At 75.2% G+C, this 57,671-nt stretch carries 46 protein-coding genes, 1 pseudogene and 1 riboswitch; of the genes and pseudogenes, 30 read left to right on the top strand and 17 right to left on the bottom strand.

Going from position 1 to position 57,671, the window contains the following annotated elements; genetic code table 11:
- A pseudogene (locus C593_RS30145) lies at window positions 1-199 on the bottom strand (D-alanine glycine permease); the annotation flags it as partial.
- A gap of 745 nt (window positions 200-944) precedes the next feature.
- Between C593_RS30145 and dhaK the strand changes: the two are divergent.
- From dhaK to C593_RS0121520, 12 genes are all read left to right on the top strand, one after another.
- Entirely contained in the window at window positions 945-1,937 is a 993-nt protein-coding gene (dhaK, locus tag C593_RS0121465) for a dihydroxyacetone kinase subunit DhaK (RefSeq protein WP_018849373.1), read from the top strand.
- Window positions 1,938-2,076: 139 nt separating this feature from the next.
- Window positions 2,077-2,718, top strand: coding sequence for a dihydroxyacetone kinase subunit DhaL (dhaL, locus tag C593_RS30150; RefSeq protein WP_018849374.1), 642 nt, complete (start codon window positions 2,077-2,079; stop codon window positions 2,716-2,718).
- 110 nt (window positions 2,719-2,828) lie between these two features.
- The gene (locus C593_RS0121475; protein ID WP_026277927.1) at window positions 2,829-3,215 is read left to right on the top strand and encodes a PTS sugar transporter subunit IIA domain-containing protein; all 387 of its coding nucleotides are present in this window, start codon (window positions 2,829-2,831) and stop codon (window positions 3,213-3,215) included.
- Between the two features lie 101 nt (window positions 3,216-3,316).
- Window positions 3,317-3,541, top strand: a riboswitch (cobalamin riboswitch).
- Between the two features lie 29 nt (window positions 3,542-3,570).
- Window positions 3,571-4,272: an energy-coupling factor ABC transporter permease gene (locus C593_RS0121480; protein WP_026277928.1), complete on the top strand. Its 702-nt coding sequence runs from the start codon at window positions 3,571-3,573 to the stop codon at window positions 4,270-4,272.
- On the top strand, window positions 4,269-4,703 hold the full coding sequence (locus C593_RS0121485) for an energy-coupling factor ABC transporter substrate-binding protein (protein ID WP_018849377.1): 435 nt from the start codon (window positions 4,269-4,271) through the stop codon (window positions 4,701-4,703). Before C593_RS0121480 ends, C593_RS0121485 begins: the two co-directional genes overlap by 4 nt.
- Window positions 4,704-4,709: 6 nt before the next feature.
- Window positions 4,710-5,459: a cobalt ECF transporter T component CbiQ gene (cbiQ, locus tag C593_RS0121490; protein ID WP_018849378.1), complete on the top strand. Its 750-nt coding sequence runs from the start codon at window positions 4,710-4,712 to the stop codon at window positions 5,457-5,459.
- On the top strand, window positions 5,456-6,301 hold the full coding sequence (locus C593_RS30155) for an ATP-binding cassette domain-containing protein (RefSeq protein WP_018849379.1): 846 nt from the start codon (window positions 5,456-5,458) through the stop codon (window positions 6,299-6,301). Before cbiQ ends, C593_RS30155 begins: the two co-directional genes overlap by 4 nt.
- Before the next feature lie 238 nt (window positions 6,302-6,539).
- A complete protein-coding gene (locus tag C593_RS0121500) occupies window positions 6,540-7,145 on the top strand; it encodes a hypothetical protein (protein ID WP_078521782.1) in 606 nt (201 codons plus the stop codon).
- 16 nt (window positions 7,146-7,161) lie between these two features.
- Window positions 7,162-7,803 carry a class F sortase gene (locus C593_RS0121505; protein ID WP_026277930.1) on the top strand — a complete coding sequence of 214 codons (642 nt, stop codon included), beginning with the start codon at window positions 7,162-7,164 and terminating at the stop codon, window positions 7,801-7,803.
- A gap of 71 nt (window positions 7,804-7,874) precedes the next feature.
- A complete protein-coding gene (locus C593_RS33890) occupies window positions 7,875-8,090 on the top strand; it encodes a hypothetical protein (RefSeq protein WP_026277931.1) in 216 nt (71 codons plus the stop codon).
- Window positions 8,091-8,377: 287 nt separating this feature from the next.
- Window positions 8,378-9,163, top strand: coding sequence for a glucosamine-6-phosphate deaminase (nagB, locus tag C593_RS0121515; protein ID WP_018849383.1), 786 nt, complete (start codon window positions 8,378-8,380; stop codon window positions 9,161-9,163).
- A 212-nt stretch (window positions 9,164-9,375) separates the two neighbouring features.
- Entirely contained in the window at window positions 9,376-10,239 is an 864-nt protein-coding gene (locus C593_RS0121520; protein ID WP_018849384.1) for a peptidoglycan-binding protein, read from the top strand.
- A gap of 101 nt (window positions 10,240-10,340) precedes the next feature.
- On the opposite strand, the gene C593_RS33095 is transcribed toward C593_RS0121520, so the two are convergent.
- The 5 genes from C593_RS33095 to C593_RS0121545 form a co-directional block, all read right to left on the bottom strand.
- The gene (locus C593_RS33095; protein ID WP_018849385.1) at window positions 10,341-11,882 is read right to left on the bottom strand and encodes a type 1 periplasmic-binding domain-containing protein; all 1,542 of its coding nucleotides are present in this window, start codon (window positions 11,880-11,882) and stop codon (window positions 10,341-10,343) included.
- Window positions 11,879-13,861 (bottom strand): hypothetical protein, encoded by a 1,983-nt coding sequence (locus C593_RS0121530; protein WP_018849386.1) that lies wholly within the window; start codon window positions 13,859-13,861, stop codon window positions 11,879-11,881. The genes C593_RS33095 and C593_RS0121530 overlap by 4 nt, the downstream gene beginning before the upstream one ends.
- 228 nt (window positions 13,862-14,089) lie before the next feature.
- The gene (locus tag C593_RS0121535; protein ID WP_018849387.1) at window positions 14,090-15,484 is read right to left on the bottom strand and encodes an NADP-dependent succinic semialdehyde dehydrogenase; all 1,395 of its coding nucleotides are present in this window, start codon (window positions 15,482-15,484) and stop codon (window positions 14,090-14,092) included.
- 85 nt (window positions 15,485-15,569) lie between these two features.
- Entirely contained in the window at window positions 15,570-15,947 is a 378-nt protein-coding gene (locus C593_RS0121540) for a hypothetical protein (RefSeq protein ID WP_018849388.1), read from the bottom strand.
- 249 nt (window positions 15,948-16,196) lie between these two features.
- The gene (locus tag C593_RS0121545; RefSeq protein WP_018849389.1) at window positions 16,197-16,871 is read right to left on the bottom strand and encodes a DUF6629 family protein; all 675 of its coding nucleotides are present in this window, start codon (window positions 16,869-16,871) and stop codon (window positions 16,197-16,199) included.
- A gap of 542 nt (window positions 16,872-17,413) precedes the next feature.
- Between C593_RS0121545 and C593_RS0121550 the strand changes: the two genes are divergently transcribed.
- Entirely contained in the window at window positions 17,414-18,328 is a 915-nt protein-coding gene (locus C593_RS0121550) for an alpha-lytic protease prodomain-containing protein (protein WP_018849390.1), read from the top strand.
- 153 nt (window positions 18,329-18,481) lie between these two features.
- A complete protein-coding gene (locus C593_RS30160; protein ID WP_018849391.1) occupies window positions 18,482-18,751 on the top strand; it encodes a hypothetical protein in 270 nt (89 codons plus the stop codon).
- A 229-nt stretch (window positions 18,752-18,980) separates the two neighbouring features.
- On the opposite strand, the gene C593_RS0121560 is transcribed toward C593_RS30160, so the two are convergent.
- On the bottom strand, window positions 18,981-19,493 hold the full coding sequence (locus tag C593_RS0121560; RefSeq protein ID WP_018849392.1) for an ATP-binding protein: 513 nt from the start codon (window positions 19,491-19,493) through the stop codon (window positions 18,981-18,983).
- A gap of 243 nt (window positions 19,494-19,736) precedes the next feature.
- Here C593_RS0121560 and C593_RS0121565 point away from each other — a divergent pair, with 243 nt between their 5' ends.
- The 3 genes from C593_RS0121565 to C593_RS0121575 are packed head-to-tail and all read left to right on the top strand — an operon-like array spanning window position 19,737 to window position 24,673.
- Entirely contained in the window at window positions 19,737-22,247 is a 2,511-nt protein-coding gene (locus C593_RS0121565; RefSeq protein WP_026277932.1) for an ATP transporter ATP-binding protein/permease, read from the top strand.
- A 6-nt stretch (window positions 22,248-22,253) separates the two neighbouring features.
- On the top strand, window positions 22,254-23,669 hold the full coding sequence (locus C593_RS33420; RefSeq protein WP_018849394.1) for a hypothetical protein: 1,416 nt from the start codon (window positions 22,254-22,256) through the stop codon (window positions 23,667-23,669).
- Window positions 23,669-24,673, top strand: coding sequence for a serine/threonine-protein kinase (locus tag C593_RS0121575; RefSeq protein ID WP_018849395.1), 1,005 nt, complete (start codon window positions 23,669-23,671; stop codon window positions 24,671-24,673). The genes C593_RS33420 and C593_RS0121575 overlap by 1 nt, the downstream gene beginning before the upstream one ends.
- A gap of 29 nt (window positions 24,674-24,702) precedes the next feature.
- Here C593_RS0121575 and C593_RS0121580 read toward each other — a convergent pair whose 3' ends face one another.
- Window positions 24,703-25,983 (bottom strand): streptophobe family protein, encoded by a 1,281-nt coding sequence (locus C593_RS0121580; protein WP_018849396.1) that lies wholly within the window; start codon window positions 25,981-25,983, stop codon window positions 24,703-24,705.
- A gap of 294 nt (window positions 25,984-26,277) precedes the next feature.
- On the opposite strand from C593_RS0121580, the gene C593_RS30170 reads away from it, so the two are divergent.
- The 7 genes from C593_RS30170 (at window position 26,278) to C593_RS0121615 (ending at window position 35,241) form a co-directional block, all read left to right on the top strand.
- Window positions 26,278-27,639: a DUF6777 domain-containing protein gene (locus tag C593_RS30170; RefSeq protein ID WP_486591165.1), complete on the top strand. Its 1,362-nt coding sequence runs from the start codon at window positions 26,278-26,280 to the stop codon at window positions 27,637-27,639.
- Window positions 27,640-27,822: 183 nt separating this feature from the next.
- Complete coding sequence (locus tag C593_RS0121590; RefSeq protein ID WP_018849398.1) at window positions 27,823-29,325, top strand: extracellular catalytic domain type 1 short-chain-length polyhydroxyalkanoate depolymerase; 1,503 nt, start codon at window positions 27,823-27,825, stop codon at window positions 29,323-29,325.
- A gap of 48 nt (window positions 29,326-29,373) precedes the next feature.
- On the top strand, window positions 29,374-30,837 hold the full coding sequence (locus tag C593_RS0121595) for a 3-hydroxybutyrate oligomer hydrolase family protein (protein ID WP_018849399.1): 1,464 nt from the start codon (window positions 29,374-29,376) through the stop codon (window positions 30,835-30,837).
- Window positions 30,838-30,935: 98 nt separating this feature from the next.
- Window positions 30,936-31,322, top strand: a complete 387-nt coding sequence (locus C593_RS0121600) for a DUF6479 family protein (protein ID WP_018849400.1) — start codon at window positions 30,936-30,938, stop codon at window positions 31,320-31,322.
- Between the two features lie 174 nt (window positions 31,323-31,496).
- Complete coding sequence (locus C593_RS0121605) at window positions 31,497-32,105, top strand: 2Fe-2S iron-sulfur cluster-binding protein (RefSeq protein ID WP_018849401.1); 609 nt, start codon at window positions 31,497-31,499, stop codon at window positions 32,103-32,105.
- Complete coding sequence (locus C593_RS0121610) at window positions 32,102-33,091, top strand: FAD binding domain-containing protein (RefSeq protein ID WP_018849402.1); 990 nt, start codon at window positions 32,102-32,104, stop codon at window positions 33,089-33,091. The genes C593_RS0121605 and C593_RS0121610 overlap by 4 nt, the downstream gene beginning before the upstream one ends.
- Entirely contained in the window at window positions 33,088-35,241 is a 2,154-nt protein-coding gene (locus tag C593_RS0121615) for a xanthine dehydrogenase family protein molybdopterin-binding subunit (RefSeq protein ID WP_018849403.1), read from the top strand. The genes C593_RS0121610 and C593_RS0121615 overlap by 4 nt, the downstream gene beginning before the upstream one ends.
- Here the strand turns inward: C593_RS0121615 and C593_RS0121620 are convergent.
- Window positions 35,192-35,998 (bottom strand): uracil-DNA glycosylase, encoded by an 807-nt coding sequence (locus tag C593_RS0121620; RefSeq protein WP_018849404.1) that lies wholly within the window; start codon window positions 35,996-35,998, stop codon window positions 35,192-35,194. The genes C593_RS0121615 and C593_RS0121620 overlap by 50 nt on opposite strands.
- A 1-nt stretch (window position 35,999) precedes the next feature.
- Window positions 36,000-38,699: a SpoIIE family protein phosphatase gene (locus C593_RS0121625; RefSeq protein ID WP_018849405.1), complete on the bottom strand. Its 2,700-nt coding sequence runs from the start codon at window positions 38,697-38,699 to the stop codon at window positions 36,000-36,002.
- A gap of 136 nt (window positions 38,700-38,835) precedes the next feature.
- Here C593_RS0121625 and C593_RS0121630 point away from each other — a divergent pair, with 136 nt between their 5' ends.
- The gene (locus tag C593_RS0121630; protein ID WP_018849406.1) at window positions 38,836-39,765 is read left to right on the top strand and encodes a MurR/RpiR family transcriptional regulator; all 930 of its coding nucleotides are present in this window, start codon (window positions 38,836-38,838) and stop codon (window positions 39,763-39,765) included.
- A gap of 445 nt (window positions 39,766-40,210) precedes the next feature.
- A complete protein-coding gene (locus tag C593_RS0121635; RefSeq protein ID WP_018849407.1) occupies window positions 40,211-40,648 on the top strand; it encodes a hypothetical protein in 438 nt (145 codons plus the stop codon).
- Between the two features lie 89 nt (window positions 40,649-40,737).
- Here the strand turns inward: C593_RS0121635 and C593_RS0121640 are convergent, their stop codons facing one another.
- The 6 genes from C593_RS0121640 to zwf form a co-directional block, all read right to left on the bottom strand.
- The gene (locus C593_RS0121640; protein ID WP_018849408.1) at window positions 40,738-43,617 is read right to left on the bottom strand and encodes an NHLP bacteriocin export ABC transporter permease/ATPase subunit; all 2,880 of its coding nucleotides are present in this window, start codon (window positions 43,615-43,617) and stop codon (window positions 40,738-40,740) included.
- Between the two features lies 1 nt (window position 43,618).
- Window positions 43,619-45,940 carry an NHLP family bacteriocin export ABC transporter peptidase/permease/ATPase subunit gene (locus C593_RS0121645; protein ID WP_078521760.1) on the bottom strand — a complete coding sequence of 774 codons (2,322 nt, stop codon included), beginning with the start codon at window positions 45,938-45,940 and terminating at the stop codon, window positions 43,619-43,621.
- A complete protein-coding gene (locus tag C593_RS0121650) occupies window positions 45,937-46,737 on the bottom strand; it encodes an HlyD family efflux transporter periplasmic adaptor subunit (RefSeq protein ID WP_018849410.1) in 801 nt (266 codons plus the stop codon). The genes C593_RS0121645 and C593_RS0121650 overlap by 4 nt, the downstream gene beginning before the upstream one ends.
- A 172-nt stretch (window positions 46,738-46,909) precedes the next feature.
- Window positions 46,910-47,128, bottom strand: a complete 219-nt coding sequence (locus tag C593_RS0121655; RefSeq protein ID WP_018849411.1) for a hypothetical protein — start codon at window positions 47,126-47,128, stop codon at window positions 46,910-46,912.
- A 541-nt stretch (window positions 47,129-47,669) separates the two neighbouring features.
- Entirely contained in the window at window positions 47,670-48,620 is a 951-nt protein-coding gene (opcA, locus tag C593_RS0121660) for a glucose-6-phosphate dehydrogenase assembly protein OpcA (RefSeq protein ID WP_018849412.1), read from the bottom strand.
- Window positions 48,617-50,152, bottom strand: coding sequence for a glucose-6-phosphate dehydrogenase (zwf, locus tag C593_RS0121665; RefSeq protein WP_018849413.1), 1,536 nt, complete (start codon window positions 50,150-50,152; stop codon window positions 48,617-48,619). The genes opcA and zwf overlap by 4 nt, the downstream gene beginning before the upstream one ends.
- Before the next feature lie 231 nt (window positions 50,153-50,383).
- On the opposite strand from zwf, the gene C593_RS0121670 reads away from it, so the two are divergent.
- From C593_RS0121670 to C593_RS0121680, 3 genes are all read left to right on the top strand, one after another.
- Window positions 50,384-51,670: a Tm-1-like ATP-binding domain-containing protein gene (locus C593_RS0121670; RefSeq protein WP_026277933.1), complete on the top strand. Its 1,287-nt coding sequence runs from the start codon at window positions 50,384-50,386 to the stop codon at window positions 51,668-51,670.
- A gap of 323 nt (window positions 51,671-51,993) precedes the next feature.
- A complete protein-coding gene (locus C593_RS0121675) occupies window positions 51,994-53,241 on the top strand; it encodes a hypothetical protein (RefSeq protein ID WP_486591166.1) in 1,248 nt (415 codons plus the stop codon).
- A gap of 149 nt (window positions 53,242-53,390) precedes the next feature.
- On the top strand, window positions 53,391-53,570 hold the full coding sequence (locus C593_RS0121680; protein ID WP_018849415.1) for a hypothetical protein: 180 nt from the start codon (window positions 53,391-53,393) through the stop codon (window positions 53,568-53,570).
- Window positions 53,571-53,899: 329 nt separating this feature from the next.
- Here C593_RS0121680 and C593_RS0121685 read toward each other — a convergent pair whose 3' ends face one another.
- Window positions 53,900-54,376 carry a VOC family protein gene (locus tag C593_RS0121685; RefSeq protein ID WP_018849416.1) on the bottom strand — a complete coding sequence of 159 codons (477 nt, stop codon included), beginning with the start codon at window positions 54,374-54,376 and terminating at the stop codon, window positions 53,900-53,902.
- 183 nt (window positions 54,377-54,559) lie between these two features.
- Here C593_RS0121685 and C593_RS0121690 point away from each other — a divergent pair, with 183 nt between their 5' ends.
- Window positions 54,560-57,028 carry a SpoIIE family protein phosphatase gene (locus C593_RS0121690; protein WP_026277935.1) on the top strand — a complete coding sequence of 823 codons (2,469 nt, stop codon included), beginning with the start codon at window positions 54,560-54,562 and terminating at the stop codon, window positions 57,026-57,028.
- Window positions 57,029-57,671: the final 643 nt, after the last annotated feature.

Raw genomic sequence — 57,671 nt, forward strand, 5'->3', positions numbered from 1 at the left:
TGAACTTGCGGAACTGGATCAGTCCGAACCAGGCGGAGAAGACCAGGCCGGCGACGACGAGCCAGGCGACGATCAGCGGCACCTTGACGCCGGCGACCGACCATTCCCAGAAGACGACCTTGGTGAGCCACGTCGCCACGGGTTCGAAGAACTCGCTGACGCCGGAGTCGATGGACTCGGTAAGGGACTCAAGTGACACGTTGGCATACCTCGATGGCGCAGGACCGGCATGCGGAGGGGTGGCTGCCGGTCGGTGGTCGGGTGTGAGCGAACGCCGTTGTCCGTCGGCGACCCGGGGTGCGCGGCGGCGTGCGCGGTGTGCGGCCCGTGCCCGCACCCTGGTTCAACTGCCGGCCGAAGCCGGTCACTGCCTGCCACGACCCGCCGGGGCCCTGACTGGAGTTGGGCATGTCTACCATGCCGTTTACGCGATTCTTAGTGACGCGGATCACATAACGGCGAGTAATGCCGGAATACGGCACCCCGGTGTTCGGATCGTTATATGAACAGACAGTTCCATGTATCGGACACCTTGTACCGCACACCCCGTGACGCACCGCAGCCCCTCAGCCCCGGAACGCCGACCCACCCCCCGAACCCCTCCCACCCCCAGCACCGCCCTCCCGCTCGCAGCACCCGCCGCCTGGCGATGGTAGACGTCCGGGACTCGCGACCCGGCCCGTCCCGAACGGCCGGCGACCCACGAGGGGCGGCGGCCGGGCGGGCATGCGTCCCGGCGGTGAACCACCGGGCCGCACCCGTGCGGGCACACGGTGGAGCGCCGATAATTTCGCCATGCTGTGCCTGCGCGAAAGGCATCCTTCGGATCCCGCCTGAACCGCCGCCGGACGATCAACAACCTGCTTCGCCCGCCCTGACCCCCAAGAACCCCGTTCAGCGGCTCGCCTGCCAGTCCCACCTGCCAGTCTCATCAGGAGGTACCCATGAGGATGCTGATCAATGTGCCGGAGACCGTCGTCGCGGACGCGCTGCGGGGCATGGCGGCCGCGCACCCCGAGCTGACCGTGGACGTGGAGAACCGGGTGGTCGTGCGACGGGACGCGCCGGTGGCCGGGAAGGTCGCCCTGGTGTCGGGCGGCGGATCGGGGCACGAGCCGCTGCACGGTGGGTTCGTCGGTCCGGGGATGCTGGACGCGGCCTGCCCCGGGGAGGTGTTCACCAGCCCGGTGCCCGATCAGATGGCGCGGGCCGCCGCGGCCGTGGACAGCGGTGCCGGTGTGCTCTTCGTCGTCAAGAACTACACGGGCGACGTGCTCAACTTCCGCATGGCGGCCGAGCTCGCGGAGGACGAGGGGGTGCGGCTCGCCACCGTGCTCGTCAACGACGACGTCGCCGTGACGGACAGCCTCTACACCGCCGGGCGGCGCGGCACCGGGGCGACGCTCTTCGTGGAGAAGATCGCGGGCGCGCTGGCGGAGGAGGGAGCGCCGCTGGAGCGGGTCGAGGCGGTGGCTCGACGGGTGAACGAGCGGTCGCGGAGCTTCGGCGTCGCGCTCAGCGCGTGCAGCACGCCCGCCAAGGGCGGCCCGACCTTCGACCTGCCGCCCGGCGAACTGGAGCTGGGCATCGGCATCCACGGCGAACCCGGCCGGGAGCGGCGGCCGATGATGACCTCGGGTGAGATCGCGGACGTCGCCGTCGGGGCCGTCCTCGACGACCTGCGCCCCGACGCGCCGGTCATCGCCCTGGTCAACGGGATGGGCGCCACCCCCCTGCTGGAGCTGTACGGCTTCAACGCGGAGGTGCAGCGGGTGCTCGCCGAACGCGGTGTGCCCGTGGTCCGCACCCTCGTCGGCAACTACGTGACCTCGCTCGACATGGCGGGCTGCTCGGTGACGCTGTGCGAGGCGGACGAGGAACTGGTCCGGCTGTGGGACGCGCCCGTCGCCACGCCCGGGCTGCGGTGGGGCCGCTGACCGGCCCGCCGACGCCGGGCCGCCGCGAGGGCAGCCGTTCACCCATGAGTCCATGAGTCCATGAGCCAGTGGAGCCAGTGGAGCCCGTCAAGTCAGTGGAGTCAGTGGATCAATGAATCAACAGGAACAGGGAGTCACCGTGCTCGACACCGCGTTCTTCCGGCGCTGGCTGACCCTCGCCGCGGCGGCCGTGGACCGGGAGGCGGACCGTCTGACCGAGCTGGACTCGGCGATCGGCGACGCCGACCACGGCAGCAACCTCAAACGGGGCTTCGCCGCCGTGACAGCCGAGCTGGACAAGGAGCCGCCGGCCACCCCGGGGGCGGTCCTCGCACTCGCCGGGCGGCAGCTCATCTCCTCCGTCGGCGGCGCCTCCGGACCGCTGTACGGGACGCTGCTGCGCCGCACCGGCAAGACCCTCGGCGAGGCCGCGGAGATCACGCCCGGCGAACTGGCCGAGGCCCTGCGCACGGGTGTCGCGGCGGTGGCGCAGCTGGGCGGCGCGGCGGCGGGCGACAAGACGATGCTGGACGCCCTGGGGCCGGCGGTCGACGCGCTCACGGACTCCGTGGACTCCTTCGCAGCGGCGGCGACCGCGGCGCAGGAGGGCGCCGTGGCGACCGTGCCGCTCCAGGCACGCAAGGGCCGGGCGAGCTACCTAGGTGAACGCAGCATCGGCCACCAGGACCCGGGCGCGACCTCCTCCGCGCTGCTGATCGCGGCCCTGGCCCGCGCCGCCGAGCAGCCGACCGGGCCCGACGCCGAGGGGGACGCGTCGTGAGCAGCCCCGGCGACCGGCCCGGACCCGGCAGCACCCCCGCCGACCGGTCCCGGCCGGACTCCGCCCCCGGCGACAGGCCCGGACCGGACGCCGTCCCCGCCCCCGTCGGCATCGTGCTCGTCTCCCACAGCGCCGCCGTCGCCGCGTCCGTCGCCGAACTGGCCCGCGGGCTGGCCGGGGGCGGGGACACCGCTCCCGTCGCGGCCGCCGGCGGCGCCCCGGACGGCGGCCTCGGCACCAGCGCCGAGCTGATCGCGGACGCGGCCCGGAGCGTGGACCGGGGCGCGGGCGTGGCGGTCTTCGTCGACCTGGGCAGCGCGGTGCTGACGGTCAAGGCCCTCCTCGCGGAAGGAGACGAACTGCCCGAGGGGACACGGCTGGTGGACGCGCCTTTCGTGGAGGGCGCGGTCGCCGCCGTCGTGACGGCGTCGGCGGGCGGCGACGCGGACGCGGTGGCCGCCGCGGCCGGGGAGGCGTACGCGTACCGCAAGGAGTGACCGAGGCCCGGGCGGGGCCACGGCCCGAGGGGGCGTCCGGCCCACCGGTCCGTGACGTGGGACGCACCCGTGCGCGGGTTGTGAGGGCGCAGGCCGGAGGACTAATGTCGCGCTGCCTTGGTGTTCGGGAAACCGGTGCGGTACCGGTGCGGCCCTCGCCACTGTGATCGGGATGTCCGGCCCCACCCCCGTGCGGGGAGCCACTGGGACACCGCGGGAGACCGCGGTTCCTGGGAAGGCGGGGTCGGGCGGCTTCGGCGTGTCCGGAAGGCGACTTCCGGCCCTCTCCCGTCAGCCAGGAGACCGGCCAGGGTGCGTTGTCCATCCACGAGGTGCTGGAGAGGGTCTCCCGATCATGCATATAGCCGAGGGGTATCTGCCCCCCTTGCACGCGGTCGCGTGGGGTGCCGCGTCCGCCCCGTTCGTCGTCCACGGCGTCCGCGCGCTGACCCGCGAGGTCAAGGCGCATCCCGAGTCGACGCTTCTGCTCGGTGCGTCCGGTGCGTTCACGTTCGTCCTGTCCGCTCTGAAGATCCCCTCGGTGACGGGCAGTTGCTCCCATCCGACCGGTACCGGACTCGGTGCCATCCTGTTCCGGCCGCCGGTGATGGCGGTCCTGGGCACCATCACCCTGCTGTTCCAGGCGCTGCTGCTCGCGCACGGCGGCCTGACCACCCTCGGCGCGAACATCTTCTCCATGGCGATCATCGGGCCATGGGCCGGCTACGCCGTCTTCCGGCTGCTGCGCCGGTACGACGCGCCGCTGATGGTCGCCGTCTTCTTCGCCGCGTTCGTCGCCGACCTGTCGACGTACTGCGTGACCAGCGTCCAGCTCGCGCTGGCCTTCCCGGACCCGGGCAGCGGTATCGCCGGGTCGCTGGCGAAGTTCGGGGGCATCTTCGCCGTGACGCAGATCCCGCTGGCCGTCAGCGAGGGGCTGCTGACCGTGCTGGTGATGCGTCTGCTGGTGAAGTCCAGCAAGGGTGAACTGACTCGTCTCGGCGTGCTGGTGAGCAGCGTGGGCGGGTCGAGGAAGAAGGAGGCCGTGGTCCGATGAGCCGCAACGCGAAGATCAACTTCCTGCTCGTCCTGGTCGTGGTCGTCCTGGCCGTGCTGCCGCTGGCCTTCGGGCTCGGCGACCACAGGGAGGAGCCGTTCGCAGGGGCGGACGCGGAGGCCGAGACGGCGATCACCGAGATCGCGCCCGACTACGAGCCCTGGTTCTCGCCCCTGTACGAACCGCCGTCGGGCGAGGTGGAGTCGGCCCTGTTCGCGCTCCAGGCCGCGATCGGCGCCGGGGTCGTGGCGTACTACTTCGGCGTGCACCGGGGCCGCCGCCAGGGCGCGGCGCGCGCGGCGGCGGACGCCCCGGAGCCGTCGGAGCCCGAAGCCGCCGAGTCCGGCTCAAAGGCGTCCGGGTCCGGGGGGCCCGGGTCGGGGGAGCCCGGGTCCGCGGCGGGTGCCGGGACCACGGCCGGGTCCGCCTGACCGCCGGTGCTGCCGATCGACGCGGCGGCGCACAGCAGTCGCTGGCGCCGCCGTCACCCCGGCGAGAAGGCCGTGCTGGGGCTGGGCCTGACGGTGACGGCCGTGTGCCTGCCGCCCTGGCCCGGCGCCGTGCTCGTCGCCGCCGCGACCCTCGCCGTGCTGCTGGGCCCGGCGGGTGTCGCGGGCAGGCAGCTCTGGCGGGCCTTCCGGATTCCCCTCGGTTTCTGCGTCACGGGCGCGATTCCGCTGCTGTTCGCCGTCGGCGGGCCCGGCGGGCCGGTCTCCCTGGCGCCCGACGGGCCCCTCCAGGCGGGCCAGTTGCTGCTGCGCACCTGTGCCGCCTCCCTGGGGGTGCTGCTGTTCGCGTTCACCACCCCGGTGTCGGACGTGCTGCCGCGGCTGGTGCGCGCCGGGGTGCCCGCGGCCGTGGTGGACGTGGCCCTGGTGATGTACCGCATCACCTTCCTGCTGCTCGACTCGGTGAGCCGGGTCCGCCAGGCGCAGGCCGCGCGGCTCGGGCACACCGGCCGGGCGGCCGCCTGGCGTTCCCTCGCCGGGCTCGGCGCGACCGCGTTCGTACGGGCCTTCGACCGCGCCTCCCGGCTCCAGTCCGGTCTCGCAGGGCGCGGCTACGACGGGACACTGCGGGTCCTGGTGCCGCAGGCGGAGGTCTCGCGGCCGTTCCTCGGCAAGGTGGCCGCGCTGCTGGCCGGAATCGTCCTGGCCACCCTCCTGCTCGAAAGGTTCGTCCTGTGACCGTCGTCCGCCTGTCCGGTGCCCGCTACGCCTACGAGGACGGCCCCGTCGTGCTGGACGGGGTGGACCTGGCACTCGCCGAGGGCCGGGCCACGGCACTCCTCGGCCGCAACGGCAGCGGCAAGACCACCCTGCTGCGGCTGCTCAGCGGCGGCCTGCGCCCGGACGCGGGGCGGCTGCTGCTGGCGGACGAGCCGGTCTCCTACGACCGGGCCGGGCTGACCCGGCTGCGCACCACCGTGCAGCTCGTCGTGCAGGACCCGGACGACCAGTTGTTCGCGGCCTCCGTCGAACAGGACGTCTCCTTCGGTCCGATGAACCTCCGGCTGCCCGAGGAGGAGGTCCGGGCCCGCGTCGACGAGGCGCTCGCCGCGCTGGACATCACGGCGCTGCGGGACCGTCCGACCCATCTGCTCTCGTACGGGCAGCGCAAGCGGGCGGCGATCGCGGGAGCCGTGGCGATGCGCCCGCGGGTGCTGATCCTGGACGAGCCCACGGCGGGTCTCGACCCGCACGGCCAGGAGCGGCTGCTCGATGCGCTGGCGCGGCTCCGGGAGACCGGGACGACGGTGGTGATGGCCACGCACGATGTGGACCTGGCGCTGCGCTGGGCGGACGACGCGGCGGTCCTGGCCCCGGACGGGCTGCGGACCGGGCCGGTGGCCGAACTCCTCACCGACCGGGCCCTGCTCGACGCGGCCCGGTTGCGCAGCCCGTGGGGCACGGCGGTCGGGGCGTTGCTGCGGGCGCACGGCCTGCTGGGCGCGGGCGACCCGGTGCCGCTCACGGCGGAGGACCTGGCCGTGCTGCACCCGGACCCGTCCCCGGGCCGCTCGGGGTAGCAGGCCGATGGGCCCCGGACCGGCTCCCCTCCCCGCCGGGGCGGGTTCCCGGCACCGCCGACGTGCCGGGAACCCACCCCGGACCCGGCACGACCCGCCGCGCGTGCCCATCGGCCCCCCTGAAGTGGCAGTCGCCCCCGGCCGCTCCTAGCGTCGGTGCCGTCGAGGCGCACCCTCCCCGCTGTGGACCCCTCCGCGACTGCTCCTCGGGAACCGGAGACCGACCATGCGCACGAGCATGAGCACGATCCGGGCCGCTGCCGCACTCGGCGCGGCCCTGCCGGCCGCCCTCGCCTCCCTCGCCGTCCTCGCGGGCGCCGCGCCCGCGCACGCGGCGCCCGCCGGGGACACGGACGAGGCCCCCGGCATCACCTCGTTCGCGTACAGCGTCTCCCCCGCCAAGGCCGCGCCCGGCGCCACGGTGACCGTGACGGCCTCCGAGTGCGAGAAGGTCGAGGTCACCGTCACCGCGCCGGTGTTCGACACCGTCACGGTGAAGGACGGGCACCCCGGCCACGCCCGGATCTACCGGGATGCCGAGCCGGGTGCGCAGTACGAGGTCGTCTTCGACTGCGACGGCGAGAAGGGACGCGCCACCCTCACCATCGAGGCGGGCTCCGCCCACCCCTCTCCGCGGCCGAGCCCCGGTCACGAGGAGCGGACACCGGGCGGCAAGGAGTGGCCCGCCGAGGAGGTGAAGCCCGGCGGCGGCGTCAAGGCGGGAACCGGCGGCAGCCTCTCCGGCCTCGGGCCCGCCCGGCTCGCCGCGGGCGGCGCGGTGATCGCGGGCGCGGTCGTCGCCGGTGCCGTACTGCTGCGCCGGCGGCCCGGCCGCCGGGTCTGACGGGCCGGGGGACACGGTGACGGCCACCGGTGACACCGCCCGGCGCGGTGCCTGGTGCACCGTGCTGTGCGTCCTGCTGTTCGGTGTCTTCCTGGTCCGGGGCGGTGCGCTGTCCACACCGGCGGGCGGCCCGCCCCGCCCCGCCCCCGCCGCGGCCGCCCCCGATCGCGGCGCTCCCCTCCCCCCGTCCGCCGCCCCGCTCCCGCACGCCGTGCCCCGGCGGGTGGCCGTGCCGTCCGCCGGCATCGACGCCCCGGTGGCGCCGGTCGGCCTGGACGCGGACGGCTGGGTCGCGGCGCCGCCCCCGGAACGCGCCGGCACCGCGGGCTGGTACACCGGCGCCGTCTCTCCCGGGCAGCGCGGCACGGCCGTCGTCGTGGGGCACGTCGACAACGACGCCGGACCGGCCGTGTTCTACGCCCTCGGCTCGCTGAAGCCCGGCACCCGGGTGGAAGTGGCGCGGGCCGACGGCCGCACGGCGGTCTTCGCCCTGTACGCGGTCGAGCTCTTCCCTCAGCGGGGCTTCCCCGCGGAGTCCGTGTACGCGGACGGGCCCCGGGCGGAGATCCGGCTGATCACCTGCGGCGGCGCGTACTCACCGCGTGAGGGGTACACCGGGAACGTGGTGGCCTCGGGACGGCTGGTCGCGGTGCGCTGACCGGCGGCCAGGCGGTGACCTCGGCAGGCGGGCTCCGGGCAGTGTCGGTGGCCGGTGGCAGACTGGGGGCCATGTCAGCTCCCCGCCGGTTGTGCCCCGTCTGCCGTCGTGAGATCGCCGTGGTCGCGGGGCGGTTCGCGCGGCACGATCCCGCCGGGGCGCGGGGCGGGTCCGAGCTCGTGTCCTGTCCGGGGTCGCGGCGGCACGCGCCGGTCGATCCGGCGCTCCGGCCGTCGCTGGACGGCAGCGTCCTGCCGCCGTTCCCGGGGCAGTTGCCGCTCTTCTGACCGCCGGCCGGCGGCCCCGGGGCCGACTCGGGTCGCGCTGGGTTCCCCCGCGTCCCGTCAAGGCGACCCGCCACCCGCGGCCGGGTCGCCTCCGGGCGTGGAGGGGCGGTCGCACGGCACGTTCCGTCCGCGTTCCACCCGGGGTACGCATGAGCGGCCGCCCGGACAAAAAGGGGGGGTGCGGGGCGGTCCGGTGTGGCGGCCGGGCGGGTCCGGGGAGACAGGAGTCCGCCGCACCGGGTAGATTGGTCTACACCACTGCGTGCTTTCCAGAGACAGGGATCCTCGTGGAAGTTGTCATCGTCCCGGACGCCGCCGCGGGCGGCGAACTCATCGCCGAAGCCATGGCCGGCCTGCTGCGGCGCAAGCCGGACGCCCTGCTGGGCGTCGCCACGGGCTCGACGCCCCTGCCGGTCTACGAGGCCCTGGCCGCCAAGGTCCGGGCGGCCGAGGTGAACGCCTCCCGCGCCCGGGTCTGCCAGCTCGACGAGTACGTCGGCCTGCCCGCCGGGCACCCGGAGTCCTACCGCTCCGTGGTGCTGCGGGAGGTCGTGGAACCGCTCGGGCTGAGCGAGGCGGCCTTCATGGGCCCGGACGGCTCCGCCGAGGACGTCCCCGCGGCCTGTCTGGCGTACGACAGGGCCCTGGCCGAGGCCGGGGGCGTGGACCTCCAGCTGCTGGGCATCGGCACCGACGGGCACATCGGCTTCAACGAGCCGTGCTCCTCGCTCGCCTCACGCACCCGTATCAAGACCCTCACCGAGCAGACCCGCGTCGACAACGCCCGCTTCTTCGAGGGCGACATCGAGCAGGTGCCCCACCATGTGATCACCCAGGGCATCGGCACGATCCTGGAGGCCCGCCACGTGGTCCTGCTGGCGACGGGCAAGACGAAGGCCGACGCGGTCGCCCTCGCGGTCGAGGGCCCGCTCTCCGCCCTGGTGCCCGCCTCGGCGCTGCAACTGCACCCGCACGCCACGGTCGTGGTGGACGAGGCGGCGGCCTCGGGTCTGAAGCTGGCCGACTACTTCCGCGCGACCTACGCGGCCAAGCCCCCGTGGCAGGGCCTGTGACGGTGCGCCGCTGACCACGTCGCACAGGGTGGGCCGGGCCGTGGGGCCCGGCCCACCCGCGTGTCGTGCGAGGAGCAGGGGGGCGCACTTTCACCCGTTGGGTGCACAACGGCGGAACACTGTGTTCCGGGCGGTTCCAAGGCGTGTGTGCGCGGGCAAACCGATCTGGAACGCCCCGCGAGCCCAGGGGTGTTCGGAGTAGGAGCACCGCGATGGCAACACCGCTTTCCGCCGACAGATTACTCAAAGCCCTCCGCGACGAAGGTCTGCGCGTCGTCGAGTACCGGAGCTGGCGCACCCACAACCGCAACCACAAGGGCCCCTGGGGGCCCGTGCACGGGGTGATGATCCACCACACCGTCACCTCGGGAACGCAGAGTTCGGTCGAGCTCTGCTACAACGGCTTCTCCACCCTGCCTGGGCCGCTGTGCCACGGTGTGATCGCCAAGGACGGGACCGTCTACCTCGTCGGCAACGGAAGGGCGAACCACGCGGGCCTCGGGGACGACGACGTGCTGCGCGCCGTGATCAACGAGGCCCCCCTGCCCGCCGACAACGAGGCCAACACGGACGGGAACCGCTACTTCTACGGCTTCGAGTGCGTCAACCTCGGTGACGGCAAGGACCCGTGGCCCGCGGCCCAGCTGGAGGCGATCGAGAAGGCCGCGGCGGCGGTGTGCCGCGCGCACGGCTGGAACCAGCGCTCGGTGATCGGTCATCTGGAGTGGCAGCCGGGCAAGCCGGACCCGCGCGGCTTCACGATGAACTCGATGCGCGACCGGGTCCGGGAGCGCCTCGGGGGCCCGCCGCCCGCGCCTCCGCCGCCGAGGTACGAGCCGTTCCCGGGTGCCGCGTTCTTCCGGGCCGGACGGCGCAGTCCGATCGTGACGGCGATGGGCAGACGCCTGGTCGCCGAGGGCTGCGGCCGCTACGCGGTGGGGCCCGGACCCGAGTGGACGGACGCCGACCGGGTCTCCTACGCGGCGTGGCAGCGCAAGCTGGGCTACTCGGGCGCCGACGCCGACGGTATCCCCGGCAAGGCGAGCTGGGACCGGCTGAAGGTGCCGAACGTCTGACGGGCACGAGCGACGGCTCCCCGGGCCGGGCGGCCGAGCGCCCGTCCCGGGGGGCGCAGTGGGCCCGGGAGGGCCGCCGTGGGGCCGGGGACGCCGCACGGTCACGAGCGGCTCGCCGTGCAGTCGGCGGGGGTCGGCCGTCCCGTCGGCCAGGCGAGGCCGACGAACCGGATGCGGCCGGGCGCGTCCGGCGAGAGCTGCACCACGGAGACCGCCTTGTTGTACGGGTTGCCGTAGTTGTCGAGGCAGATCCAGCCGCTCGCACCCTCGACCTTGCCCATGCCGTGCAGCCGCAGCCAGGCGTCCCGGATGCGGCCGAGGTCCGGGACGACCGGGTCGGCGTCGTCGCGCATCCGGATGGCGGTGATCGCGGTGAGCCCGGCGTCGTAGAAGGTGATGGTCCGCGAGTCGGTCAGCTCCACCTCGCCGATGTCGCCGACCTCCTTGCTGCCGGCCAGCTCGGCGAGGGTCCGGTACGCGGCGGCGGAGCCCCCGGTGGCCGGGGCGCCGGGCGAGGTCCAGGCGTCGGGGTGGGCGACGGAGGCGTACTGGAGGGTCACTCCCTTGCGGAAGGCGTCCCAGTCGAGGAGATTGTCGGAGGAGAGGGTGGAGGCGCCGGAGCCGGTGATGACGGTGTACTTCTTCTCGGTGCAGCCGCGGTTGCCGAGTTCGTTGACGAACTGCCGCAACTGGACGGGCCGTCCGGCGAAGTAGACGACCTTCGCCGGGGAGGTGCAGATGGTGTCCACCATCTGGTCGAAGGCGTTGGCGGTGGTCCCCTCCTCGTGGAAGTCGTCGGGCGCGCGGTACTGCTCGGGCGCACGGGGCGAACCCTCGGTCCGCTCCGCGAACGCCCGCTTGAGGGAGTCGACATAGCTGTCCCCGGTGCGGATGTCCTCGACGACCAGGGTGTGCTTCGGGTCGATGCCCTTGTTGAAGTGGGAGAGGGCACGCGCCTGGTCGGTGGTGGTGGGCACGACCCGGGCGAGGCCCGGATAGGCGTCGGGTCGGTCGGCGCTGTTGCCGGAGTCGTCGGCGGTGATCGGGCCCCCGACGACGGGGATGCCGCGTTCGCGGGTGAGGTAGGCGATGGCCTCCTGGGTGGTGGCGGTCGAGACGTCGAAGCCGATGACGGCCCGGAGGTTGTGCTCACGGGACTCGGACATCGCGCCGAGCTGTTCGGAGACGGGCCGCCAGTGCTCGTGGTTGCGGCCGGGGTTGGCGAGCAGCAGCCGTATCGCGGGCTTCTTGCTGTTGGAGTGGTGGTTGGCCCGGTACTGGGCGAGGTAGGCGCCCTGGACCTCGTGGAGGGTCTTCTCCTGCTCGAACGGCTGGGCGGGCGCCATCGGGAGCATCACGGCGACGGAGACGTGCGGTTCACCGGCGACGCGGTCGTTCTCGGCCTTGATGCGCGCGCTGACGGCCTTCAGGTTCTCCGCGAACGCGAAGCCGCCGTCCGTGACCCCGGTGCACTCCCGGCGGCCCTCGGGCCCGCGTTCCTCGACGCCCCGGGCGCAGGCCGGGTCGGGCCGCAGCAGGACGACGGTCACCCAGCCGGCCGCGCCAAGCACGATCAGCACGGCGGTCAGCACGGCCGCCTTGGTCAGCGGCCCGCCGGGGAGTCGGCGCAGGTAGGAGGTCATGGGGCGGCCCCTTCCGGTACGGGCAGCGCGGGGGCCTGGGTGCCGGCCCGGAGGCGGGCGGGCCAGGCGGTGGACGCCTCGCGGTAGGCCGCGTGCGCGGCCCGGTTGCCGTACAGCGTCTCCAGCGCGATGCGGACGGTGGTGAGCTGGTCCTCGCGGGGCGCGAGGGTGAGCGGGTCGGAGAGCCGCCACAGCAGCGGTACGAGCCGGGCGACGGCCTCGTGCACGGGGTCGGGGGCGTCACTGCCGCAGGCGGTGCAGGAGAGGGCGGCGGACGGCGGGGGCGGGTGGCCGGGCCGGGGGTGCGGGGCCGCGCACACGGTGTTCAGGGTGGCGAGCCAGCGCTCGGGCGGGGTGAGGGTGTAGCGGTGGTGGAGGGCAGAGACCACCTCGTCGGTGCGGCCGAGGGCGAGGCTGTGCACGAGCGGGGTGTCCCCGCGCGGGTCGCAGAGCGAGCGGAGCCGCAGATGGGTGTCGCGCCAGCGCTCGTACGGGGTGGTCGCGGCGAACCGGTGGCGCAGCAGCAGGTCCAGGGCGCGGTCGCCGTCGAGGCAGGAGTCGGCGCGGTGGGCGTCGGCCTCCCGGATCCGGGCGGCGGCCAGGCCGGCCGTGTGGTCCTCGGGGTGGACGTAGGTCCACAGGGCCTGCCGGGTGCCGGGGTCCTCGGCGGCGGAGAGGAGCACCAGCCGCTCGCGCTGCACGGGGTCGGGCAGCAGGGCGGCGAGCAGGTCGCCGGACGCCTCGTCGAGGAGGTCCCCGGTGTCCAGGGTGCCGTCCTCCCCCACCCTGCGGACGGCGGTGTCGGCGAGGATGCGGGCGGCGGCGGCCCGGCCCCCGGCGTAGCGGGCGACGAGCCGCGGCAGGTGCTCGGGGTAGTCGACGGTGCCCAGCATCCGGGCGATCTCGGTGCTCCCCACGTCCGGGATGCGGACGACGAGGGGCCGGCCGGCCGGTACGGCGGTACCGGCGAGTTCGCCGAGCGGCGGTTGGCGGGCGGCCCGGCCGAGCTGGGTCGCGAGGACCACGGGCCGGGTGGTGTCCCGGCCGCCGGGGCCGAACGCGCCCTCCAGCAGGGCCAGCAGGGCGGGCCCGGGGCCGGTGTGGGCATTGTCGAGGAGCAGCAGGGGGCGGGGTTTGCGGTTGAGGCGGCGCAGCCGGCCGTAGCCCGCGTCGACGTCGGCGAGGAGGGCCGCGACGAGGTGCTCTTCGGCGGTGCGGCGGCGGTCGTCGAGCCGCCGGAAGACGCGCACGAACTGGAACAGCCTTTGCAGGGAGTCCCCTTGGTAGCCCTGTGCGGCGGTGAGCCGCTCGCCCCACCAGGCGAGTGCGCCCTTGTCGGGTTCGCCGCGGACGAGCTGGCTGCGGGCGGTGTTCAGGACGACGCCCGCGATGGTGTCGAGGCCGGGGACGGCGGAGAGCACGAGCGGGAGGTTGTCGGTGACGAGGTCGAACCAGCGGCCGAGGCTCTCCCGGCGGCGGCGGGTGTCGGGGTCCTCCGCACTGACGATCTCCCGCAGGTCGGCTTCGGCCCGGCGCAGGTCGGCGGGGCGGACGTCCTGCTCACCGCTGCCGGGCGGGCGCCAGGCGGTGACCACGAGGAGGCCCAGGGAGAGCCGGGGGAAGCTCAGCGGCCGGCCGAAGTGCCGCACGTCCAGGCCGAGCCGGTAGGCGAGCACGTAGAGGAGCTGGGTGATACGGCTGGCGTTGGCCGCCTCGTCGTCGAGGTCGCTGACGCCTGGCTCGCCGAAGCCCGGGGCGGCCAGGTCGGCGCGGGCGAGCGGGATCCGGCCGCTGTAGGCGTCGTGGACGGCGCCGATCAGGGCGGTCTTGCCGCTGCCCCGCCCGCCGACGACCCGGACGACCGGGGCGCCGGCGGGATAGGCGAACGGGACCCGGTAGCCGTCCGTGTGGTGCAGTCCGACGAGCCGCGGCACGAACTGCTCGTGCAGCGCCTGCTGGCCGTGCAGTGCTGTGCCCATGACGCCCCCGTCTCCCCCGGGCAACCCCGCGCACGCGACGGCGCGGACACCGGCGCACACACAACGGCACGAGAGGTCAACTCACCGTGCACAGAGGGAATTTACCCGACGACGCGCGGTGAGGCAGCGCCTTGGACAAGGCCGGTGGGCCGGGGAAAACGGGGCGGGGTCCGGGGAAACGGGAGCGGGGACGGGGACGGGACGGGGCTCGTGACGGTGGGCCGGCCGTCACTCCTTTCCGTACCAGAGCGTGGTGATGTTGCAGAACTCGCGGATGCCGTCGGCCGACAGCTCCCGCCCGTAGCCGGACCTCTTCACACCGCCGAAGGGGAGGGCCGGGTGGGAGGCGGTCATCCCGTTGAAGAACACCCCGCCCGCCACCAGGTCGCGGGCGAACAGCTCGGCCTCGCCGGCGTCGCGGGTCCAGGCGTTGGAACTGAGCCCGAAGTCGGAGTCGTTGGCGATGTCCACGGCCGCCCGGGCGTCCGCGACCCGGTAGAGGGTGGCGACCGGGCCGAAGGTCTCCTCGCGGTGGATGCGCATGTCCTCGGTGACGCCGGTGAGGACGGTGGGCTCGTAGTACCAGCCCCTGGCGAGCCCCGGCGGGCGCCGGCCGCCGCACTCGGCGGTCGCGCCCTTGGCGAGAGCGTCGTCGACCAGTTCCTCCAGGTCGGCCCGGCCCTGCTCGGTGGCGAGGGGGCCGACGGCGGTGCCCTCGTCCAGCGGGTCCCCGACGCCGAGGCTCCGCATGGCGGCGGTGAACCGTTCGCGGAAGTCGTCGTACACCGCGGTGTGGACGATGAAGCGCTTGGCGGCGATGCAGGACTGGCCGTTGTTCTGGACACGGGCCGTCACGGCGGTGGCGACGGCCTTCTCCAGGTCGGCGGAGGGCATGACGATGTAGGGGTCGCTGCCGCCGAGTTCGAGGACGGTCTTCTTGATCTCGTCACCGGCCACGGAGGCCACGGCCCGGCCGGCGCCCTCGCTGCCGGTGAGGGTGGCGGCGGCGATCCGGCGGTCCCGCAGCACGCCCTCCACGGCCCCGGACCCGATGAGCAGGGTCTGGAAGCAGCCCTCCGGGTATCCGGCCCGCCGGAACAGGTCCTCCAGACAGAGGGCGGTCCGCGGGACGTTGGAGGCGTGCTTGAGCAGGCCCGTGTTGCCGGCCATCAGCGCGGGGGCGGCGAAGCGGACGACCTGCCAGAGCGGGAAGTTCCACGGCATGACGGCGAGGACGACGCCGAGGGGACGGTAGCGGACGAGGGCCCGGGAGGCCCCGGAGTCGGCGACATCGGCATCGTCCGGGTGCTCGTCGGCGAGCAGTCCCTCGGCGCGGTCGGCGTACCAGCGCATGGCCTTGGCGCACTTGGCCGCCTCGGCCCGCGCGGCAACGACGGGCTTGCCCATCTCGACGGTCATGGTGCGGGCGATGTCCTCCTGGTCGCCGTCGAGAAGGTCGGCGGCGCGGTGCAGCAGCGCGGCCCGCTCGGCGAAGGAGGTCGTGCGGTGCCGTTGGTAGGCGGCGTGCGCGGCGGCGATCCGGCGCTCGACCTCCTTCTCGTCGTACGCCTCGAAGGTCTCGATCGTCTCGCCGGTCGCGGGGTTGACGGTGGCGATGGGCATGAAGGGTCTCCTCGGTGGTGCTGCTCGGTCGTGCTGCTCGGTGGTGCTGCCGGGGGCGGCGGCCTCTCGGGGGCCGGGGCAGGGGTCAGGTGTGGACGCCGCTGGCCAGGCGGAGCTGCACGTCCTTCTCCTGGTCGCCGGCCGCCATGCCCTCCTGGCGCACGTCGAAGCTGGTCTCCAGGGTCTCGGTCATCCGGTCGACGGCCCAGTAGCCGCCCTGGAGCTCGACGGTCACCGGGGCGGCCAGCCGGACGGGCTCGGCCCTGCCGTGCGGGTGGGCGACGTCGAAGGTGGTCGTCCACACCGTCCGGTCCTGCCGCTCGGTGTACTGGGGTGTCTCGTGCGCGGCCCGGTCAGAGTCGTACGACCTGCCGAGGGCGCGGAAGACGGCGTCGGCGTCCTCCCGGGAGCAGCCGGTGAGCGTCACCACGACCGACTCCTCGTGCTCCTGTGCTGTGTTCACGGTGCTCAGCCTTCCGTCGTGCGTGCGTCGGGCGTCGTGCGTGCGTCCTGCTCCGCCGGGCGCCGTGCTCCGTCCCCGCGGCGTGCTTCGGGCGTCGTGCTCCGTCCCGGCGGCGTGCTTCTCGTACGTCGTGCGGCGTGCGGCGTGCGGCGACGGCCGGGCCGCTGCCGGCCGTCCGTGCGCGGGTACCCGCCCTCTCCAGCCTCACCCGCCGGGCGCGGGCCTGCGACCGGGCCGCCGGTGCGGGCCCTACCGGGCGGGCGCGGCCGGGCCGGCCGGGTGCCGCGGGGCGGGGCGGGAGCCGGAAGGGGCGCGGCGCAGCGCCCACGCGACGAGCACCAGGGAGGCCAGCGCGGCGGCCGCGCACCAGGTGGAGACGAACGCCGTCCGCCACAGCACGGCGCAGGCCGCGGCGGAGACCCCGGTCAGCACGCCGAGCAGCCGCAGCACCCGGTCCCGGGCGAGGAGGAGCGAGCCGACCGTGGCCAGGAGATAGCCCGCGAGCAGCCAGGCCGCGTGGGGCAGCCCGATCGCGTAGCCGACGGTCCGCTCCCGTACCTCGGCACCGACCGTCCGGGTGGCCAGCACCCAGGAGAGCACCGCCGCGGTGAGGGCACCCAGCGCGGCGGGCGCGTACAGGCGGGCACGGCCCGCCGGGGGCGTCGCCAGCAGGACGCCGAGCGGTACCCAGGCGGCGAGCACGGGCAGCGCGATCACGGCCCAGGCGGTGGTGGCGGGGCCGGTGCCGCCGCCAGCCTGCCATACGGCGGCTTCCACGAGCTGATGGGCGCCGAGGAGGAGAGGAAGGGCGGCGAGGGGCAGTTCGCGGACCCGGCCGTGGCGGAGGGTGCCGGCGACGGCGGCGATCCCGGCGGCCGAGATCGCGGTACCGGCCACCAGGTCGGCTGTGGCGCTCCAGCACATGGGCTCACCGTACGACGGTCGGGATCCGGACACCGGCGGGCGCTGGGCGAACGGGGCCGATCGCGGCATATGGGTGGGGCAGCTGTGGCCTCCGGGCCCATGTGCGCCCGGCACATGGGCCCGGGCCACACGGGCCCCCGCCCTGGGACACCGCCGCAAACGGTGTGTGCATACGCCACGGCTTCACTCGATCACGCTCCGGCACACATGCGGAGCCGGAAGCTCCCTTTCTCGGGGCGCTCCTTCGCGGAAGTGGTTGAGGAGCAAACAACCGAATCGTTTGCTCTCCGCCGCACCCACGCCCCCGCACCCCCACCGCACGGCCACCCCGGCCCCCTCCGCATCCCGGGACCGCCGCGATCACATGGCGGGCGCGCGGAGAGCGGCCGAAAGGCGATCTTGTGGCTTTCCCCTTCGGAACCCACGATTCCTCTCGTGGCGATTGTCAGGCACATGGCGGACCACTCCGCCGGCAGCCCGGTGATCGCCCTTCCAAGGGCCCGCCCACCCAACGGGCCCCGGATCCCCCACCGGAGGATGCAGTGAATCTCAAGCGCCTGTCCCCCCTCGGCGGCACCGCGAAGGGCGCACGGCTGATCGCCGTGGCGTCCGCCCTCGTGGCCGCTACCGCGCTTGCCGCCCCCACGGCCCTGGCCGAGCCCGCGCCCGCCAGGGCCACCGCCGCCCAGCTCGCCCAGGCGGGTGACGCCGTCGCGAAGGCCGACGTGGCGGGCACCGCCTGGTACACCGACACGGCGACCGGCAAGGTCGTCGTCACCGTGGACTCCACCGTCACCGCCGCCGAGATCAAGAGAATCAAGCAGCAGGCAGGCAACCGCGCCGGCGCCCTGGAGATCAACCGCACCGAAGGCACCTTCACCAAGCTCATCGCCGGCGGCCAGGCCATCTACGCGGGCGGCGGCCGCTGCTCGCTCGGCTTCAACGTGCGCAGCGGCAGCACCTACTACGCCCTGACCGCCGGCCACTGCACCGACAGCGCGAGCACCTGGTACACCAACTCGGCCAACACGGCACTGCTGGGCAGCCGCGCCGGCAGCAGCTTCCCCGTGAACGACTACGGCCTGATCCGCCACTCCAACTCCGCGGCGGCCGACGGCCGGGTGTACCTCTACAACGGCAGCTACCGGGACATCACCTCGGCGGCCAACCCGTCCGTGGGCCAGTCCGTCCAGCGCAGCGGCTCCACCACCGGACTGCGGAGCGGCACCGTCACGGGCCTCAACGCGACGGTCAACTACGGCGGCGGCGACGTCGTCTACGGCATGATCCAGACCAACGTCTGCGCGGAGCCCGGTGACAGCGGCGGTCCGCTGTTCTCCGGCAGCACGGCGCTCGGCCTGACGTCGGGCGGCAGCGGCAACTGCCGCACCGGGGGCACGACGTTCTTCCAGCCGGTCGTGGAGGCGCTGAACGCCTACGGGGTGAGCGTCTTCTAGCAGCACCGCCGCACCGGAACACCCCGTGCACCGAGGGCCGGCGGCCCGCCACCCGGCGGACCGCCGGCCCTTCACCGACCCCTCCCGGCACCCGGTTGTCAGTGGTCCACGACATCCTTGACGGTCCGACACCTTCACGAGGGGAAGAGCGAGATGAACGAACCCGAACTCGCCGCCGCCCAGGCGTATGTACGGCTGCTGCAGACCGCGCGGGCCGCGCTCGCCGACCCGGGGCACGCGCCGCACGCCCTGCCGCTGCTGACCGCCCCGATGGCGGAGGCGGACGCGGCGCTCACCGCGGTCGGACTCGCGGGGAACGAGGCGCGGTTCTTCGGCCTGGTGGCCGCCCTGCCACCGGCGGCCGGCGGACCGAGGCCGGGCCCGGGCCGCCGTCCGGCCGGCCCGGACCGCAACGCTGCCTGACCACCACCGGCGGGCCCACCGCGACGGACCAGGCTGCCGGACGACCGGCCGCCGACGGACCGGCGGCCCCGAGACCTGCGGACCGGCGGGCCCGAGACCTGCGGACCGGCGGGCCCGAGACCTGCGGGCCGCGAGGGACCGCCCCGAGGGCCGGCCGCCGCCCGCCGGCCCCGAACGCGCCCGGGGCCGAGCACGGATGCTCGGCCCCGGGCCCCTGCCGCGGTGCGCGTCAGCTCACCGCGCCGACCTCGATCGCGGCCGCCTCGGCGGCCTCGGCCGCCACGGGAAGCGGCAGCGGACGGAACTCGACGGCGGGCACCCGCGGCGCGCGCGGCCCTCGCAGGACCCGCTCGGCCTCCTTGACCCGCCGGCTGAACCAGATCACCTTGCCGTCCTCGGTACCGCAGGTGCCCCAACTGTCGCTCAGCTTGGCGACCTTGGCGAGGCCCCCGCGCACCGGGGCGGAGGTGTGGACCGGCGGCAGCCGCCGGTCGTGGTCGGCGACCGAGACCACCAGGCGGCTCCCCGTCGAGCGGAGTTCGACCACACAGGTCTTGTCGCCGGTGACATGCCGGACGACGTTGTCGACGAGTTCGTCGACCGCGCTGCAGACCGGTTCGACATGCGGCGCGAGACTCCAGTAGCGCAGATACGCGGCCACGATGCGCCGGATCTGCGGGATGCGTTCGGGCGATGCCGGCACTTCGACGATGTAGTGACAGGCGGCAACCGGGACGTTCATGACCGTGGCTCCTCACCGCGACGGCCCGTCATTCGCTGGATGGGATGGAACCCCGAGTACGAAGAGTGAGCACTTGTCGCTTCTGGGTCACCACGAGGATGACCCGGCACGGCCGGACCCGCAACCCGCACGGCCCGCGCTCGGTCGGCGCAATCAGAGGGCCGGGGTGCGTGACCTGCGCCAGGGTTCGCACCACGGGCGGACCACCGGGCGGCCGGACGGGCAGATCGTTAGAATTCGGACATGGCAGAGCGCCCTGTCGCACCGACGGCGCCCGAACTCCTCGTGGAAACCGACAGCGGATCCACGGTGCTGAGTCCGAGCCGGGACTACCACGTCGGCCGCGACCCCCTCAGCGACATCGTGATCGACGACGCACGCGTCTCCTGGCACCACGCGGTGCTGCACGCGGTCGACGACCACTGGACCGTCCACGACGAGGACAGCACCAACGGCACGTACACCGAGGGCCATCGCATCCGGCAGTGGAGCGTCGGCCCGGGCAGCGTGATCCGGTTCGGCAGCGCGGCGGACGGCCCGAGCGCCACCCTGGTGCGCCGGGCCCCGGCCCGCGCCGCACCACCCGCCCCCGGACCGGCGGCCCCGGCCAAACCCGCGCCCCCGGCACCGCCCGGCACCGACGGACAGCCACCCGGTACCGACGGAGAGCCGCCCGGACGGGACGCACAGCCACCCGGACCCGAGCCGCAGCCACCCGGACACGGGGAACAGCGCCCCGGAGCCGCGCGCCCCTCCTCGGTGTCCATGCCCTCCGCCACCGGAACCTTCCGCCGCCCCACCACGGTCCGCCCGCTGCCCGCCCGCACCGTGCGCATCGGCCGGTTCCCGGACAACGACCTCGTGGTGGACGACCTGATCGTCTCCCGCCGGCACGCCGAACTGCGCTCCCTGGCCGACGGCGGCTACGAGATAGCCGACCTCGGCAGCCACAACGGCACCTACCTCAACGGCCGCCCGGTCGGCCGCGCCCCGGTGCGGCCCGGCGACATCGTGGGCATCGGCCACTCCGCGTTCTGCCTGGTGGGCGACCAGCTCCAGGAGTTCGTGGACACCGGCGAGGTCTCGCTCGACGTGCAGGACCTCGCCGTCTCCGTGGACCGGGGCCGCAAGACCCTGCTGGACCATGTGTCCTTCCCCGTCGGCGAGAAGTGCCTGCTGGCCGTGGTCGGTCCCAGCGGCGCGGGGAAGTCCACCCTGCTCAACGCGCTGACCGGGCTGCGGCCCGCCGACTCCGGGACGGTCCTGTACGACGGGCGCGACCTGTACCGCGACTACGCCGAACTGCGCCAGCGGATCGGGCTCGTCCCGCAGGACGACATCCTGCACACCCAGCTGACCGTCCGCCGGGCCCTCGGGTACGCGGCCGAACTGCGCTTCCCGCAGGACACCGCCCGCGCGGAACGGCAGGAGCGCGTCGCCGAGGTGATCCGCGAACTGGGCCTGGAGGAGCGGGCCGGCCAGCCCATCCACAGCCTCTCCGGCGGCCAGCGCAAGCGGGTCAGCGTCGCCCTGGAACTGCTCACGAAACCGTCCCTGCTCTTCCTCGACGAGCCGACCTCGGGCCTGGACCCCGGGATGGACCGCTCCGTGATGCACATGCTGCGCGGGCTCGCCGACGACGGGCGCACGGTCGTGGTGGTCACGCACAGCGTGCTCAGCCTGGACGTGTGCGACCGGCTGCTGGTCCTCGCGCCGGGCGGCCGGATCGCGTACTACGGCCCGCCGGAGGACGCCCTCGCGTACTTCGGCACCGAGCAGTGGCCGGAGGCCTTCGAGGCGTTCGAGACCGACCGGGAGCGGGACTGGGCGGGAGGGTACGCGGCCTCGCCGTTCCACACCCGGTACATCGCGGGCGGGACGGCCCGGCCGCCCGTGCCCGCCGGTCCGGCGGCCGGGCCGGTGGCGCCGCCGCCGAAGGCGCAGAGCTGGGGCGCCCAGTTGCGGACCCTGGTGCGCCGGTACGCGGCGGCCCTCGCCGCGGACCGGACCTTCCTGGTCATCATGATCGCGCTGCCCTTCGTGATGGGGGCGATGGCCCGGGCTCTCGCGGGCAGCGTCCTGGACCGGGAGACGGCACTCAACGCGCTGCTCATCCTGTGTGTGGGCGGGGTGCTGACGGGTGCGGCCAACGCGGTGCGCGAACTGGTCAAGGAGCGCGTGATCTACCGGCGGGAACGGGCGGTCGGGCTGTCCAGATCGGCGTATCTGATGTCGAAGATCGTCGTCCTGGGCACGGTCACGGTGGTGCAGGCGGTCGTGCTGACGCTGGTCGCACTCGTGGGCGTGGACCTCAACGCGCCGGGCGGCGAGGGCGTGGTGACCCTCCCGCTGGTCGAGATCACCCTCGCCGTGGCCCTGCTGGCGTTCACCGCGATGATGCTCGGCCTGCTGGTGTCCGCCCTGGTGCGCAAGGAGGAGGTCACCATGCCGCTGCTGGTCCTCCTGGCGATCGTCCAGGTCGTCTTCTGCGGGGCCCTGCTGGAGCTGGACGTCGTGCCCGTCATCGAGCAGCTCGCCTGGCTGGTGCCGTCGCGCTGGGCGCTGGCGGCGATGGCCGGGACCATCGACCTGGGCCGGATCGTGCCGGGCGAGCTGAGCAGCGACCCGCTGTTCGCGCACTCGGTGGGGATCTGGCTGCTCGACATGGGCATGCTGGTCGTGCTGTCCGCGCTGTTCGGCTTCGCGGTGGCCCGTCTGCTGCGGCGGCACGAGCCCGCGATCATGCGGAAGTAGGCGCCAGTGACGAGCTGGGAGTTCGCCCCGACCCACGTCGTCCCCCGCGCCGGGATGCCGGCCTGGGAGACCCCCGACACCGCCCGCCCCACCGCGCCCATGGACCCGCTGCTGCCGGTGCAGCTGCTGGAGCGGCGCGGCGACTGGGCGCAGGTCCTGTGCGTCAACGGCTGGTCGGCGTGGGTGGACGGGCGGCTGCTGGTCCCCGTCCCCGCCGAGCCGCCCCCGGCGGGGAACCCGACGGAGTCCGCCGAGGACCCCCGGCCGCTGCTGGCACGCGTGGACGACTCGCTGGGCCGCTACCGCCGCGCGGCGGAGGACCTGGCGGCCGGCCGCACGGACGGCGAGGGGTACCGGCGGCGCACCCAGGGCCTGCGGGTCGGGATGGTGGTGGACGGGGAGTCGATGTGGCTCTTCGACGCGGAGCACGAACGGTGGGTGCACTGCGACGGGACGCGCCTGACCACGCTGGCGGCGGGGTCCCAGCCCGCCGCGGGCCCGTCGCCCCCGGAGCCGGGCGGGGCGGCGGGGGCGGGACCGGCGCCCGCGCGGCCCGGTCCCGATGCGCCCCGGGCTGTGGCCCCGGCCCCGGACACCGCCGCGCCCCCGCCCGCGTCGCCGCCGGGTGGCGCGGGCGGGGCGGCGGGGCACGACCCCACCCGGGTCGTGACGCCGGAGCCGCGGCAGCGGCAGGCCGAGCCGCCCCGGCCAGCGGGGCGCGACGCCGCAGCGCCCCGCGCCGGTGACGACGCACAGCTTCCGGACGCCACCCGTGTCGTCGGCGCGACCCCCGCCCCGGAGGCCGCCTCGCCCGCCCCGGACGCCCCCGATCCGGCCCGCGCCGTCGCCCCGGCACCCGGCGCGCCCGAGCCGACCCGCGCCGCGGACCCCGGCCCCGAGGCCCCGGAGCCGACCCGCGCCGTCGGCCCCACGCCGGAACCGGCAGACGTCCCCGAGCCGACGCGCTTCGTGGACCCCGCCCCCGAGACCCCCGAGCCGACGCAGGCGGAGCCCCCGGCGTCCGGCCCCGCCGAGCCCACCCGCGCCGTCACCCCGGCGCCGGAACCGGCAGACGGACCCGAGCCCACCCACGCCGTGGACCCCGCCCCCGAGACCCCCGTACCGACGCGGGCGGTGCCCCCGGCGTCCGGCCCCGCCGAGCCCACCCGCGCCGTCACCCCGGCGCCCGAAGCATCCGGCGCCCCCGAGGCCACCCGCGTCGTCGCCCCCGTCGAAGGGCCGCACGAACCCACCCGGGTCGTGTCGGCGCCGCCGCCGGTGGAGGGCGGGCCGGAGCGCGACCGCCGGGGACGGGACGCCGGTGAGCAACCCGGGCACGAGCCCACCCGGGTCGTTCGGGCACCGGCCCCCGGCCGGACGGGGGGCCCGGCCCGGAAGGACCCGCGAGGCGGTGAGCGGTGATGGCCGAGGCCGCCTCACCGCACGCCGGGCGCCCGTCCGAGCTGGTCGGCCGCAAGGTCGCCGACTACCTCGTGGAGCGCGAGATCGGCCGCGGCGGCATGGCCGTGGTGTACCGGGCCCGTGACCTGCGGCTGGACCGTACGGTCGCGCTCAAGCTGCTCGCGCCCGAACTCGCCCGGAACGACACCTTCCGGCAGCGCTTCAGCCACGAGTCGCGGGTGGCCGCGTCCATCGACCACCCGCACATCGTCCCGGTGTTCGAGGCCGGCGAGACCGACGGGATGCTCTACATCGCGATGCGCTACGTCGCCGGGCAGGACCTGCGCGTCCTGCTGGACCGCCAGGGCCCGCTGCCGTTCCCCACGGCGGGCCGGATCGCGGCCCAGGTGGCCTCCGCGCTCGACGCCGCGCACGCGCACGAGCTGGTGCACCGGGACGTCAAGCCGGGGAACATCCTGATCGCCGAGGGCACCGACAGCGAGCACCCCGAGCATGTGTACCTGACCGACTTCGGGCTGACGAAGAAGTCGCTGTCGCTGACGGGGTTCACCACCGTGGGCCAGTTCGTCGGCACGCTGGACTACGTGGCGCCGGAGCAGATCTCGGGCCGTCCGACCGACGGCCGGTGCGATGTCTACAGCCTCGCCTGCGTGGTGTTCGAGACCCTGGCGGGGGCGCCGCCGTTCCGCCGGGACGACGACATGGCGCTCCTCTGGGCCCACCAGTACGACCCCGCGCCGCCGCTGACGGAGCAGCGGCCGGATCTGCCGGCGGCCGTCGACGCCGTGCTCGGCAGGGCCCTGGCCAAGGACCCGGAGGACCGGTTCGCCTCCTGTACGGGTTTCGTCGCGGCGCTGCGGGCCGCGGCGCGGGCCGGAACGCCCCGCACGCCCACCCGGGTGGTGGGGCCGGGCGGTGGTGCGGGCGGCGAGGACGGGGCGGGACGCCCGCCCGAGCCCCCGCGCTGGGCCCGCCCGGTGTTCCGCGGGGCCGCCGCTCAGTGACGCCCCAACGCGCCCGGCCGGACGGCCGGTCAGTCCTTCGGCGGGGCCTCGCCCTGGTGCCGGAAGCGCGTGGCCAGCAGGCCCCCGGCGAAGCCGGCCACCAGCCCCCAGGCCGCGCCCAGCCCCACGTTCCGCCACAGGACCGGCCGCAGCGACACCTCGCCGCCGAGGTCGCCCCCGAGGTCGCCGATGCCCAGCAGGGAGAGACCGTAGTGCGCCTCGACCCGGGCCAGCAGGGACACGCACAGCACGGTGACCGCGAGGGCGACGGCCAGGTGCAGGGCGTGCCGCCACGGCGGGATCCGGGCCGGGGAGCGGACGGCCATGAGGAAGCCGGCCGCGAGGACGAGGACCGCCGCGCCGGCCAGCAGCCACCAGGCCCGGCCGTCGCGTTCTGTCAGGGTGCCGAGGTCCACCGTGGAGAGGTCGCCGGTGCGCAGGACCTGGTCGAGGACCTGCGGCACGGGCAGCCCGAAGGGGCCCTCCGCCCGCCCCTGCCACGCCCCGCCGAGACCCACGGTCAGGGCGAGCCACACCAGGTTGGGCAGGCCCAGGAGGATGACGGCGAAGGTGTCGGCGGGGTGCCCGCGGGTGGCCGCCACCACCAGCCCGATGACCAGTCCGACGGCGAGGGCGGCGAGAAGCAGCACGACCATCGCGTGGGCGGCGGGCCGGACCCCCTCCTGGAAGCGCAGCAGCGGGGAGGGCAGCGGCGCTCCCCGCGAGACGAGCAGGGCGAGGGCGAGTACCCCCGCCAGCCACAGCAGTCCGATGACCAGGGTCTGCGGGACCTCGGTGCGGAAGCCGACGCGCGGTTCGACGCCGAACAGGTCGCCGATGAGACCGCCGGTGGGGTCGTCGAAGGTGATCGCGAAGGTGTGCCGGGCGAGGACGGCGAGCCCGGTGAGGCCGAGCAGCCACAGCACGGCGATCCGCAGGGACCAGCCGGCGAGTTCGGGTGCTCCGGCCACGGCCCGGCGGCGCAGCGGCCGCAGGAAGCCGGCGGCGACGGTGAGGGCGCCGGCGACGGTGACGGAGAGCGGGAGGGCGGTCAGTCCCGCGTCGGCCTCGGCGATCGCCCCCGTGTCCCCCGCGACCTCGACGGACCCGCCGGCGGCGAGGACGACGACCGCGGCGACGACCTTCACATAGGCGCCGTCGGGGAGGCCGGCCGCCCCCGCGGCCCACAGGCCGAGCGCCGCGGTCACGATCATGGCCAGGAGTCCGGCGACCACGGCCAGCAGTGCCTGGGGCCAGCCGTGTGCGGCGCGCGGCGGCGCGGCCGGGGCGGTCGTTGGGTGGTCGCTCACACGGCCACGCTAAACAGGGCGCGGCGGGTGCGCGCCCCGGGAGGAGCCGACCGCGTCCGGGTCCGGGCCACAGGGCGGAGCCGACCGCGTCCGGGTCCGGGCCACAGGGCGGAGCCGACCGCGTCCGGGTGCGCGCACCGGGGCGGAGCCGACCGCGTCAGGGGGCCCGGCCCCGGGGCGGGGCCGGGCTGACGACTTGCGGGCCCCACGGCCGCCGGGCAGACAATGGGCAGGGAGGGGGAGGCCCGCGGACCGCGTGCCTCGTCCGCGTCTTGCTCCGGGAAGAAGCGCCCCATGAGTACCGAACCCCCGTCACCGTCCGGATCCTCACGGTCCCCGTCGTCCGGGCACCCGCCCGCCGGTCCGCCGTCGTCCGACCGTCCGACGGGTCCGCCGTCCGGACCGCTGTCGGGCGGCTCGCAGCCCGGCGCGACGCGCCCGGACTCCTCGTCCCCCGGCTCTGGGCCGCCCGGTCCGGGCGGCTCGGGCGCGTCCGGTCCGCCGGGGCCGGGCGGCCCCGGGGGTTTTGGTGGCGGCCCGGGCCCGGGCGGTCCCGATGGGCCGGAGGGCGGCGCGCACGCCGGGTCCGGCGGACCGGGCAGGCCCTGGTGGCGGTCCGCGCCCCGGATCGCGCTGGTGTCCTGTGTGGTGATCGCCGCGGTGGTCGCCGCCGTGGTGCTGACCCGGCCGGGCGGCAACGGCGGCGGGGAGCAGGGCGAGGTCTTCCTCCAGGCGGCGAGTACCAGTGGTCCGGACCCGTTCACCGAGTCGACGGCCCGGGACACGACCCCGCCCGAGGCGTCGCGGTCCCCCGAGCGCAGCCCCACCGGCACCCCGGCCACGCGCAGTGTGCGGGGCTCCTCCCCGGGGCTGTACGGCGGGACGCGTGACGTCGCGAGCTGCGACGTGGAGAAGCAGGTGCGGTTCCTGTCGGCCACCCCGGACCGGAACCGGGCCTTCGCCGAGGTGCAGGACATCGCGCCGGACCGGGTTCCGGCGTACCTGCGGTCGCTGACGCCCGTGCAGCTGCGCATGGACACCCGGGTGACCAACCACGGCTTCCGGGACGGCGGTCCGGCCTCCTACCAAGCGGTGCTCCAGGCCGGGACGGCCGTGCTGGTCGACGACCGGGGCGTGCCGCGGGCGCGCTGCGCCTGCGGGAACCCGCTGCTGCCGCCCGTCGCCCAGGACACGGCACCGAAGCAGGTCGGCGACCCCTGGCCCGGCTACCGGGCCTCGGAGGTCGTGGTGGTGGCCCCGGCCGAGAAGCCGGTGAAGGAGTTCGTGCTCTACGACGCCGAGTCCAAGGACTGGATCGCGCGTCCCGCGGGCGACACCACCGCCAAGGGCGACAAGGAGACGGAGGAGCCGGGCGGTGACGGCTCGCCGAAGCCGGACCCGTCCACCTCGCCGGACCGTTCGCCCGGTGAGTCGCCGCCGTCCTCCGAGGACCCGGGGAGCGATCCGCCCCCGGAGCAGCCGCCGTCCGAGCAGCAGCCCCCGCCCGAGGACCCGCCGTCCGCGCCGCCGCCCTCCGAGGAGCCGCCGCCCGCGTCCGAGCAGGGCTCCCAGCCGGCGCCGGACCCGGCGTCCGAGCCCGCTCCGGAGGCGCCGCCGAGTCCCGGTCCGCAGTCCGCACCGCGGGCCGCGGTCTGACGGGAGCTCCCGGCCGCCGCCCCAACGGCCGTCCGCGCGGCGGCCGTTAGCGCGTGGGGCGGTGTCGCGCAAGGGGGTGCGGCAAGGCGTCGCGGGGCACCGCTATGGGTGCCGTCACCATGTCCCGCACCGGTGGTCCCTTCCTACCGTGACCGGCGTCACCGTCGGCTGCGGGAGGTTCGGATGTTTCGTCGTGAAGGGCGGCCGGAACGCGTCCGGCCGCGCCCGGTCCCGGGTTCCCCGGGCGTCCGCCGTCCGGTCGGGCGGCTGCTCGCGGTACTGGCCGTCCTGCTGGGCGGGCTGTGGTTCGCCCCTGCCTCGCCCGCGCGGGCGGCGGTCCCCCTGGAGCGGGTCGTGTCCTTCGGCGCGAACTTGGGCGCGCTGGAGATGTACGTGTACCGGCCGGCGTCGCTGCCGCCGCAGCCGGCCGTGGTCGTGGCCCTGCACGGCTGCACCCAGAGCGCGCGGCTGTACGCGGACAACGCGGGCCTGACGGAGCTCGCGGACCGCAGGGGCTTCCTGCTGGTGTTCGCGGGCACCACCTCGGCGAACAACCCGAGCGGCTGCTTCAACTGGTTCCAGGCGGCGGACAACCGGCGCGGCCGGGGCGAGGCGGAGTCGGTCCGGCGGATGGTGGCGCACGCCGAGAGCGCCTACGGGGCCGACCCGGGACGCACCTTCGTGACCGGGCTGTCGGCGGGCGGCGCGATGACCGCGGTGATGCTGGCCGCCTATCCGGACGTGTTCGAGGCGGGCGCGGTCGTCGCGGGCATCCCGTACGACTGCGCCCGGGACGCGGGCCCGTACCCCTGTATGAGCCCGGGGTCGGACCGGACGCCGGCGGTCTGGGCGCAGCGGGTGCGCGAGGCCCATCCGTCCCACGGCGGGCCCTGGCCGCGAGTGGCTGTCTGGCACGGCGACCGGGACACCACCGTCGCCCCGCGCAACGCGGACGAGCTGCGGGACCAGTGGACGGCGGTGCACGGGATCGGCCAGAGCCCGGACCGGACGGACTCCATCGGCCCGAACGGCACCCGGCGCGAGCAGTATCTCGACGGGGCCGGCCGGGTCGCGGTGGAGGTGGACCGGGTGCCGTCGGTCGGCCACGGCACACCCGTGGACCCGGGCAGCGGCCCGGAGAACTGCGGCGCCACCGGGACCGCGCACTTCATCGACTCGATCTGCTCCGCCCGCTGGATCGCCGAGTTCTTCGGGCTGACGGGCGGCGGCGAACCGGACCCGGGGACCCTGCCCGCGCCCACCGGGCTCACCGTTGCGGGCACCACCGGCAGCACCGTCTCACTGCGGTGGGACGCGGTCCCGGGCGCTACGGGGTACGCGCTCCGCCGGGACGGCACCGTGGTGGCGCGCCCCACAGAGGCGGCCCATACGGACACCGGCTTGAACATGGGGTCCCGCCATATGTACACGGTCGCGGCCCTTGGCGCGGACGGCGCCGAGGGCGCCCGCTCCCCGGCGGTCACCGTCACCACACCGGGCGGCGCCGTCTGCTGGACCGCCGACAACTACGCCCATGTGCAGGCGGGCCGCGCCACCACCGGCGGCGGCCGCACCTATGCCCAGGGTTCCGGCCAGGACATGGGGCTCTACAACACGTTCGTCACCCACACCCTCAGGGAGTCCCCGCCGGGGCACTACGTCGTCGCCGACGGCGCCTGCCCCTGAGCCGGCCCGCACCCCCTGTCCCTCTCACGCGTCCCAGGAGGCCGCACCGTGCGCTCCATCCCGCCGTCGGGCACCGTCCCCGCTCCCCCGCCCCGCCGCCCGGCCCACCGGCTGCTGCCGGGGGCCGCCGCGGCGGCCGCCCTGCTGCTCTGCGTCACCGCCGTGCCCGCCGCCGCCCGGCAGTCCGCCCCGCCCGGGGGCGGAGCCGGGCACTGCGCCGGAGTCGCCGAGCTGCGGGTGCCGGGCGCCCGGCGGCTGACGGCCGCCTGCCTCGACGAACTGACGACCGCCGGCACCGTCGCCTCCGGTCACACCGACCCCGCCGACTGGGCCGGACTCACCCCCGCGGGCCTCGCCACCCCCAGCGGGGTGCCGGGCATCCAGCTGGACGGCCACTTCCAGGACGACTCGTCCGGCAACACCAACCACGGCTGGATGCGGGACTCGCAGTTCGTCGTCCGGCTGCCCGACCGCTGGAACGGCGGTCTGGTGATCGCGGGTTCGCCGGGCGTGCGCGAGCAGTACGCCAACGACCGGGCGATCTCGGACTGGGTGCTCGCACGCGGCTACGCCTTCGCCGCCACCGACAAGGGCAACACCGGCGCGGACTTCCACCGGGACGGCACCGCACCCGGGGACGCGGTGGCCGAGTGGAACCGCCGGGTCACCGAACTCACCCGGGCGGCCCGCGCGGTCGTCGACCAGCGCTACCACCGCCCTCCCCGGCGCACCCTGGTCACCGGAGTGTCCAACGGCGGCTATCTGGTGCGCTGGCAGCTGGAGAACCACCCGGAGCTCTACGACGGCGGAGTGGACTGGGAGGGGACCCTCTGGCGCGCCGACGGCCCGAACCTGCTCACCTTCCTGCCCCCGGCGCTGCGCCACTACCCGGTGTACGCGGCAGGCGGGCCGGACGCGCCGCGTGCCCACCGGGAGCTGGTGCGAGCCGGGTATCCGGCGGGCTCGGAGTTCCTGTGGCCCTACCACCACCGGTACTACTGGGACCTGACGCAGCGGATCTACCGCGAGGAGCTGGACCCGGGCTTCGACGGCCCGCTGGAGGCGGGCACCCCGTTCTGCGCCCCGGGCACCCCGGCGTGCGACGCGGACTACGCCTACCGGCAACGTCCCCGAGAGGTCCGCGAGGCGGTGCGGAAGATCGCGCTCACCGGGCGGATCGGGAAACCCCTGATCACCCTGCACGGCACCCTGGACGTGCTGCTGCCGATCGGCGAGGGCTCGGACGTCTACGCGCGGATGGTCCGCGACGCGGGCCGGGGCTCTCTGTTCCGCTACTACCGGGTCGGGGGCGGCACCCACGTCGATTCGCTGTACGACGTGTTCCCGGACCGGCTGCGTCCGCTGACGCCGTGCCACCGCTCGGCGTTCACCGCGCTGGAGTCCTGGATCGGGCGCGGCGAGCGGCCCGCCCCGAGCCGCACCCTGCCGCTCCCGCCGCCGGGCCGGGGCGACGGCGCGGACCTGCTGAACCGCTGCTCGCTGCGCGGCTGAGGCCGCCCCTGGGGCGTGCCCGCGCGACCCGGGCGGCGTGGTGCGCCGTCCGGGTCGATCACGGCGGTCATCGGCGCGGGACGGGGTAGTCGGTAGGCATGACCCTTCACAGTGCATCGGCCAACGACACCGCCACCCAGCTCGCCAGCGACGGAGCCCCGGCGGTCATCGTCTTCCTGCTCGTCGTGGTCGGTCTGCTGGTCCTGCTCGTGTACGTCGTCTGGCGGCAGGGCGCCAACCGGCGCCGCGACGCTCCGCCCACGCGCGACGAGCTGCCGACCCCGCCGGCCCGCCAGTCCCATGTCGAGTCCCGCTTCGAACCGGACGAGATCGACCCCGAGCAGGGGCGCCAGACCCCGGGGCGGCTCACCCCGCACGAGATGCACGGCTACGGCAACATGGGCAGCCGCCCCGTGGCCGAACCGCCGGAGCACGAGGGCGACGACGACACCGCGGCGCCCGGCGACCGGCGCCCCGGCTCCTGACCCCGGACGGCTTCCGCACCGGTTGCCGGGCCGGCGCCGCACCCCGTCACCGGCCCCGTCGCCGGGTGCTCCCGGCGCGCGCCGCGCCGCGTTCCGCCACAGGCTGGTAGGTGCCGCCGGACCAAACCGACGTCCGGCGCACCACGGTACGGCCGGAGCGGACGGAGGCGACGCGTGGAAGCCAGCACCACGACCGGGCCGGCGGGCCCCGGCGCCCGGGCCCACTCCTCGGTGGTCACCCTCCGGGTCAACGGGGTCGCCTGGACGCTCGCCCTGGATCACCGGACCACCCTCCTCGACGCGCTGCGCGAGCGGCTGTCGGTGACCGGCCCGAAGAAGGGCTGCGACCACGGGCAGTGCGGTTCCTGCACGGTCCTGGTCGACGGCCGCCGGCTGCTCGCCTGCCTGCTGCCCGCGGTGGCGTACGGCGGGGCACGGATCACGACCGTCGAGGGGCTGGCCCGGAGCGGACGGCAGCACCCCCTCCAGGAGGCGTTCACCGCCCGGGACGCGTTCCAGTGCGGCTACTGCACGCCGGGCCAGCTCTGCTCCGCCGTCGGCATGATCGCCGAGGCGGCCGCGGGGCACCCCTCCCTCGTCACCGGGGACGAGACCGCGGACGGAGCGGAGGGCGGACCGCAGGACACGGGCGGGGGCGGTGCGGGCGCCGCCCGGCCGGTGCCGCTGACGGCGGCCGAGATCCGCGAGCGGATGAGCGGCAACCTCTGCCGCTGCGGCGCGTACACCCACATCGTGGCGGCGATCGAGGACGTGGCGGGATGAGGCCCTTCGGCTATGTGCGGGCCGGGAGCACCGCGGAGGCGCTGGCCGCGTACGCGGCCGGGCCCCGGGCGCAGTTCCTCGCCGGCGGGACCAATCTGGTCGACCTGATGAAGCTGGGCGCCGCCTGTCCCGGGGTCCTCGTCGACATCGGGCGGCTGCCGCTGGACGGCGTCGAGGAGACCCCGGAGGGCGGGCTGCTCATCGGGGCGACGGTCCGCAACAGCGACCTGGCCGCGCACCCCCTGGTGAGGTCCCGCTACCGGGTGCTCTCCCGGGCCCTGCTGTCCGGCGCGTCGGGGCAGCTGCGGAACGCGGCGACCACGGGCGGGAACCTCCTCCAGCGCACCCGGTGCCTGTACTTCCAGGACGTCACCAAGCCCTGCAACAAGCGGGTGCCCGGCAGCGGCTGCCCGGCCCGGGAGGGCGTGCACCGGGACCTGGCGGTCCTCGGGCACTCGCCGTCCTGTGTGGCCACGCACCCCTCCGACATGGCGGTGGCGCTCGCCGCCCTGGATGCCACCGTGCGCATGGAGAGCGCGGCCGGGACGCGTACCCTCCCGGCGACCGCCTTCCACCGGCTGCCGGGCGGCCGGCCGGAGGCGGACACCGAGCTGCGGGCGGGCGAGCTGATCACCGCGGTGGAGCTGCCGCCGCCGGTGCCGGGCGCGCGTTCCGCGTACCGCAAGGTCCGGGACCGGGCCTCGTACGCCTTCGCACTGGTGTCGGTGGCCGCGTCATTGGCCGTCGAGGACGGGCGGGTCCGGCACGCGGCGCTGGCGTTCGGGGGTCTGGCGCACCGGCCGTGGCGGGCGTGGACGGCGGAGGAACGGCTGCTGGGGGCGCCCGCCGCGCCGGAGACGTTCGCCCGGGCGGCGGAGGCCGAGCTGGACGCGGCCGAACCGCTGCGGGACAACGGCTTCAAGGTGCGCCTCGCCGGGGATCTGGCCGTGCGGGTGCTCTCGGACCTCGCGGAGGGTGCCCGGTGAACGCGCCCGGGGGCGGCGCGGCCGGGCGGGAGTCCAGGGACGGCGCGGCCGGGCGGGAGTCCGGGGGCGGCGCGGTACGGCAGGAGGCGGCGGAGAAGGTGACCGGCCGGGCCCGGTACGCGGCGGAGTACCGGCCGCCGGACCGGCTGCACGCCTGGCCGGTTCCGGCCACGGTCGCCCGGGGCCGGATCACCGGGATCGACACGTCCGCCGCCCTGGCCCTGCCCGGCGTCCTCGCGGTGCTCACCCACGAGAACGCGCTCCGGCTGGAGCCGCCCGACGACCCCACGCTGGCGGTCCTCCAGGACGACCGGGTCCCGCACCGGGGCTGGTACGTGGCGCTCGTCGTGGCCCGGTCGCCGGAGGAGGCCCGGGCGGGCGCCGACGCGGTACGGGTGGCGTACGCGGTCGAGGAGCACGATGTCCGCCTGGACCGCGACCGGCCGGACCTGTACACCCCCCGGGAGGCCAACGGCGGCCACCCCGGGCTGCGGGAGCGGGGCGACCCGGACGGGGCGTTCGCGGGTGCGGCGGTGCGGGTGACGGCGGAGTACGCGCTGACCGCCCTGCACAACCATCCGATGGAGCCGCACGCGGCGACCGCCCAGTGGCGGGACGGCACCCTGACGGTCCATGACTCCAGTCAGGGCGCGGACATGGTCCGGGCGGTCCTGGCACATATGTTCCGGCTGGACCGGCAGCACGTCCATGTGGTCTCGGCACATGTGGGCGGCGGCTTCGGCAGCAAGGGCACACCCCGGCCCCATGTGGTGCTGGCCACCATGGCGGCGATCCACACAGGCCGGCCGGTGACCCTGGCGCTGCCGAGGCGGCAGTTGGCGGCGGTGGTGGGCCACCGGGCGCCGAGCCTGCACCGGGTGCGCCTCGGGGCGGACGCCGGCGGGCGGATCGTTTCGCTGGAGCACGAGGTGGTCACCCGGACCTCCCGGGTGCGGGAGTTCGTGGAGCAGGCGGCGGTCCCCGGCCGGGTGATGTACACCTCGCCGCACAGCCGGACGGTGCACCGGGTGGCCGCCCTGGACGTGTCCACGCCCTCCTGGATGCGGGCCCCCGGGGAGGCGTCCGGTATGTACGCGCTGGAGTCGGCAATGGACGAACTCGCCTGCGCGGCGGGCCTGGACCCGGTGGAGCTGCGGCTGCGCAACGATCCGGACCGGGAGCCGGACAGCGGACGGCCGTTCAGCAGCCGGAATCTTGCGGCCTGTCTGCGCGAGGGCGCCCGGCGGTTCGGCTGGGACCGCCGTGATCCGCGCCCCGGAACGCGCAACGAGGGCGGCACGCTGTGGGGTTCGGGGGTCGCGGCCGGGACGTATCCGGTGCTGGTGGGCCCGTCGCGGGCGAGTGCGCACGCGGATCCGGACGGCCGCTTCCGGGTCCGGGTCAACGCCACGGACATCGGCACCGGGGCGCGGACGGTCCTGGCCGGGATCGCGGCCGAAGCGCTGGGGGTGCCGCAGGAGGCGGTGCGCGCGGAGATCGGGAGCACGGAGCTGCCGGCCGCCCCGCTGGCGGGCGGTTCCGCGGGCACCGCGTCCTGGGGGTGGGCGGTCCACCGGGCGGCCGTCCGGCTGGCGGAGCTGCTCGCCGGGCACGGCGGGCGGGTGCCGCCCGAGGGGCTCGCGGCGACGGCCGACACCCGCGAGGAGGCGGGAGCCGAGGTGCCGTACGCCCGGCACGCGTTCAGCGCGGTGTTCGCCAAGACGGCGGTGGACGCGGTGACCGGTGAGGTGCGGCTCGCGCGGTTGCTCGGGGTGTTCGCCGTGGGGCGGGTGCTCAACCCGCGCACCGCCCGTTCCCAGCTGGTCGGCGGGCTGGTGATGGGCGCGGGCATGGCCCTCACCGAGGGCAGCACCACCGACCCGCGCTTCGGGGACACGGCGGAGTGCGATCTCGCCTCCTACCATGTGCCGGTCTGCGCGGATGTGCCGTCCGTGGAGGCGCACTGGGTCGCGGAGGAGGACCCGCATCTGAACCCGATGGGCAGCAAGGGCATCGGCGAGATCGGCATCGTGGGCACGGCCGCGGCGATCGGCAACGCCCTGCACCACGCGCTGGGCGCGCGGCTGCGGGAGCCCCCGTTCACCCCGGACAAGGTCCTGGCGGTGCTGCACCGCGAGCCGGGGCGGTGAGCCGGGCGGCGCGCACGAACACGTCCACCAGCATGGGCGGATCGACCCGGCCGGTGGAGACGTTGCGCCGGCTCGGGTGGTAGCAGCCGAGCAGGGTGAGGGTGCCGGGACGGCCGTCGGCTCGGACCAGGTCGTACGCCGTGCCGTGGCCGAACGCGGGTGCGGGGCGGGGCAGTCGCCAGCCGGCGTCCCGCAGGACGGGGAGGAGGGCCTGCCAGCCGAAGCCGCCGAGGACGACGATCGCGCGCAGGTCCGGGAGCAGGGCGAGTTCGGCGGTGAGCCAGGGGCGGCAGGTGTCGCGTTCACCGGTGGTGGGGCGGTTCCGCGGCGGGGCGCAGTGGACGGGCGCGGTGATCCGGACGCCGTGCAGGGCCAGTCCGTCGCCGCGGTGCAGGGAGGCGGGCGAGGACGCAAGCCCGGCCGCGTGGAGGACGGTGAAGAGGAGGTCGCCGGAGGGGTCGCCGGTGAACATGCGGCCGGTGCGGTTGCCGCCGTGCGCGGCGGGGGCGAGACCGACGACGGCGAGGGCGGCACCGGGCGGGCCGAAGCCGGGCACGGGCCGGGCCCAGTAGGTCTCCTCGCGGTGGCCGGCGCGGCAGGTGGCCGCCACCTCCTCCCGCCAGGCGACCAGCCGGGGGCAGGCGCGGCAGCGGGTGACCTCCCGGTCGAGGGCCGTCAGACCGGCGCAGCCGGGTGCGGTGGCGGCCGGGAAGCGGGGGTCGTCGGGGCCGCCGGGCCGGCCGGGCGGGGGCGGCACGTCAGCGGGTGGGCCGCCGGGGCCCGTCGGTCCAGCGGGCGGTGAGCAGCAGCGCGATGTCGTCCGGCCGGTCGGAGACCTCGCGGGCCTCGTTGATGAGCCGGTCCGCGGTGCCGGCGAGCGACGCCTCGCCGACGGCGGACAGGGCGCGCCGCAGCCGCTCGATGCCGATGTCGATGTCGATACCGGGCTGTTCGACCAGCCCGTCGGTGAACAGGGCCAGCACCGCGCCGGGTTCGAGGTACAGCTCGGTGACGGGGTAGGCGGCGTCCGCGTCCACGCCGAGGACCACGCCGCCGGGCAGGTCCAGGACCTCGGTGCGGCCGTCGGGGTGGCGCAGCAGCGGCTGGAGATGGCCGGCGCGGACGGCCTGGGCGCGTCCGGTGGCGGGGTCCAGGACGAGGTAGCAGCAGCTGGCGAACTGGCCCGGGTCGAGGTCCATGAGGAGCTGGTTGGTGCCGCGCATAACCTCCTCGGGACTGTGGCCGCTGACCGCCAGGGCCCGGACGGCGCTTCGGAGCTGTCCCATGGTGGCGGCGGCGGAGACGCCGTGGCCCTGGACGTCGCCGATGGCGAGCCCGAGGCCCTGGCCGGTGTCCATGACGTCGTACCAGTCGCCGCCGACCTCCATGCCCTGGGTGCCGGGGAGGTAGCGGGCCACGGTGTCGAGTCCGTCGACGACGGGGAGGCGGTGCGGGAGGAGTCCGTCCTGGAGGCCGCGGGCGAGGGCGGCCTCGGAGTCGTAGCGCTGGGCGCGCTGGAGGGCCTGGGCGATCAGCCCGGCGAGGGCGGTCAGCACGGTGCGTTCCTCGGGGCTGAAGCCGCGCGGCTGGTCGAAGCCGAGGATGCAGGAGCCGACGGGCCGGCCGGAGGCAATCAGCGGGAGGAAGGCCCGGGCGCCGACATGGGCGTCGAGCGGGATGCCGGGGTAGGCGCGGGCCAGGTGCTGCATGGACTCGAAGAAGAGGGGCCGGCCGGTGGTCAGGGTCTCCACGCCGGGGAGTTTGGCGTCCAGGCCGACGCCGTCGAAGCGGTTGAGGAAGCCCCGGGGGAAGCCGGTCTCCCAGGACAGGTAGAGATGGCGGTCGCTGAGCAGGTAGATGGCGAGCTGGCGGCCGCCGAAGGCGGGCAGCAGTTCCTCGGTGACGACGGCGGAGACCTGACGGGCGGTCACGGCCTCGGTGAGGGCGATGGCGAGGGCGACGGGCCGGTACAGGGCGACGGCCCGGTCGGCCGGGGAGCCGATGCCGCTGCCGGGGGCGAGGACGGACTCCGGGGCGTAGGCGGGCTGGTCGCCGGGGCTGAGGGTGACGGTCAGGCCGTCCAGCCCGGCGAAGATCGAGACCGAGAGCCAGCCCTCGTCGCGGGAGACCAGGAAGTGCACGGGGTCCCCGGAGAGCAGGGCGGAGCGGTAGTGGTCCTCGAAGGCGGCCTGGCCGAGCCAGGGGACGGCCTTCCACAGGACGCGTCCGAGCAGGTCGGAGCGGGGCCGGGCGAGCAGGGTCTCGGCGTGCGCGTTGACGTAGCCGATGCGGCCGAGGCGGTCGATGGAGCAGACGCCGTGCGGGAGGCGGTCCGCGGACTCGGCGACGACCGGGCCCGCGCCGAGGTCGACCAGGAAGCCCGTGAGGCGGGTGCCGGGCGCGGTCCGGTCCGAGTCGCCGCGCCGGCCGGAGAGTTCGACCAGGTGGGGGCGGCCGTCGGAGCCCTGGAGGCGCAGCCGGCGGGTGACCGGCCGGTCGGACGCGGCGGCCTGGCCCGCGACGGCCCAGAGGCCGTAGGCGTCCTCGGGTTCGATACGGGCGGCGAGTTCCTCGACGCTGACGGGCAGGCGGGCGGGTCTGATGCCGAGGATGCCGCACCAGCCGGCGTCGCCGGTGACGGTGCCGGCGGTGAGGTCCCAGTCGAAGGAGCCGAAGCGGACGGGCGGCGAGGAGAGGGCCGGCAGGGTGACGGCGAGCGGGGCGCCCGCCCACTCGATGGGGCGGCGGGCGGTGGGCATGGCGGCGAGGGTGGCGCCGAGGCGGGCGGCGATGCCGGTGATACGCCGGCGGTCCGCGTCGCCGACCGGCCGGCCCGGGGTGGCGGACCTGAGTACGCTGATCACGCCGAAGGTCTCGCGGCCGTGGGTGATCGGCACGTACAGGGAGCCGAAGGGGAACGGCAGCCCGGCCATCAGCTGCGGATAGCGCCGCATGGCCTCCTCGGCGTCGCCGAGGTAGACCGGCTGGGCGGAGCGGTAGCAGTCCGAGTGCGGGAACGGGCGGTTGACGTGCATCCGCCACCAGTGCCGGAACAGGTCCGCGGGGAGCCCGGCGATCACCGCGAGGAGCAGCAGCTCGGGGGTGTTGGTCCGCATGTACAGCCCCCCGGCGAACCCGCCGACGGCCTCGATCGCGGCGGCCTCCGCTTGCGCGAGCACCATGGCGAGCTCGTCACGCGGCGGGCCGTCCCCGCCGTCGGGCGCGTCCGACGGCGGGGACGCGGGATCGGGCGCGTCCGCGCGGGGCGCGGGATCGGGGGCATTCGAGGCGGGCGCGGGATCGGGCGCGTCCGCGCGGGGCGCGCCGGTGCCGCGGGCGGGGCCGCCCCGGCCCGCGGGGGCGTGCGGTGGTGTCCCCCGGGCGGCCGTGGCAGGCGCCTGGGGGTCGGGGCGCTCGGCATCGGGTTCGGGGCGCCCGCCCGCGCCGTACCGGGTCATCTTGTCAGGATGCTCCCCGGCGGGCCGGATCCGCATCTCCGAATGGGCCGGGGCCCGGCGGTGGGCGCGGACGCGGGGCGGGTGGGCCGTCTGAGCTAGATTTGAGCACGGCCGGTACCCACGAAGGAGGCACACGGTGGCATCAGGGCAGCAGGCTCGCGCTCAGGCCGCCGCGATCACGCCGGGGCGCCGGGAGCCGGAGCCGGTCTTCGCGGCCGCCCCCGCGGACCGGGTGCGCGCCCTCTTCGGCAGCCACCGGCTCTCCCCCGGGCAGCGCCGGATCGCGCAGTACATGATCGACCACCTCACCGAGGCGGCCTTCCTGTCGATCACGGACCTCGCGGAGCGCGTGGGGGTCAGCCAGCCCTCCGTGACCCGGTTCGCCACCTCCCTCGGCTACAGCGGCTTCCCCGCACTGCGCGAGGCCCTCCAGCCCATCGCGCTGAGCGCGGTCGCCGGGGCGCAGGAGACCCGGGAGGAGATCCGGCGCAACGAGCTCCAGGCGGCCGTGGACGCGGAGATCGCGAACCTGGAGAGCCTGCGGCGGGTGCTCGCCGACACCGACCAGGTTCTCGACCTGGGCCGTGAGCTGGCCCGCTCGGTGCCGCTGACCGTGCTGGGACTGCGGATCTCGGTGTCGCTGGCGGAGTACTTCGCCTACGCGGCCCGCCGTATCCACCCCGACGTCCGGCTGGTGACCCGGGGCGGTTCGGTCGCCTACGACGCGCTGCTGCAGTCGCGGGAGGCGGGCGGGACCTGGGTGCTGGCGTACGCGATGCCCCGGCACGCCAACGAGACGCTGGCGGCGCTGCGGGCGGCGCACAGCACGGGTCTGCGGGTCGCCCTGATCACGGACCTGACGCTGGGGCCGCTGGTCGACGAGGCGGATGTGACGCTGTGCGCCGGCACCGGCTCCCGCCTGGTCTTCGACTCGTACTCGGCGCCCGGGGTGCTCTCCGCCGCCGTGCTCCAGGCCATGGCCGACGCCGATCCGGAGCGGACCCAGTCACGGCTGGAGGGCTACGAGCAGGTGGCCGAGCAGCACGACTTCTTCCTGGAGGACTGACCGCGCCCGGCGGCGCGGCCCCTCCCTTCGGCGGGACGTTCCCCGGTGGCGCGCCCCGCCCCCGGCCGTCGCCCCGGCCCCGCACTCGCGTACCGGCCGAGGACCACCGGCCGATGGCCCGATGTGCGCGCAGACCTTCCCGTGTGACCCGCGTGTTAACGGGACATTTTCACGTCGTGACGTGCATGAAATTTTTCATACCCTTGCTTACTCAACGGTATATATATTTACTGCTTCTGGCAGCTGGTCCTGCGCCACCACGGGCGCGGGTGCCGCTCCCGAACCGAACACCCGGTGTCGGCGCTCCCTCCTCGCGTCCGTCTCCGGTGTTCAATCCGGGCACTCCGTCGTACCGCGGAATGCCCCTTGGCGGTCCCGGTCAACCCCTGGGCCGGGACCGCCACAAGCCTCTCGACCAGAGACCCGATCACCCGGAAGCGACGCCATGCACCCGATCTCCTCCGTACCGGGCCCCGACTGGCCCTGCCAGGTCAGGACGCCCGGTTCGCGCGACTGGGAGCGGACGGCGGCCCGGTGGCTCCGGGACCTCCTGCCGGCCCGGTACGCCGGATACGCGACGCTCACCCGCCACCACGTCCTGCTCGCCCGCCATGTGCAGCTCCAGCTCCAGCACGAGATGCGCGCGGTGCGGGTCGGGCTCCAGACGGCCCGGGCCGAACTGCCCACCCTGGGCGTGGCCGAGGCCGTCATCGAGAACACCATCCGGCTGTACGCGGCCGAGCTGGAGCAGCTGAACCGGCTCGCACGCGGCGTCCGCCTGGTCTCCGACGCCCTCGTCGCCGAGGCCGCCGGACAGCCGGCCCGCCGCCGGCCGCTCCCCGGCGTGGCGCACACCGCGCAGCCGGTCCCCCGGGCCTCCTGAGCCCCCGGGGCCTTCGCGGCACCCGCCGCGCCTCGCGGACGCGTCCGGCCGAGCGCGCCCGGCGCCCCCCGCCCCGGGACCGCGGAAGCTCACGCCAGCTGCCTGCGCACCAGCTCGTACAGCTGCCCGCCCGGGTTGCGGAGCAGGTCGGCGGGGCGGCCCTCCTCGACGATCCGGCCCTCGGACATCACGATCACGCGGTCCGCGTCCATCACCGTGGTCAGCCGGTGGGCGATCACGACCCGGGTGGCGCTGAGGCTTCGGGTGGACTCGATGACCGTGCGCTGGGTCTCGTTGTCGAGGGCGCTGGTCGCCTCGTCGAAGTAGAGGATGCGGGGCCTGCGGACGAGGGCCTGGGCGATCATCAGCCGCTGGCGCTGGCCGCCGGAGACGGCGCCGCCGTTCGCGATCATCGTGTGCAGCCCCATGGGCATCCGCCTGATGTCCTCGGCGAGGCCCGCCATCTCCGCCGCCGCCCAGACCTCCTCCTGGGTGAAGGTCTCCGCCCCGCAGACGCACTCCATCACGGAGCCGTTGAGCGGCTGCGCGTTCTGGAGGACGACCCCGCACTGACGGCGCACCGCGGCCCGGTCGAGGGCGGCCAGGTCCTGCCCGTCGTAGAGGACCGAGCCGGACTCCGGACGGTCGAAGCCGATGAGCAGCCGCAGCAGGGTGGACTTGCCGCAGCCGGACGGGCCGACGATCGCGACGAACTCGCCCGGGCGCACCGAGAGGGAGACGTCGTCCAGGACCGCGGGGCCGTCCCCGGTGTAGCGGAAGGTCAGTTTCCGGGCCTCGACCGCGCCGGTCAGGGTGCCGGGGCGGGAGCTCGCGCCGCGCACCTCGGGGCTCTCTTCGAGGATCGGCCGGACCTGCTCGAACATCGGCAGCACCGCGACCGCGGAGACCAGGACGCCGGTGAGCTGGGTGACCGAGGTCAGCAGCATGGTGACGGCCGCGTTGAAGGTGAGGAACTCGCCGGCCGACATGCTGCCCCGGGCGGGCCCGGCCAGCAGCATGAACATCACCAGGGAGCAGAGCGGCAGATAGACGGCGTCCAGGACGGTGGTGAGGTTCTTGATCCGGCCGACCCGCTGCTGGAGGTCCCGGGAGCGGGCGAACTCGACCGCCCAGGCCGCGTAGGCGAAGCCCTCGGCCGCGGCGACGCGCAGTTTGGGCAGGCCGCGCAGGGTCTGGAACGCCTGGTTGTTGAGCTTGTTGCCCAGTTCGACGAGCCTGCGCTGCCAGCGCACCTGCCACAGGCCGAGGACCAGGAACACCACGGCGACGCCCAGCAGCATGCCGAGGGCGGCGAGGGCCAGCGGCACGCTGTACCAGAGCAGCAGCGCGATGTTCACCAGCCCGACGGTGGCCGACTGGACGGCGACCGGTCCGATGCCGGACATCACCCGCCGCATGGAGCCGATGCCCATGGCGGCGCTCGCCAGTTCGCCGGTGGACCGCTCGGTGAAGAAGCGGGTCGGCAGGCGCAGCAGCCGGTCCCAGACCGCGGGCTGGAGCACGCTCTCGATCCGCCCCTCCAGCCGGAGGATGGTCAGGTTCTGCATCAGCGTGTACGCGGCCGAGACGATCCCCGCGATCATCACGGCGAGGGCGGTCTGCACGATCGGCCCGGTCTGCGCGTGGGGGACGTACTCGCCCAGCACCCGGCCGGTGGCGATCGGCACCAGGGCGCCGAGGCCGACGGTGACCAGGCCCGTGAGGAGCAGCCGGCGGAGGTCGGCACGGCTGCCGCGCAGTCCGAAGCGGGCCAGGGCGAGGACACTCGGGGGGCGTTCGGGCAGGGGCCGGTAGAACATCAGGGCGCGTGGCTCGAAGTCGTCCGCGTTCCCCTCGCCGACGCGGGCCCGGGAGCCGGTGGCGGGGTTGACCGCCTCGTAGCGGCCGCGCCGCCACAGCAGGGCGACGGGGGCGCCGGAGGCGGCGCGGTGGCCGACGAGGGGGCCGCTGTCGGTCCGCCACCAGGGGCCGGTGAGCCGGACGGGCCGGGTGCGGACGCGGGAGACCTGGGCGACCCGCTCCACCGGGGAGACCCGTTCGTCGCCGCCGTCCTCGCGCGGGGGCCGGGTGAGGGTGATGCCCGCGGCGCGGCCGACGGCGTCGCAGACGGCGAAGACGGCGTCGTCGCCCGCGGCCGGCGCGGTGGCGCGCCCGCCCCGCCCGGGACGGGCGATGGACGCGATCAGTGCCTCGTCGGCGCGGGCGCGGACCTCCTCCCCGGCGCGGACGCCGGCCGCGGCCCGGTCCTCGTGGGCGCGTTCTGCCTGCTCGATCCACTGGTCGACGGCGGTCAGCAGGCGGTGCTGCTGATTCACCATCCGCTGCCACATGGCGCCTTCGACGAGGAGGTCGGCGGCGGCCTCGGCGCTGTAGGTGGCGCCGAGGCGGACACTGCCGGGGTCGACGGGCATCCAGAGCACGTCGTCGTCGGCCATGCCGGTGTCGCCGGGCGGGCGTCCTTCGAGGGGGGCCTGGAAGAGGACGCCCAGGCCCCGGCCGATGCCGAGGGCGAAGGCGTACTCCAGCTCGGCCCAGGGGCTGGGCAGTTGGGCGGGGGCGTCCGGGTGGGGGCCGGCGGGGTGCTGCCACCGGCCGGTGTGCGGGTCCTGCCCGTACGGGTCGGGGTAGAGCTCGCGCAGCGGGACGCGGCGGAGGGCGCACCCGCCCGAGGGGCGGCCGAGGAAGGTGTGCCGGGGGCCGGCGACCGGGCCGAGCAGCAGGGTGCCGGGTTCCAGGCGGCCGAGGAAGTGCCAGTGGCCCTCCTCGGCCGCGTCGACCGCGAACAGGTCGAGGAAGCCGGCGGTGACGAGCCACAGGACGTGCGGGCCCTCCAGGGGGAGGCTGCCCGGGCCGGTGCAGTCGACGGGGGTGCCGAGCCCGCCGAGGGCCCGGACGACGGGGTCACCGGACGGCTGGTGCTGGTGGGGGTGCTGGTGGGGGACGGTCATGTCAGCGCTCCCGGACCAGTCCGGCGTAGGCGCCCCCGGCGGCGACCAGTTCCTCGTGGCGGCCGCGCTCGACGACCTGTCCGTGGTCCAGGACCAGGATCTCGTCGCTGTCGCGCACGGTGCTCAGCCGGTGTGCGATCACCACGCAGGCGCAGCCCCGGCGGCGGATGTTGTCGATGACGACGCGCTCGGTCTCGGCGTCCAGGGCGCTGGTGACCTCGTCGAGGACGAGCACGCTCGGGCGGCGGGCCAGGGCGCGGGCGATCTCCAGGCGCTGGCGCTGCCCGCCGGAGAAGTTGCGGCCGTCCTGTTCGACCCGGCCGTGGATGCCGTCGGGGCGGCGCAGGACGACGTCGAGTACGGCGGCGTCCCGCAGGGCGGCGGTGACGGCCTCGTCGGTGATCGAGGGGTCCCACAGGGCCACGTTGTCCCGCACGGTCCCCTCGAAGAGGAAGACGTCCTGGTCGACGAAGGAGACCGAGGCGGCCAGGGCGCTGCGCGAGAGGTCCTCCAGCCGTTCGCCGTCGATGCGGATGGTGCCCTCCCAGGGCCGGTAGAGGCCGGAGACCAGCCGCGAGACCGTGGACTTGCCGCTGCCGGACCCGCCGACCAGGGCGACCTGGCGGCCGGGCCCGACCGAGAGCGAGAAGCCGCGCAGCAGGGGCGCGTCGAGGGGGCTGTAGCCGAAGGTGATGCCGGTCAGTTCCACATGGCCCTTGAGCCGGCGGGAGCCCGGGTCGGGGGCGTCGCGGGTGTAGAGGGGGTCGGCGGGGAAGTTCTCGACGTCCTTGAGGCGGGCCACGTCGGCGGCGAAGTCCTGGATGCGTCCGGCGACGCCGTTCAGCCGGGTGATGGGGGCGGTGAAGCGGGCGACCAGGGCCTGGAAGGCGACGAGCAGGCCGATGGAGATGTGTCCCTCGACGGCGCGCAGTCCGCCGATCCACAGGATGCAGGCGCTGTTGAGGGTCGCGAGAGCGGGGGCGACGACGCCGAGGGCCGCGCTCGGTACGCCCAGGCGCTGCTGGACCTCCAGGGTGGTGGCGTGCTGTCCGGCCCAGCGGCGGAACCAGCCGTCCTCCGCGCCGGTCGCCTTCATGGTCTCGATCAGCTGGAGACCGGTGTAGGAGGTGTTGGTGAGCCGGGCGCTGTCGGCGCGCAGTTTCTGGGTGTGGGTGGCGCGCAGCCGGATGACGACGCGCAGGGCGACGATGTTCAGGAGGGCGATGCCGACGCCGACGACGGTCAGCTGGGGGTCGTAGCTCCACAGCAGGGCCGCGTAGAGGACGACGACCACGCCGTCCACGGCGGCCGCGGCGAGGTCGCGGGCCAGGGTCTCGGCGACGGCGTCGTTGGACTGGAGGCGCTGTACCAGGTCGGCGGGGCTGCGCTGGGTGAAGAAGGTGACGGGCAGACGCAGCAGATGGCCGAGGAAGCGGGCGCTGCCGAGGGTGGAGGAGATGATGCGGCCGCGCAGCAGGTTCGCCTGCTGGAGGGCGGTGAGCACGGCCGTGAGCACGACCAGGGCGGCGAGGGAGGCGAACAGGGGCCCCAGCAGCGAGGTCTGTCCCCCGATCAGGAACATGTCGATGTAGGTGCGGCTGAGGGCGGGGACGGCGGCGCCCGCGGCGACCAGCAGCAGGCTGGCCAGCAGAGCGGCGAGCAGGGTGCCGGTGGTGCCGCGCAGCCGGGCGGGGACCGCGCGCAGGACGCCGGGTCTGCGCCCGCCGCGGCTGAAGGCCCGGTCGGGTTCCAGTACGAGGACGACGCCGGTGAAGCTGGTGCCGAAGTCCTCCTCGGTGACGAAGCGGCGGCCCTTGTCGGGGTCGTTGACGTACACGCCCCGGCGGCCGAGCCGGCGGCCCGGGCCGTCGTAGACGACGTAGTGGTTGAACTCCCAGAACAGGATGGCCGGGGCGGGCAGCTGGGCCAGGGCGGTGGCCTCCATCTGCATGCCCTTGGCGGTCATGCCGTAGCTCCGCGCGGCCTTGAGGATGTTGCTCGCGCGCGACCCGTCGCGGGAGACGCCGCAGGCGATGCGCAGTTCCTCCAGGGGGACGTGGCGGCCGTGGTGCGCGAGGACCATGGCGAGGGCGGCGGCGCCGCACTCGACGGCCTCCATCTGGAGGACGGTGGGAGTGCGGACGGCCCGGGGCCGGGGCGCACGGCCCTTCGGCGCGGCCCGGCGGGTGCCCCGCCCGCCGCGCGTGGCCGGGGCGGGGCGGGCCCGGCGACGGCCGGGGGCAGCGGCGCGGCGTGGCGCGGGGGCGGGGGCGGGGGCGGGGGCGGTGTCGCCGGCCGGTGGCGGGGTTGGGGTCGGGGTCACGGCAGCAGCCAATCGATCGGGTGCTGGGCGGCGAGGCGGACGGAGCCGCTCACGGGGGTCATGGAGGCGGGGGTGCGCGGCGGGCCGCCGGCGGACCAGTCGTACCCGGACGCGGTGGCGGTGTCGCGGCGCAGGGAGACCAGTACGGCGACGGGCCGGCCGTCGCGGGAGAACTGCTCGCCGAGCTGGCTGCTGCCGAGGAAGGCGGCGATCCGCTGCCGGGTCTGGGCCCCGCCGACGTGTTTCACGGTGCCGCGCAGCACGCCGTACCGCTGGGCGGGCACCGACTGGACGGTGAGATCGACCCGCGTGCCCGGGGACATCCCGGCGGCGTTGTCGGCGGGGACGTAGAGCACGGCCATCAGCGGGTCGCCGGGACGCTCGACGCGTTCCACGGCGGCGACGTCGCTGCCGGTGGTGAGGACGGAGCCGATGGTGGCGACCAGGGCGGTGAGGCGGCCGGCGGCGATGGCGCGCACCACGGCGGTGCCCTCGGCGGTGCGCACCTCGACCACCGGGGCGCCCGCGCGGACGCGTCCGCCCTCCTCGGCGAGGACCTTGGTGACCTGTCCGGCGACCGGGCTCTGCAGGACGTAGCTGCCCTGGCCGTGAGTGAGGACGCCGGGGGCGGCCACGGTGGAGGCGACGGTCCCGGTGACCGCCCAGACGGCGGCCGCGGCCATCACGGCGAGGGTGACGGCGAGGACGAGCAGGCCCTGCGGGCGGGCGTAGCGCACCGGAAGGTCGAGTTCCTCCGGTGACTGCAGCTTGGCGAGGGCCTGTTGGCGGAACTGCACGAACTCTTCCCTGGGCGGCCGGGGGACGGGGGAACGGCTCGGTGGGGTGTCGCGGGGACGGAGCGGGAGGGAGCGGGAGGGAGCGGGAGCGGCCGTGCGCCCCGGAGCCTGGCTGGTTCCGGGGCGCACGGTCCGCGGGTGCCGGCAGAGCGGGCCGGCGTGCCGGGAGGTCCTACAGACCGGCGACGAGACCGGTGACCGGGCCGGTGATGGCCGCGGTGTTGATGCCCGTGGCGCCCTCGACCACACCGGTCACGGCGCCGACCGTGCCGGAGACCGGGGCGATGCTGTCGAGAGCGGCGGTCGCGTTGCCGACCACGGCGCTCTGCAGGCCGCCGGCCACGTTGTCCAGCTCGCTGTCGGAGATCTCCTGGGTGGGGACGAAGTTCATGTGAAGCTTCCCTTCGGATGGCTGTTGCGAAATACGGCGTCCGGGCACGCGAGATGAAGCGCGCCGGCCGCCCAGCGGGGTGGGGAGATTCCCGGATCCGGGAACCCGTCGGTGAATCCCGCGGTGTGAAGGATCAAAGCACGGAGGCCCGTTGACGGCCCAATCGCAATGACGCCCGAATTCCCCTCCCGGGCGGTGGAAACGGGAGTTTATTGCCGCCTCGTGCACACCCCTGCATCAATAAGTGCCATGTTCTTCACGGGATCGCCCGGGCCGCCACGGCCCGCCCACCCTGGACACCGTAGCGGAACGGGACATTCCGACACAGAGTCGGAATGGCCTGGGCCAATGCCGTTCGGGGAATGGGGAGGCGGTGTGCCGCGTGGGAAGCGAGTGTGCAGATCCACGGCAGGGGAGGAATACCGGACGGCACCTCACAGGCCCTTCACACATTCAGGGGTGCGGCATCGGTGCCGCACCCCTGAATTCTCTCCGTGTCAGCGCCCGGTGGCGGAGCGTGTACGCCTTTGCGGCGCTGCCGTCACGGGCCCTCGGCCAGTTCCGCGCCCGGCGGCGGGGGGAGGATCCCGGCGTGCAGCGCGGCCGCGTACGCCTCGTCCGGGTCGAGCCGGCGCAGTTCCTCCGCGATCAGCTCCGCCGTGGAGCGCACCTTGAGCGCGAGGACCCGGTTGGGCTGCCCCGGGATGGCGAGACGGGCGACGGGCCCCTCCGGCCGGTCGATGTGGATCTCCCCGTCCGCGGTGCGCAGCCGGACCGCGGTGACCACGGGCCCGGCGGTGACGACCTGTTCGACGGGCACCCGCAGCCGGTCGGAGAACCAGCGGGCGAGGAGTTCGGCGCTGGGGTTGTCCGCCTCGCTCTCCACCACGGCGGACAGCACCTCGGCCCGCGCCTGGTCGAGCGCGGCCGCCAGCATGGACCGCCACGGGGTGAGCCGGGTCCAGGCGAGGTCGGTGTCGCCCGGCTGGTACCCCTCGGCGCGGGCGGCCAGTTCGCGCAGCGGGTCCTCCACCGCGTAGGCGTCGGTGATCCGGCGCTGGGCGAGCGCGCCCAGCGGGTCGGCGGCCGGGACCGGCGGGGCGTCGACGGGCCACCAGACCACCACCGGGGCGTCCGGCAGCAGCAGCGGCAGCACCACGGAGTCCGCCCGGTCGGCGAGTTCGCCGTGCAGCCGCAGCAGGACGGTCTCCCCCGCCCCGGCGTCGCTGCCGACGCGGACCTCGGCGTCGAGCCGGGTGTCGTGGCGGTCGCGCGGCGAGCGGGCGTGGCGCTTGATGACCACCAGGGTGCGCGACGGGTGCTCGCGGGAGGCGTCCCCGGCGGCCTTGATGGCGTCGTAGGCGTGCTCCTCGTCGGTGACGATGACGAGGGTGAGCACCATGCCGACGGCCGGGGTGCCGATCTCGCGCCGGCCGCGCACAAGGGCCTTGTTGATCTTTCCGGCCGTGGTGTCCGTGAGGTCGATCTTCATGGCCTGCGCCAGCTCCGTCCGTCTCGTGCGAGCATCTCGTCCGCTTCCGCCGGGCCCCAGGTGCCCGCCGGGTACTGCGCGGGCCTGCCGTGGCCGGCCCAGTACTCCTCCACGGGGTCCAGGATCCTCCAGGACTCCTCGACCTCCTCGGTGCGCGGGAAGAGGTTCGCGTCACCGAGGAGGACATCGAGGATCAGGCGCTCGTACGCCTCGGGGCTGGACTCCGTGAACGACTCCCCGTAGGCGAAGTCCATGGTGACATCGCGCAGTTCCATCGAGGTGCCGGGCACCTTGGAGCCGAAGCGCATGGTCACGCCCTCGTCCGGCTGGACGCGGATGACCAGCGCGTTCTGGCCCAGTTCCGCGGTGGCGGTGGAGTCGAACGGCGAGTGCGGGGCGCGCTGGAAGACCACCGCGATCTCCGTCACCCGGCGCCCGAGCCGCTTGCCGGTCCGCAGGTAGAAGGGGACGCCCGCCCAGCGGCGGTTGTCGATCCCCAGCTTCACCGCCGCGTAGGTGTCGGTCGCCGACGCCGGCGCGATGCCCTCCTCCTGGAGGTAGCCGACCACCTTCTCGCCCCCCTGCCAGCCCGCCGTGTACTGCCCCCGCACCGCGTGCCCGCCCAGATCCGCCGGCAGCCGCACCGCGCCCAGGACCTTCGGCTTCTCGGTGACCAGGGCGTCCGCGTCGAAGGAGGAGGGCTCCTCCATGGCGGTCAGGGCGAGGAGCTGGAGGAGGTGGTTCTGGATGACGTCCCGGGCCGCGCCGATGCCGTCGTAGTAGCCGGCCCGGCCGCCGATGCCGATGTCCTCGGCCATGGTGATCTGCACGTGGTCCACGTAGGACCGGTTCCAGACCGGCTCGAAGAGGGTGTTGGCGAACCGCAGCGCCAGGATGTTCTGGACCGTCTCCTTGCCCAGGTAGTGGTCGATCCGGAAGACCTCGTCCGGGGCGAAGACCTGGTGCACGATCGCGTTCAGTTCGCGGGCGCTGGCGAGGTCGTGCCCGAACGGCTTCTCGATGACCGCGCGCCGCCAGGAGCCGGGGGGCGGGCCGGACAGTCCGTGGTCCTTGAGCTGCTGGACGACCTCGGGGAAGAACTTCGGCGGTACGGAGAGATAGAAGGCGAAGTTCCCGCCGGTGCCCTGCTCCTTGTCGAGCTCCTGGACGGTGGCCCGCAGCCGCTCGAAGGCCTCGTCGTCGGCGAAGTCGCCCTGAACGAAGCGCATCCCCTCGGCGAGCTGCCGCCAGACCTCCTCCCGGAAGGGGGTCCGGGCATGCTCCCGGACGGCGTCGTGCACCTCCTGGGCAAAGTCCTGGTCCTGCCACTCCCGGCGGGCGAAGCCGACGAGGGAGAAGCCCGGCGGCAGCAGCCCCCGGTTGGCGAGGTCGTAGACCGCGGGCATCAGCTTCTTCCGGGACAGGTCGCCCGTGACACCGAAGATGACCAGGCCCGAGGGCCCGGCGATACGGGGCAGTCTCCGGTCGAGCGGGTCCCGCAGGGGATTCGCCCAGCCGCTGTTCTCCGACATGGGGGCATGCCTCCTTGAGCGAGCGCGTCCAGCGTCCGAGTGCGTCGGTCCGAGCATCGCATCCACGTCCCTGCCCGTGCTGTTCCACGCGCCCGGCCGCGTCGGAGCGGCTCCCGCGCGGGCCGGCGGGCGGACGGGGCCGGGCCGGCGGACGGACGGGGCCGGGCCGGCGGACGGACGGGGCCCACGCCCCCCTTGCCCAGGAGGCGGAGATCGCGAACAGTGGTTCCCATGGCGACAGTTGTGCTGGTGGGGACGCTCGACACCAAGGGCGAGGAGTACGGCTGGCTGCGCGAGCGGCTGCTCGCGCACGGGGTGGAGGTGCTGGTCGTCGACACCGGTGCGCACGGCACGCCCCGGACGACACCGGACGTGCCGAGCGGGGAGGTCGCCCGTGCCGCCGGGGCGGACCCGGAGGCGCTGCGGGCGGCGGGCGACCGGGGCGCCGCCGTGACGGTGATGGCCCGGGGGGCGGCGGAGGTCGTGACCGGGCTCTACGAACAGGGCCGCCTCGACTGCGTGTTCGCGATCGGCGGCAGTGGCGGCACCTCCATCGCCACCCGCGCGATGCGCGCCCTGCCGCTCGGCGTCCCCAAGCTGATGGTGTCGTCGATGGCGGCCGGGGACGTGTCCCCCTACGTGGGATCGGCGGACATCACCATGATGTACAGCGTCGTCGACATCGCCGGGATCAACAGGGTGTCCGGGCCCGTCCTGGCGAACGCCGCCGACGCGGCCGCCGGGATGGCGAAGGGCTTCGCCTCCGCCCGGCGCGCCCTGCGCCCGTCCGACCTCGCCGCGGGCGGACCGCGGCCCCTGGTCGCCACCAGCATGGCGGGGGTCACCACGGCGGGCGTCGACGCGGCACGGGAGCGCCTGGCCGAACTCGGTTACGAGGTCCTCGTGTTCCATGTCAGCGGCGCGGGCGGGCGGACCCTGGAGTCGCTGGCCGGACAGGGGCTCTTCGCCGGGGTTCTGGACCTGACGCTCAGTGAGCTGGCGGACGATCTGGCGGGCGGCATCCTCACCGCCGGCCCCGACCGGCTGACGGCGGCCGGGCGGGCCGGAACACCCCAGGTGGTGAGCCTGGGGGCGCTGGACATGGTGAAGTTCGGGCCGCCGGAGACCGTCCCGGCCGCGATGCGCGAGCGGGACGTGCGGGTGCACAACCCGTCGATCAGCGTGGTCCGCACCACCGCCGGGGAGTGCGCCGAGCTGGGCCGCCGCGTCGCGGCCAAACTGCGGGCCGCCGCCGGCCCGGCCGAGGTGTGCGTGCCGCTGCGGGGGCTGTCCACCCTGGGGGCGCCGGGCGGGCCGTACCACGCGCCGGAGACGGACGAAGCCCTGTTCACGGCGTTGCGGGAGGGGCTGGCGGGGAGCGCGGTACGGCTCGTCGAGGTGGACGACCACATCAACAGCCCGGCCTTCGGGCGCGCCGCCGCGGATCGTCTGCACGCCCTGATCGGGGCGGCCGGGGCGGGTGCGGGGGCGGCGCGGCCCGGTTTGGAGGCGTCCTGACCGCGTTCCCCACGCGGCCCGGCCCGGCCGCGATCCGTACCCGGTCCGACCCGGCCGCGATCTGATACGGCGTACGCGCCCGGCCCCGCACGGCCCGGTCCAGCGCAAACGCGTCCCTGGCCGGGTGCCCGGGGCGCCGCTGCCGGGCCCCGGGGCGGCGTCCGACCGGGCGAGGGTTCCCCCTCCCGGCCCAGCAGCATGGTTCCCGGATGGCGCAACGCGACGAACTGCGCACTAGTGGTTAGCAAGTGCGCAGCTCGAAGGCGCGCACGAGTCGAACACGGTGGGCGGCCCCACGCCGGCCCACGAACGGAGCACGCGCCATGACCCGCGACCCTTTCCCCAGCACAGACCCGGCCTCCCCCGACACCCGACCGCCCGCCGGCCCCGCCCCGGTACCGGACCCCGGGTTCGCCGGCCCCGCATCCCCGCCGGTCACGGCGCACGACACCCCCGAGGCGCCGGAAGCGGCCCCGGCCCGGACTCCCGTGGCGGTCGCCGTAGCGGACGAGGACACCGGCCCGGCCGACCCCGGGACACCCGCCGGCGACGGCTCCCCGGAGCACGACGGGGCCCCGGGCCCGGACCGGCCCCCCGTCGGCACCGAGGCCGAAACCGACTCCGAAGCCGACACCACCGCCTGTGCGGACACGGACACGGGCACGGGCACGGACAGGGGCAGGGACCACGAGGACGACGACGAGCCCATACGCACCGTGCTCCGCACCGCGGCCACCGAACGCCCCCTGGAGGAGGTCGCGGCCCTGGTCGCCCGTCTCCAGCGGACCGGCGAGGTGACCGGCCCCGCGGACGTGGCCCTGCGCGCCGCCGCCGTCAGCCGCCCCCTGGAGGAGGTCCGGCGCCTGGTGGCCCTGCTGAACGCCTCCGGCGAGGACGTCCAGCAGGCCGACACCACCCTGCGCGCGGCCGCCGTGGGCCGGCCGGTGGACGACGTGGTCCAGCTGGTGAACATCCTCGGCAGCGACAGCAGCGACTGGCGCACCCCGGGCGGCACCCCCTCCCAATCCTCCGAGCCCGACGGCGGCCGGGACGGCAGCGGCTCCCGTCGCAAGAAGCCCTCGCGCCGCGAGCGCGCCGAGCACCGCGCGGCGACCCAGTGGTCCACGTCGGCCCTGAACAGCGCGCTCGCCGCGGGTCCCGGCGGGCATTCCGTCTCCCCCGCCCTGCGCTCCGTCCTGCGGTGGCCCGCCGCGCTGGCGCTGCTCGTCTGCGGCGCCATCCACCTCCCGACGGACCTCCCCGCCCTCCGCTCCGGCGGTTACGCGGAGCTGCTCTCGGTGGCCGTCCTGCTGCTGTGCCTGCTCTGCGCGGTGTGGCTCGTGACGCGGGACACGGCGACCGTGTGGGCGGCCACGGCGGGACTCGCCGTCGGCATCATCGCCCTGCACGCCCTCGCGGGCGCCGGCACGGTCGACCTGCTGAACAGCAGCCTCGGTGACACCGTCACCTGGGCGAAGGCGGCCGCCGTGCTCAGCGGGGCGGCCACGGTGCTCCTGGCGGGCACGGCGCTCTTCCGCAGCGGCCGGACCGGCGTGCCGAAGGGCACCTGACCCGCGCCGGGCCGCCCGCCCGCTCTTCTCCCGGCCCCCGGAACGGCGTCCTGCCGCCCGGGGGCCGGGGCGCGTGAACCGACCCGTGTCGGGACGGCCCCACGGGGTACGGGTCGGGCAAGAGCACACGCGAACCGAGGAGGTGCTCCATGGAGCAAGGCGGCAACCGGGTCGGCCCGCACAAGGACGACGCGATGAAACACGAGGTCGAGCAGTACCTCCGCGCCCGTCAGCAGCACACGCGGATCGACACGGCGAACGACCCCGAGCCCGGCGCCGACGACGCGCTGCGGGAGGATCCCGCCTCACCGTGGTCCCGGAGCGGCTGAGGCCGCCGCGCCCGCGCCGACGGCCGTCACCCGCACCGCGCGGGTGACGGCCGTCCCGTGTGCGCCCGGCGGCCCTGTGCGCGCCGGCGGCTCAGGCCCGGGGCCCGGCGCGCACCATGGCGGAGAGCATCGCCCCGCACGGCTCCACCACCTGCGCCGGGCCGCGGGGCCGGCGTGGGCCGTACGCGAACGGGACCTCACGGTCCACGGGGGCCTGGCGGAGCCCGAGTTGGGCCGCGTAGGCGAAGAGGTCGTCCGTGCGGTGTTCGGCGGTCTCCGCGCGGCCCGGACGGGGGCGCGGCCCCGGGCGGCGGGCCCGCCCGGGGTGCTCAGCCGGCGTCGGCCGCCGCCCGGAGCGCCGCCACGTCCAGCTTGGACATCCCGAGCATGGCCGCCATCGCCCGCTGGGCGCGGGCCGGGTCCGGGTCCGCCAGGAGTTCGCCGAGCACGGCGGGGACGACCTGCCAGGAGAGCCCGTAGCGGTCCTTGACCCAGCCGCACGGGCCCTCCTTACCGCCGCCCTCGGTCAGCTTCGACCAGTAGTGGTCCACCTCCTCCTGGTCCGCGCAGTCGATGAGGAAGGAGACGGCCTCGTCGAAGGTGAACTCGGGGCCGCCGTTGATCGCGGTGAAGGGTTCGCCGTCGAGGACGAAGTCGACCGTGAGCACCGTCCCGGCGGGGCGGGGACCGGCCTCGCCGTAGTACGAGACGTTGGTGATCCTGGAGTTCGGGAAGACCGAGACATAGAACTCGGCCGCTTCCTTGCCCTGGGTGTCGAACCACAGGTTGGGGGTGATGCGGGGCATGACGTTCTCCTGGTGTGGCGCGGCGGCGGCACGGTGGTGGTCGCGCCGCCGGGTGTCACCATCTGGGACCGTCCGGGTGCGCGGAACTCATCGGCGCGCCGGTGGCGGGCCCCGGCGCAGCCCGCGTGCGTCACCGGGGACGCCCGCGTGCGCCACCGGGGCACCCGGCGGAGGATGGAAGCGATGACCGGATCCGTGACCTTGTTCAGTGAGAGCCCGGAGGACCCCTTCTCGCTGGGTCGCGCCGTCTCCGTGGTGCTCGACGCGCACGGCCGGATCACCGGCTGGAGCGGCCTGGCCGAGACGACGCTGGGGCACACCGCCGACGAAGCGCTGGGGCGGTCCGTCGTCGGGCTGCTGGTGGCGCCCGAGGACGCGCACACCGTGCGGGAGGCGATGGAGGACTGCGTCCGGCAGGGCGGCTGGTTCGGGGTCGTGCCGGTGCTCATCAAGGACGGCGGCAGGCTCGGTCTGGGGATGCGCGTCCGACCGGTGACCAGGGACGACGGCACGGTCGAGTGGTACATCGTGGGTGCGCCCGCCGCCGATGTCATCCAGTGGGAGATCGACCGGTCGGTGATCGACGGCCTGTTCCGCCGCTCCCCCATCGGTCTCATCCTGCACGGTCCCGACCTGCGGATCCTGCGGGTCAACCGGGCCGTGGCGCATATCGGCGGCATCCGGGCGGAGGCCGCGCGGGGGCTGCGGGTCGGCGATTTCCTGGTGCACGCGGACGCGGAGACGATCGAGTCCCGGCTGCGGGAGGTGCTGCGGACAGGCCAGCCGATGATCGGCACCGAGCAGTCCTGCCGGCTCCTCTCCGCCCCGGCGAAGGAACGGTACGTCGCCGTGTCGGCCTTCCGGATGGAGGATTCCGCGGGCCGGGTCCTGGGGGTCGCCGAACTCGTCGAGGACGTCACCGACCGCCATCGCGCCCGGCGCCGGCTGGCGCTGCTGAGCGCGGCCGGGGCCCGGATCGGCACCACCCTGGATGTGGCGACAACCGCCGACGAACTGGCCGCGGCCGCCGTCCCGGGGCTCGCGGACGTCGTGTCGGTGGATCTGCTGGAGCAGGTCAGCCGGGGCGAGGAGCCGGTCGCGGACGGTGCCGACGGCGCGGTGCGCAGAACCGCGCTGCACAGCGTGCTGCCGACCGCGGAGCGGAGGATGCTCCGGGTCGGTTCGCTCTGCACCTTCCCTCAGGATTCGCCGCAGGGCCGCTGTCTGGCGACCCGGCGGCCGGTGCTGGAGGGCGTCCTGGTCCCCCCGGAGGAGGCTCCCGGCCCGGTCGCCGAGGACCAGGGGACGGCGGGGACGGAGCGGGCGGCCTGCGGGGAGCCCGGCGCGGCGGGGGCGCACTCGCTGATGGTCGTGCCGCTGACCGCCCGGGGCCTGGTGCTCGGGTTCATGAGCCTGTGGCGTTCCCGCGCCCCGGAGCCCTTCGAGGACGACGACCTCACCCTGGCCGGCGAACTCGCGGCCCGGGCCGCCGTCTCCATCGACAACGCGCGCCGCTTCACCCAGCAGCGCCGGACCGCGCTCGCCCTCCAGCGGCGGCTGATGCCCCGGGAGCTGCCGGTGCACCCGGCGGTCGTGGTCGCCCACCGCTATCTGCCCGCCGGCGGGGCGAGCGGGGTGGGCGGCGACTGGTTCGACGTGATCCCGCTGTCGGGCGCCCGGGTCGCCCTGGTGGTGGGGGACGTGGTCGGGCACGGCATCAACGCGGCGGCCACCATGGGGCGGCTGCGCACCGCCGTGCACACCCTGGCCGATCTGGACCTGGAGCCGGACGAGGTGCTGTCCCACCTCGACGACCTGGTCACCAGGCTGGCGGGCGAGCAGGAACCGGACGACGAGGGCGGCCCGGGCGAGCAGGTCGTCGGCGCGACCTGCCTGTACGCCGTGTACGACCCGGTGTCCCGGCAGTTCTGCATGGCGCGGGCCGGGCATCCGCCGCCGGTCCTGGTCACCCCTGGCGGGCGGGCCGAGGTGCCGGACCTGCCGGCCGGGCCACCGCTGGGCCTGGGCGGGCTGCCGTTCGAGACCGGGGAGGCGACGCTGCCGGAGGGCAGCGTCGTCGCCCTGTACACCAACGGGCTGATCGACGGCGAGCACCACGACGTGGACGACGGTGTCGCCCGGCTCTGCGAGACGCTGGGCGTCCGGGGGCGGTCGCTGGAGGAGACCGCGCAGGGGGTCGTCGAGAGCCTGCTTCCCGCCCGGCCGAGCGACGACGTCGCGCTGCTGCTGGCCCGGACGAACACCCTCGCGCCGGGGCTGGTCGCGACCTGGGAGCTGACCGCGGAGGCGACCGCCCCGGCTCGGGCGCGGCGGCTGACGGCGGATCAGCTCGCCGTCTGGGGGCTGGACGAGCTGGTGTTCACCACCGAACTGATCGTCAGCGAACTGGTCACCAACGCCTACCGGTACGCGGGCGGGCCGGTGACCTTGCGTCTGATCCACCACCACCGGCTGATCTGCGAGGTCACGGACCCGAGCAGCACCTCCCCGCATCTGCGCCGCGCCCGCACCACGGACGAGGGCGGACGCGGTCTCCTCCTCGTCGCCCAGCTCACCGAGCGCTGGGGCACCCGGCACGCGCGGGAGGGCAAGACCGTGTGGACCGAGCAGCGGCTGCCGCCGGCGGTGTGACACGGGTCCGGCGGTCCTGGACCACCGGACGAGAAATGGTTTAGGTTAGCCTTGCCTAACTGAGCCCGTCCGGTCGGGCTGTCGCCCCGAGAAGGCAGACCCCGAACCCGGAACGGCCGATCGGTATGTCCGTGCGGTGCCGCCCCCGGTGGCCCCCCGGAGGCACCGATCGGGCCCCGGCTCCGGGGCGCGGCGCGGGACGGTCCCCCTGCCCGACGCCCCGGGTCGCCGCGCGGCCGCCACCCCGTCCGTACGGGGCGGCGGCCGCGCGGCACGTTCCGGGCCCGGTCCCGCCCGGCCCGGGGTGCGCGTCAGCGGCGCGGGACCGCGTCCGGCGGGGCCGGCGGTGCGTCATCGGCACCCCCGGCCGAGAGCCCGGGGCCCGAGGAAGGTGCCGGGGGGAGCCCGCCAGAAGCAACCAGAGAGCCGCCGTCCGGCCCGCGCACACCCTGTCACGGCCGTTTCCGGAACGTGATGCTCAAGTTCAGCTCAGATCTGATGACGGTCGGACATGACTGTCCCTAGGGTGCTCGGAATCGGGGGGCGGCGCAGCAGGGGGAGCCGTGCGCCCGGTGCCGGAGCAGCGCCCCGCGAGATCCGCGGACGTCACTGCTCTCCCGGATCGTCAGGAACGAAGGAAGTC

It is taken from the genome of Streptomyces sp. CNT372 (assembly GCF_000377145.1).

Bases quoted from the DNA above. Each gene is read 5' to 3' on its own strand.
- C593_RS33890 (WP_026277931.1), top strand. From the start codon at position 7,875: ATGTCAGCTCCCCGCCGGTTGTGCCCCGTCTGCCGTCGTGAGATCGCC.
- C593_RS0121655 (WP_018849411.1), bottom strand. From the start codon at position 47,128: ATGAACTTCGTCCCCACCCAGGAGATCTCCGACAGCGAGCTGGACAAC.
- C593_RS0121480 (WP_026277928.1), top strand. From the start codon at position 3,571: ATGCATATAGCCGAGGGGTATCTGCCCCCCTTGCACGCGGTCGCGTGG.
- C593_RS0121560 (WP_018849392.1), bottom strand. From the start codon at position 19,493: ATGAACGTCCCGGTTGCCGCCTGTCACTACATCGTCGAAGTGCCGGCA.
- C593_RS0121590 (WP_018849398.1), top strand. From the start codon at position 27,823: ATGTTTCGTCGTGAAGGGCGGCCGGAACGCGTCCGGCCGCGCCCGGTC.
- C593_RS30170 (WP_486591165.1), top strand. From the start codon at position 26,278: ATGAGTACCGAACCCCCGTCACCGTCCGGATCCTCACGGTCCCCGTCG.
- C593_RS0121575 (WP_018849395.1), top strand. From the start codon at position 23,669: ATGGCCGAGGCCGCCTCACCGCACGCCGGGCGCCCGTCCGAGCTGGTC.
- C593_RS33095 (WP_018849385.1), bottom strand. From the start codon at position 11,882: ATGACCTCCTACCTGCGCCGACTCCCCGGCGGGCCGCTGACCAAGGCG.
- C593_RS0121535 (WP_018849387.1), bottom strand. From the start codon at position 15,484: ATGCCCATCGCCACCGTCAACCCCGCGACCGGCGAGACGATCGAGACC.
- C593_RS0121685 (WP_018849416.1), bottom strand. From the start codon at position 54,376: ATGCCCCGCATCACCCCCAACCTGTGGTTCGACACCCAGGGCAAGGAA.
- C593_RS0121675 (WP_486591166.1), top strand. From the start codon at position 51,994: ATGACCCGCGACCCTTTCCCCAGCACAGACCCGGCCTCCCCCGACACC.
- C593_RS0121690 (WP_026277935.1), top strand. From the start codon at position 54,560: ATGACCGGATCCGTGACCTTGTTCAGTGAGAGCCCGGAGGACCCCTTC.
- C593_RS0121680 (WP_018849415.1), top strand. From the start codon at position 53,391: ATGGAGCAAGGCGGCAACCGGGTCGGCCCGCACAAGGACGACGCGATG.
- opcA (WP_018849412.1), bottom strand. From the start codon at position 48,620: ATGAAGATCGACCTCACGGACACCACGGCCGGAAAGATCAACAAGGCC.
- C593_RS0121545 (WP_018849389.1), bottom strand. From the start codon at position 16,871: ATGTGCTGGAGCGCCACAGCCGACCTGGTGGCCGGTACCGCGATCTCG.
- C593_RS0121485 (WP_018849377.1), top strand. From the start codon at position 4,269: ATGAGCCGCAACGCGAAGATCAACTTCCTGCTCGTCCTGGTCGTGGTC.
- C593_RS0121625 (WP_018849405.1), bottom strand. From the start codon at position 38,699: ATGACCCGGTACGGCGCGGGCGGGCGCCCCGAACCCGATGCCGAGCGC.
- C593_RS0121520 (WP_018849384.1), top strand. From the start codon at position 9,376: ATGGCAACACCGCTTTCCGCCGACAGATTACTCAAAGCCCTCCGCGAC.
- C593_RS0121670 (WP_026277933.1), top strand. From the start codon at position 50,384: ATGGCGACAGTTGTGCTGGTGGGGACGCTCGACACCAAGGGCGAGGAG.
- C593_RS30160 (WP_018849391.1), top strand. From the start codon at position 18,482: ATGAACGAACCCGAACTCGCCGCCGCCCAGGCGTATGTACGGCTGCTG.
- C593_RS0121530 (WP_018849386.1), bottom strand. From the start codon at position 13,861: ATGGGCACAGCACTGCACGGCCAGCAGGCGCTGCACGAGCAGTTCGTG.
- C593_RS0121610 (WP_018849402.1), top strand. From the start codon at position 32,102: ATGAGGCCCTTCGGCTATGTGCGGGCCGGGAGCACCGCGGAGGCGCTG.
- C593_RS0121640 (WP_018849408.1), bottom strand. From the start codon at position 43,617: ATGACCGTCCCCCACCAGCACCCCCACCAGCACCAGCCGTCCGGTGAC.
- C593_RS0121635 (WP_018849407.1), top strand. From the start codon at position 40,211: ATGCACCCGATCTCCTCCGTACCGGGCCCCGACTGGCCCTGCCAGGTC.
- C593_RS0121565 (WP_026277932.1), top strand. From the start codon at position 19,737: ATGGCAGAGCGCCCTGTCGCACCGACGGCGCCCGAACTCCTCGTGGAA.
- C593_RS0121500 (WP_078521782.1), top strand. From the start codon at position 6,540: ATGAGCACGATCCGGGCCGCTGCCGCACTCGGCGCGGCCCTGCCGGCC.
- zwf (WP_018849413.1), bottom strand. From the start codon at position 50,152: ATGTCGGAGAACAGCGGCTGGGCGAATCCCCTGCGGGACCCGCTCGAC.
- C593_RS0121600 (WP_018849400.1), top strand. From the start codon at position 30,936: ATGACCCTTCACAGTGCATCGGCCAACGACACCGCCACCCAGCTCGCC.
- dhaK (WP_018849373.1), top strand. From the start codon at position 945: ATGAGGATGCTGATCAATGTGCCGGAGACCGTCGTCGCGGACGCGCTG.